The organism is Anaerotruncus sp. DFI.9.16, assembly GCF_024461615.1.
Taxonomy (GTDB): Bacteria; Bacillota; Clostridia; order Oscillospirales; family Ruminococcaceae; genus Anaerotruncus; species Anaerotruncus massiliensis.
On record NZ_JANFZX010000001.1, the window covers coordinates 337,741 to 388,040 of the forward strand.

The following is a 50,300-nucleotide window of genomic DNA, read 5'->3' on the forward strand; positions in this document are numbered from 1 at the left end:
GGCCGTCTTCCTGCGCGACCGCAGGCTCTTCACCCTCACCCTCTGCGTGTGCGTGGGGATGATCTTCTACATGCCGCTCTCCTCCTTCTATCCGCTGATGACGAGCGATCATTTTCAGGCGACGGCCTGGCACGCAAGCCTCGTCGAGCTGCTCTACGCGGCGGGTATGATGCTCAGCGCCGCAGGTCTCGGCGCGGTGGGAACGATCAAAAACAAGTTTTCCGTCATCCACCTCGGCCTGCTCGGTTTGGCGGCAAGCACCCTGCTCTGCGGAATCCTTCCAAGCGACATGGCCTTTTTCTGGCCCTTCGCGATCTTCTGCGCCGTCATGGGCGCCAGCGGGAACCTCTACGGCATCCCCTTCATGGCCTACATGCAGGAGTCCGTCCCCCACGAGGCGCAGGGGCGCGTCTTCTCCCTGCTGGGCAGCATGATGTCGCTGGCCATGCCGCTGGGGCTTCTGATCGCGGGGCCGGTCGCCGAACGCTTCGGCGTGCCGCTCTGGTTCTTCCTGTCGGGGATCGTGCTCTTCGCCGTCACCGGCGTAAGCGCCCTCCTCACCCTGCGTCCGCGCGGACGCGATCTGCAATGAAAAAAGAGCGGCTGGAAATCCAGCCGTTCTTTTTTGATACGGGCCCGGCGCAAAGGCCGGAAAGGACCGTTTCTATTCGCTCGTCAAAAGCTTGCTGATCTCCCGTTTCATTACGGTGATGTCTAGCGGCTTCGCCAGGTGCCCGTTCATCCCGGCCTCCCAGGCGGCGGCGATGTCCTCCACAAAGGCGTCCGCCGTCATGGCGACGATCGGGATCGATGCCGCGTCGCCGCGCGGCATCGCCCGGATCAGCCGGGCCGCGGCGTATCCGTCCATGACGGGCATCTGGATATCCATCAGGATCAGGTCGTAATACCCGGCCGGGGACGCCCGGAACCTCCCCGTTCCCTCCCTGCCGTCGCCGGCGCACTCCACCTCCGCGCCCAAATCGGCCAGCAGCATGGCGGCTACCTCCCGGTTGATGTCGTTGTCCTCCACAAGCAGGAACCGCCTGCCGCTGAAGTCCCAGCTCTGCGGCTGCTCCAGCGCCTCCGGAAGCTGCCTGAGCACATATCTCCGGAGTCCGCGGTAGAGGGTGGACGGGAATACCGGCTTGGACAGGAAGCCGTCCACGCCCGCGGCCGCCGCCTCATCCATGATATCCGTCCAGTCGTAGGAGGAGAAGATCAGGATGGGGAGCCCCGGTCCAAATTCGCCGCGGATCTGCCGCGCGGTCGTGATGCCGTCCTGTCCCGGCATCTGCCAGTCGAGGATCACCGCGTCGTAAGGCCTTCCCGCCTCTTTCGCGGCCCGCGCCATCTCCACGGCCTTCTTCCCGGAATCCGCCCACTCGCCCTCGACGCCCAGTTCCCGCAGGGCTTCCACCGTATACTCCCGCACCATGCCGTCGTCGTCGGAAATCAGGATCCGCAGGCCGCAAAGATCGGACGGCCCCGGAGCCTCATCCCCCGGGGCGTCCACGATCCGGAAGGGCAGGCACACGGTGAACGCCGACCCCTGCCCGACCCGGCTTTCGACCGCAATGGTCCCGCCGAGCAGGTCGACCATCTTTTTGGTGATGGCCATCCCGAGACCGCTTCCCTCGGTCTTGTCCGTCCGGCTGTCCTGCGCCCGGATGAACGCGTCGAAGATGCGTGAGAGAAATTCCGGCTTCATCCCCACGCCGGTATCGCTGATCGTGAACCTGTAGTCGGCGAACCCCGAGGAGAGGAGTTCCCGCTCCTCCACCTCCATCGTCACGCTGCCGCCGGCGGGCGTGAACTTGGAGGCGTTCGACAGGATGTTGATCAAAATCTGACGCAGCCTCAGCGCGTCGCTGGAGACATACTCGTGATGGATGCCGCGCAGGCGGATGGAGAACTTCTGGCGCCGTTCCTTGATGCTGGGCTGGATGATCGCCACGGTATTCTCCATCACCTCCGCCAGGGACACCACGTCGTCGCTGAGGACCATTTTCCCGCTCTCGATCTTGGACATGTCGAGGATGTCGTTGATCAGCCCCAGCAGGTGCTTGCTGGAAAGCGTGATCTTGTCGAGGCAGTCGGAGACCTTTTTCGTATCCCCCAGATGGTTCGACGCGATTTCCGTCATGCCGATGATGGCGTTCATCGGCGTGCGGATATCGTGGGACATGTGGGAGAGGAAATCCGACTTGGCGCGGGTGGCGGATTCCGCCAGGGCCAGCGCCTCCCGCAGCTGCTGCGCCTGCTCCTCGAGCTCCCGCTGCATCTCCTTGAGGTCGGTCAGGTCGGTGATGTCGATGAAGATGAACAGGTAGACCGGGTCGCCGCCCATCCAGTCGACACATTCCCCCTGCGTCTGAAGCCAGGCGGTCTGCCCGTCCTTGCCGTGGAGCTTCAGCAGCATCCGGACCGGATCGCCCCGTTCAATCTTCCGCCGGTGCTCGACGACCGCCCGCTCGTTCGCCTTCAGCTCCCTTTTCAGCAGCGCCTGGAACGCCCCGCAGTCCTCGGGCGAGCCAAAAAAGCCGTTGAACTGGTCGTTGGAGTCCCAGACGTCGATCTCGTGGTTCCGTTTGAACCGGAACCGAGCGGCAAAGCCGGGGAGGCTGTTGTAGGTGATGTCCTGGTCCTGCTGGACGCGGACCAGGTCGTCGATGTTGGTGATGGAGGTGTACGACACCCGGCAGTCGTTGATGTATTCGTTTGTAAAGGTGGCCACAAAGCGGACCCAGATATGCCCGCCGCTTTTGACCGGCATGCGGGTGGTGAGAGAGTATCCCGAACGGCCGCCGGCCAGCATCTGCGTAACGGCGGCCACGATCTTTTCCCACTCGTCCCGGTACCCGTGGTAGGGGTAGTAGAGGTCCGGGCGGTTATGGAACAGGCTTTCGTATTCCTCCCTGGGATACTGGATCATCCTGTAATAGAAATCGTTCGCCCAGATCAGCGTGTAATGCTCATCCATCAGGTGCTTGCTCACGCTGGTCTGGAGCATGCTCATCAGGGTGTCGTACTCATAACCCATATGGGCGATCACGAAATCACCCTCCCGATTTTCCTGCTGCAAATATTCCGGCTCCCGTTCCCGCATGAAACATCCCTTCCATCCAACGAATTTCTTCCAAAGTGACGAAACCTGTCCGGGTGTCTGGCGGATTCCACGCCGCTATGATAAAATAGAACCGAGGTGAGTTCATGGAATTCGACGTCGGGGTATACAGCCTCATCTACGAATATTACGAAGCCAGGATCCTCTGCGGGTATTACCGCTTTGACGACCGTCTCCCCTCCATCCCCAGGATCAGCGCCTTTTTTCAGGTCGCGCCCGCGACCGTGCGTAGCGCGCTCTCCCTGCTGGAAGAAAAGGGATACGTCGCCGTCAACGCCAAAAAGGCGGCGCGGGTCACCTATCGCCCCGATCCCGCACGGTACCGGGAAAACGCCGCCCTTTATTTCGTCCCGCGGGAAAGCGGACTTGCGGATATGACGCAGGGCGGCCGCCTGATTCTCGAGCCCTGTTGGGAGGCCGGACTGCTCCAATGGGGAAAATCCAGCTGGCAGGAGCTGCTGCTCCGGCTGGATACCGACCGGCCGGGTTTTTTGTCGATGCGGATCGCCTTTTATATCCTGGCACTCAGCGCGCTGGACAACCGCCTGATTCTCAATCTCTACTGGGAGATCATCCGCTACCTGCGTTTCCCGCTTTTGATCGAGAGGCCGGTGGTGGACGTCGAATCGGCGCGCGGCGGCCCAAACCCGGAGAACGTCTTTGCCCAAATCAACGCGGTCCTTGTCGATACCTACGCGCAGGCTTCCTCCGAGCTGTTCGCCTTTATCCAAAAGGCGCGCGAAGAGTATTCGCTGGAAAACGCGCCGCAGATTCCCTTCCGGTGGCACATCTACCGGCAGCGGCCCCAAATGCGTTACTCGCTGGCGTCCCGCGTGATCCGGGAAATCCAGCGCGGGACCTATTCGGCGGGAGACAGCCTGCCCTCCCTCTCGGAGATGTCGCGGCGGTACGGGGTCTCCCTGAACACGGTACGCCGGATGCTCAGCCTGCTGAACGAGTTCGGCATCACCGAATCCCACAAGGGCAGAAGAGCCTCCGTCCGCATGGAACCCGTCCGTTTCGACCTCACCAAATCCGAACACCAAAACGGCCTGCGCCTCTATCTGGAAGCCCTGCAGCTGCTGGAATTGACGATCCCGCGTGTCATGCGGTTTACTTGGGAAGCGGTTCCTTCCGAACGGCTGAAGCAGATGCAGGCCGATCTGGCCGTTCTACGGCAAAAGGAAACATGCGAGCTCTGTTTTGAAATAGGCTTCACATTTGTGACCGAACAATGTCCGCTTGCGGTCGTTCGGGAGTGTTACGGCCAGTTGCTCGAACTGCTCACATGGGGGTATCCCCTCGCGATGTTCCGCCTGGGGACCCGTGCCATCCATCCGGAATACGCGGATTTTGTGGAACGGCTGGAACGCTGCCTGCGCAAAAACGATCCGGAGGGCTTCTCTCTTGCATGGAAAACCCAGATGGAGCGGGAATACGGTCTGGTCCGCGCCTTCATCGAAAAAGAACGGGCCGGCCGGGAGGCGGCTCTGGCCGGACCTGCGTAAACGATCCGGCCTCCGTGCGTTCCGTTTAAAATCTGAACCATATATGGACAACGTTTGGATTCTAATATACCATTTTTCCCGCACAAAGGCAATAGAACGTACGATTTTTCCCGCCGGTCCGCCGTAGGGTTCCAAAAAGGGCCTGCTTTTGACCTTGGTCAAAAGCAGACTCTTTTATAACTTTGCAAAATGCTCCGACATCTACCCGGGTGCCGCCCTGGCACAAAAAACCCGGCCCGTTTCAAAAACGAGCCGGGATTTTGTCTTTGGCGGACAAAAAAGATGCTAACGAGTTAAACATTGTAGGGACTCGAACCCTCGAATCGAAGTTCTCATTTACTGTCATAGTTCAGAACGTCGTTTGAGCAGTATTGCTTGAGCGCAGGGATGTCTTCTCCAATGGTTTTCCAGGTGAATTGCACATTGAGTCTGCCAATAGGCATGGGCGACAATATTCCGCAGCCCACGAATGCCCTGCCAAGGAACAGTATGATGGGTTTGTTGGAAGTCATCTGAAAGATGCCTCGCCAATTCGCCAATTTGGAGAATGCACAGCGCGTAGGGGTTATGGTAGACAAGATGCAGATGGGTTTGACTTGAACCCTCGAGGTTTTTCATGATACATATAGAATTTCAAAAACCAAATGGCAGTATACCATGGTCTTATTGTTAAGCATCATATAATTGAAGCCCGGAGTAGCCTAATGAATGTGAAGCATTGGTGGTTACTTCTGTAATTTTTTTTTCTAAACATTCAAGCAGATTTATTTTTTTGTTTAGTAATTCCTCCAGTTCGGCTAAACAAAATCGCACGATAATAAGATCATCTTTTAAGAAAATATGATTAACATTTTCTTTGAATGTTCTAGGTTCACTCTGCTTACTAACAAACACACCAAATTTCATTCCGGCATCATGTAAAATTCCCCGAAATTTCTGTAAGTAATCTATTGACGGTGTTTGGTTTTCATTTTTACATTCAATATAAAAGCTACTCCCAATTCGGTTAAGTAGCATACAATTACTTAGCCATTTTACTCTAACCATTGTGTCAATTTGATTTGTCTGGGTTCTTTGCCCTGTTGTGGCACGGAATAAGACACACTGCGAAAACAAAGTGCATATAAAATATTCAAGAGAAGCACCTTGCTTGGTTGTTGTATCATGGATTCCTTTTACCTGATCTAACTGATACCTCAGTTTATCAAAATTTTGTACACAGAACAGGTCATCATAAGCCGACCTGCTTTATAAAACTGCGTATAACAGGAATAACTAGATACTCCTCATGGATATCTCGAAAAATTGATGAAAGTTTAAACATTCGGTTGCCTCCCCACACTATATTGTCAGATTGCATACTAGATAATTAAACTGGAAGTTACTTTATAATACAATTATACACCGCTCTTACACTTACCGCAACCTTTGAATGAAGTTCTGACATACCCTGTCTGGAAAGGCACTCTCCCTTACTGATAGATAGTTCTCCTTAATAAAAAGGCATCGATTTCTGTGAGTCTAACAATCGCTGATGTCCCTATGTGATAAAAGACAAAGACGGGTTTATGCTGTATAGACTTGAACCCTCGAAGTTTCGTTGATACATATAGAATAATGGCAATTTCTATACCATGAGAAGAAAAATTTCCTCTATACAAATGTCAGTGTACTACGAATTGTAAAATGCGAAAGAAATCAGTCGCTTTTTACAGCAACTGACTTCTTTCGACAAAATATGGCGGAGATGGAGAGATTCGAACTCTCGAGGAGCTTTTGACCCCTACACGATTTCCAGTCGTGCGCCCTCGACCAGCTAGGCGACATCTCCAGACTTGTCCGCGCGATTGGCACCTGATTATTATACTACGCAGATCGCAAAAAAGCAATATGTTGTCCTAAAAAATTTTGCCAATTTTTTTGCATGAAAAAACCGCCCGACAATGCGGACGGTTTCAACCCCCTCAGGAGTCCGTTCCCATCTTAATGCGCACATATTTGTGCTCCCGCACGGTCAGCACCACAAAGACCACCCCGACGAGGATATCCATCATGGTGCCGAGGATGAGAAGATCGAGCGTGGCGATCTCCGCGCGGCTGAAGATTTTCATAAAGATCAGGTTGAAGAAGACGGCGGCCGCTGACAAGCCGTAATAGGATGCGAGCTCTTTCCTGCCGACCCGCTTCACAATGTTTTTGCAGATCAAAAAGAGCCCAAAGAGTACGACGACCCCGGTCGAGACGTACACCGCCACCGGAAGCCGTTCAATATCTGTCGTAAACACATATGCCAGCGACGCGAACTTGACCGCCGTCGCCAAAACCATCAGATAGAGCATCAGCTTTCTGAGCAAAAACTTCCCCCCGTTTCCAATCAGATTTTTGCGTAAAATTTATTGTAACCGATTCTGTCGTTTCTGTCAAGTTTTGCCCGTCTGATGCGGCTTCGCGGGGTTTACTCCACGTCGTCCAGCAGCGCGCCGACGTTCTCAAAGCTGCCCGTCAGGGAGGCCACGACCCCTTTATAGACCACGATCGGGTCGTCCAAAAACCGCTCCCTGATCCGCCCGCAGGTCTCCTCATCGGGCAGAAGGATGGTCAATTTCAGCAGATCGCTGCCCACGTCGGTGATCGTCAGCGTCAAAAGGTACCCGTCGTCCGCCTTTTGGACCTCCGCCTTGTTGTGCGCGCGCCGTTCCCTACGGATGAAGTAGCGGTTCGCGGCGTCCACCGCCTTTTCCCGCACGCTGAGCGGAAGCGTTTTCTCAAACGTCCCGGCGGCGCTCTCTCCCAGGTCGGTCAGGGTGTAGCACTTTTCCCCCTCGCAGCCGCCGATGGCAATATGCCCGCTTTTGACGAGCGCGGCCGCCGCGCTCGCCGCCTCAAAATAGTTGCCGATCCCCTCGCCCACGAACAGTTCGATCAGGGCGGAAACGGGCATCGGCCGTTCGATATGCTTGAGGACGTGGCAGATCAGGATCTTGATCTCATAGTCGGTGGTCAGCCCGCCCGGCTCCACGCCCGCCCGGAATCCTTCGTACAAAATTCCCACCCCACAGTCGTCGATTTCCATTCCCTATGATACAATATTTCGGAGGAAAAAGCAAAACCTATTGCCTGACCCGTTTTTCCACGCTTCCCGCAAAATTTACAATCCTGAAACAGCTTTTCCGCGCAAACATGTTATATTGGTGTTGAAACCGGATTTCCCATCCGTTTGAAGCGGAGGGGCGGGGAATCTCGTTGGATAGGAAAAGGAACTTTCCGGAAAAAGAGATGTGACGATGAAAAACCTTACCCCAGAAGAAAAAAAGCAATACCGAAAGCTGATCGCGGCCGCCGTGGGCTTCGTCCTGGTCATCGGGATTCTCTCCCTGCTCTGCATGCCCCTCATCCGGCGCCTCTCCGACCCCGGCAACCAGGAACAGCTCCGCGCGTGGATCGATTCTCTCGGCTTCACCGGTTGGCTGATCCTGCTCGGCGTCCAGATCCTGCAGATCGTCATCGCCTTTATCCCCGGCGAGCCGGTCGAACTGCTCGCGGGCGCGCTCTACGGCGCCTGGGGCGGCCTCTTCACCTGCCTGCTCGGGATCGTGATCGCCTCCTCCGCTATCTTCTTCCTTGTGCGCCGGTTCGGCTACCGGCTGGTGGCGCGCATCTTCGGCGAGCAGAAGCTCAGCGAATTCAAGTTCATCAACAACACCAAAAAGGTGGAAACCGTCACCTTCATCCTCTTCCTCATCCCCGGTACCCCGAAGGACATGCTCACCTATCTGGCGGGCGTCAGCAAGATCAGGCCCGCGCAGTTTTTGCTGATCTCCACCTTCGCACGGATCCCCTCGATCATCACCTCCACCTGGATGGGCGCCTCGGTGAGCCGCGGCAACTGGGGGATGGCGATCGTCGTTTTCCTGCTGACCGCGGCGATCGGGCTGGTCGGCATCCTCTATAAGCAGCGGGTCATGGACTGGCTGCACAGGCTCCACAAGGAGCATTGACCTGAAAAGAAGAGCCGGCGCTTTGCGCCGGCTCTTTTTGTTATTCCGTCTATCGGATCAGCTGCGCCCGCAGCGCAAGCTGGGTGCAATACATGGCAAAATAGCTCGTGAGTTCGCTGCCGTACCGGACAAAGACCGGGTCGTCCTTCCTGCCGCAGAGGCGCGCGAACACCCTGCCGACCGCGCCGATGTCGTCCGGCGAGGAACGCCCCGCCAGGATATAGAGGGAGAGCGCCGCCGAATCGCTGACGAGTCCGTAGGTCTCCCCGGAGACCCGCTGGAGCTCGTCATAGTAGGCGGACATCGCGGACTGCGCCACGATCGAATTGGGCGCCATATCCTCGATCACCCGGCCGACGAGATAGGAAAAAAGCACCTTGCGCTGGGAGAGCGTCTCGGCGCTGTCGAACGCACCGATGCCGAAATAGACGATCCCCCGTTCGTCGGCGGTCAGCTCGGCGGCAAACTGGACCCCGAGCGCGCGCGCTTTCTCCATATTGCCGTTGGCTTTTTCGCGCGCGAAAGCCGCCGCCGCCCCCTCCGAGGTGTCGAAGACCTCCGAAGGATCGTCCGGCGCTATTTTGATATCGCTGTCGTCGAATCGCATGGGAAACACCCTCCCTCCTGTGAAAACGGCCGCCGCTTCCTATTCCCGCGCCTGCTCCAGCGCGAGCGCGAGCTGGTCGGGGCAGGAGGTCGCCTTCATACCGCAGCGGATGCCGCCGAGCAGCTTCACGACCTCCTCCACCGGGCGGCCCTCCGCCAGCCGGCTCACGCCCTGCGTGTTGCCGCTGCAGCCGCCGATGAATTCCACGGATTTGACGATACCGTCTTCAACCTCTGCATGTATCATACGCGAGCAGACGCCTTTTGGTTTATAGCTGATCTTCATACCGGTCCTCCGTCAATCAAATTCTTGCGACGCCCGAGGCCCGGGCCTCGTCCGCGACCGCCTCGGCCACCCGGTCGGCGACCCGCTTGTCCAGCGCGTCGGGCAGGATGCGATCGGCCGAAAGCTCCCCGTCCGGCACCATCGAGGCGATCGCCTTCGCGGCCGCGACCTTCATCTCCTCGGTGATCTCCCGCGCCCGCACCGCGAGCGCGCCCTTGAAGATGCCGGGGAAGACGAGCACGTTGTTGATCTGGTTGGGGAAATCCGAACGCCCCGTACCGACCACCGCCGCGCCCGCCGCTTTCGCCGCGTCGGGCATGATCTCGGGAGTGGGATTGGCCATCGCGAAAACGATCGGGTCCTTTGCCATCGAGGCGACCATCTCCCCTGTCACGAGGTTCGGACGGGAGACGCCGATCATCACGTCCGCCCCCTTCAGCGCGTCCGCGAGGCTTCCCCGCAGCCCGCGGGGATTCGTGATCCTCGCCATCTCCGCCTGCGGCGGGGTGAGCCAGTCCGCGCCCTCATGGATGATCCCGCCGACGTCGCACATCACGAGCTCTCCGAAGCCCATCCGGAGCAGCAGCCTGCCCACGGAGATGCCCGCCGCGCCCGCGCCGTTTAAAACGATGCGCAGGCTCCCCATCCCGCGTCCCGTGACCCTGCAGGCATTGAGGAGCGCCGCGCAGGCGACCACCGCGGTGCCGTGCTGGTCGTCGTGGAAGACGGGGATCTCGCACTCCTCCTTGAGCCGCCGTTCGATCTCGAAGCAGCGGGGCGCGGAGATATCCTCCAGGTTGACGCCGCCGAAGCTCTTGGAGAGGAGCTTCACCGTGTTGACGATCGTATCGGGGTCCTTGCTGTCGATGCAGAGCGGGAAGGCGTCCACGTCCGCAAACGCCTTGAAGAGCGCGCATTTGCCCTCCATGACCGGCATCGCGGCCGCCGGGCCGATGTCCCCGAGCCCGAGCACCGCCGTGCCGTCGGTGATGACCGCGACGAGGTTCCCCCGCCGGGTCAGCGTGTAGGAGAGGGACTCGTCCCGCTCGATCTCGAGGCAGGGCTGGGCCACGCCGGGCGTGTAGGCCAGCGCGAGGTCCTCGCGGCTTTCGATCGGCGCGCGGGAGACGACCTCGATCTTTCCCTTCCAGTCGTAGTGCTTTTGCAGAGCCTGTTCCTTGATGTCCATGCGTCCTCCGTGATTCCTGTTATGATCTGCTCTTTGCGAGCTTGAAAATCCGTTCCAGCGGCTCCTGCATCGTCAGGCAGGTGCCGAGCGGATTGGGATGGTTGGTGTTGCCGCCGTGGAAGTCGGTGCCGCCCGTGGCGATGAGGCCGTACCGCTCGATCACCGCGTCGATCGCGGGGATATCCTTCTCCTTGACGCGCGGATGGTACCGCTCCACCCCGTCGATCACGCCCGCCCCGGCGAGCTCCGCCATCAGGTCGATCGAATCGTACTCGGACGGGTGCGCCAGCACGCAGACGCCGCCCGCGCTTTTCACCAGCTTCGCCGCCTCCCACACGTCCGGATAGGCGTGCGGGACGAAGCAGCTTCCCGTCTTTTCCGCGAGCAGCTGGCGGAAGAGGCTGCCGTAAAGGCTCTCCGCATAGCCGAGGTCGGCGAGCGCGAGCATGATGTGGACGTTATAGAGCGCCGCCGAGCCCTTGGCGCAGCGCAGGACGTGCTCCTCCGTCACCGGAAAGAGCTTCATGACCCTGCGCATGCTTTCCCGGATGGCGCGGTCCCGCCCCTCGAGGGTGTGCTTGAGCATTCCTTCGAGCCGGTCGGGCACCTTGGGCTGGTAGCAGAGCAGGTGGACCTTCCGGTCCCGGGCAAAGTCCCGCGTCGAAATCTCCACACCGCCGATCACCCCGATGCCGTAGCGCTTGCCGAGCTGCTCGGCGCGGCTGACGCCCGCCATCGTGTCGTGGTCGGTCAACGCGACAAAGTCGAGACCGGCGCGTTTGGCATAGAGGATCAGGTCATCGATGCCGAGGGAACCGTCGGAAAAGCGTGTGTGACAATGCAGGTCGCCGATCATCTTTGTCGCCTCCTGTCTTTGGAATCATTCAAATAATTGTTCTTATTATACACCGGGCCGGCCCCGCCGCGCAACTTCTATTTTGAAAATTCGGGAGGCTGTGCTATAATATCCGCAGGGCAAACCGCTTTGCGTTTTGTCCCCGCCAGAGGCGGGAAGCGCCGCTTTTCCGCATGCCGCGGGGCTTTTTCCGCTTCCGGGACCGGAGGCGCCGGCTTTCGCCGGGCACGCCTTTTTCCAACATTTGAATTCGAGGAGTCCGCCATGTCCTATTTGATCGATTCGGGCATCTGGTCGTCGGTCTTCGCGGTGCCGACCGCGGTCGTAGACGACCACATCAAGATGTGCTCCCCCCTCTCGCTGAAAATCCTGCTGCTCATGCTGCGCCACCCGGGCACTCCCGTCGATGTGCAGTGGCTCTCCGAGCGGCTTTGCATCCCCGCCGGCGACGTCGCCGACGCGGTCAACTACTGGGTCGGCGCGGGCATCGTCCGCGAGAGCGGCGCGGCGGCAAAACGCCTCGCCGCGCGCCCGGCCCCTGACGCGGAGACCGCGCCGGTCCTCCCCGCCCCCGCCGTAACGGAAGAAGTTTCCAGCGAGGGGCAGCGGATCGTCACCATCTCGGCGCGGCAGAAGATCTCACGGGCGGACATCGCCGAAATGGAGAAGGCGGATGGCGCCATCGGGGAGCTCCTGCGGGAGGCGCAAAATATCCTGGGTGCCCCGCTCACCCCCGTGGAGAGCGAAATCCTCGTCGCGCTGCACAGCTACTACGGGCTGGACACCGGCGCGGTGCTCATGCTGCTCCAGTACTGCGTGGAAAGCGGGCACCGCAGCATGAACTACCTCGAGAGGACGGCGGCCGCCTGGATGGAGCGGGGCATCTCCTCCCACGAGCAGGTCGAGCAGGAGATCGTCCGCCTCACCCGCAGCGGCGAAAACGAAAAGAAGGTCGTCAAGGCGTTCGGCATCTACAGCCGTTCCCTGACTTCAAAGGAACGCGGCTACGTTGAACGGTGGTTCTCCCTCGGGCTGGATGAAAAGCTCATCTTCCTCGCCTGCGAACGGGCGGTGGAGAATACCGGGAAGGTCTCCTTCGCCTATGCCGACAAGATCCTCTCCTCCTGGAAGACGAAGGGGATCGCGACCGTCAAGGCAGCGGTGGAGGACCTTTCCGCGGGCGCGGCGCGCCGCGCCGCGACGCAGAACAAGTCGGCGCAGACGGGGCGCGACTCGTCGCTCGATATGGACAAGCTGCACGCCCTGCTGCACCGGCAGGCGGACGATTAGGAGGGGCCCCATATGGGATACGCAAAGGAAATTTACCAGAAGGCGCAGCGGGCGCTCGATGAATCCCGCGCCGCCGCGCAGCAGGACGCCCAGCGGCGGCGCGCCGCCCTCTATGCCGAGCTGCCGCAGCTCGGCGAGATCGAACGGGAGCTTTCCGCGACGGGGCTTGCCGCCGCGCAGGCCGCGATCGGCGGCGGAGAGGACGCCGCAAAGCTGATCGAACGGCTGCGTGCCCGCAATCTCGCGCTCCAGGAGCGCCGCGCCGAGATCCTCCGGAACGCCGGCAGGCCGGCGGACGCGCTTGCGGTGCGCTACGCCTGCCCCGTCTGCCAGGACACCGGCTACATCGGGCAGAAGCAGTGCGCCTGCCTCCAGAAGCTGCTGCGCGAGCTCGCCTGTGAGAGCCTTGGCGACACGAGCGGCATGCGCGACTGCCGGTTTGAAAACTTCGACCTCGCCTACTACCCCGTCGAACCCTGTGGGCCCTACAACGTCGTTCCCCGCCGCGCGATGGAAAAGGTGCTGTCCACCTGCCGCGAATACGCGCGCACCTTCTCCCCCAAGAGCGAAAGCCTGCTCTTCCTGGGCGGGACGGGGCTCGGGAAGACCCACCTCTCGCTGGCGATCTCCTATGAGGTCGTCCGAAAGAGCTATGGCGTCGTCTATACGACGGCTCCCCGCCTGCTCGACAAGCTCCAAGCGCAGCAATTTTCCCGCAATGGCGGCGACGATACCGACTACCAGGCGCTGGCCGGGGAGTGCGACCTTCTCGTCATCGACGACCTCGGCGCGGAGTTCTCCACGAGCTTTTCGGTCGCCGCGCTCTACAACCTCATCAATTCCCGCATCATCGGGCACCGTCCGACCGTGATCAGCACCAACTTCGACGAACAGGTGCTCCGCGAACGGTACGGCGACCGCATCCTCTCCCGCCTGCTCTGCGCCTACCGGCCGATGCAGTTTTACGGCGAGGACATCCGGATGCTTAAACGGTACGGGTGATAACCGGAAAAAGAAAAGGGGCCGTTGGCAAATGCCAACGGCCCCTTCGCATCTCATTTCAACTGGTTTTTGAGGTAGCCCATATAGCTCGCGTAGTGGGCGAATACGATGCCCGGCTCCTGCAGGTCGGGGCACCAGCGCTTGAGCCATTCGAGGGAGACAAAGCCCCGGTATCCGTGGTCGGACAAAATTTTCAGCGCGTCGAAAACAGGGACGTCGCCGTAGCCCATCATGCGGTAGACGAGTTTGCCGTCCTGCATCGCGGAATCCTTGACGTGCAGGTAGCGGACCCACTCCCCGATGTTCTCCCACGTTTTGGCCGGGGACTCGCCGAAGAAACGGTAGGGGTGATGGAGGTCCCAGAGCACGCCGCCCGTCTCGAGGTCGACGTCCCGCATGAATTCGCGCATCTTGGAGGAGTCGGCGAGCTCGCCGCTCGTCTCGAGCAGCACCGCGACGCCCGTGCCCTTCGCGTAGGCGCACAGCTCGGTGTAGAGGCGCTTGACCTGCAGGATGTTCTCCCCCTCCATCGGGGCCGCGTTCGGCGTGATGATCACACGCACATAGGGGGTTCCGAGCTTTTTGGCCAGGTCGATGTAGGCCTTCGCCTCGTCCATGTAGCGGCCGTAGTCGCCCGACAGGCCGAGGCAGGCGCCCGAGGTGAGCATCGGGATCTCCATGCCCGCCTTTTCCAGGCGCGCGCGGGTCTCGTCGAGGTGCTTCTCATTGAACGCGCGGATGGAGGGCGCAAACATCTCGTTTTCCACGCCGCGCACCTCGATGCCGTCCAGCCCCAGGTCTTTCGCGGTGGCGAAAATCTCGTCCCACGACCAGCCGGGACAACCCAAAGTCGAAAATGCAGTTTTCATCTTATCGCTCCATTCCGCCGCCAAAACGGCTGACTCATTCCCAAAAAGCCTTCCCTACTCCTCCCTCGGCTTGAGGCGCCGGGAGGAATCCGAATCCGTGCTGCTCTTGCGGGAGGTGATGACCCGCGAGGCGGACCGTTCCCGGTCGTCCCGCTCGTCCTCCGAGCTGCTGCTCTCCTCCATCACGACCTTGCGGATGTAGAGGAACACGGTGTCCTTCTCCTTGTTGAGCTGGGTGCCCGGCTCCGGCTCGGCGCGTTCGATCACGTCGGGCTCGTAGCTCTTGTCGTAGACCTCGATCACCTGGTAGTTGAGTTCCAGGTCGGTCAGCGCCATGATCGCGTCCTCGATCGGCATCCCCACCACCGTGGGCATCTCGATCAGCTCGGGGCCCTTGGAGACGTAGATGGTCACCTGGCCGCGGTTGGGCATCTTGGTGCCCTCGACCGGCTGCTGGTCGCAGACCACGCCCGGCTCGTAGACATCGTTGAACTTTTCCTCGAACACAAGCTCGTACCGCTCGCTCAGCTGCTCGTTGTTCCGAAGGGAATCGGCGTTGATCCCCACAAAGCGGGGCACCTTGTCGTCCTCCCCCGCCTCGTCGCCCGAATAATCGGTGCCGCCCTGCATCGAATGTTCGCCGGTGCGGCTACCCTCGCTTTCCGCGGGGGCGATCAGATCGGTGAGGTAGTTGGTCGCGAACCAGTACATCGCGCCCGCGAGCAGCGCCGTGGCGACGAACGCCGAGAAAATCAGCATCAGTACGGGATGGGAGCGTTTGCGTTTGGGGCGCTTTTCGCGCCGGTCGTCTTTTCGCGCCGGCTTGGGCTGCTCGGGCTTGCCGCCCGGAGGCGGAATCAGGTCGATGCCGCTCTGTTCAAAGCGTGCCGCCGTGCGCGGCGGCTGCTTTTCCCGCGCCTCCCGTTCGGCGGCGGCGCGGCGGATCTCCTGCCGGTAGGCGCTGTCGTCGGGCGTCTCGTAGGATTTGCGCGGCGCGGCGGTGTAGACCGCCGTGTTGGAGCCCGCGTCCGCGAGCAGCCCGGATATGTAGAGCTCGGCGGACTGGATGCGGTCCTCTACCTCGACCGCGAGGGCGCGGTTGATCGCGCTCACCACGTTTTCGGTCATCTCGCCGCTGATCATCTGGCTGTCGAGCAGGTCGTCGCCATAGACGCGGTCGAGAGCGGCGGGCGGGTTCTCCCCCGTCACCGTCCGGTAGGTGATCGCGCCCAGCGCGTAGACGTCGGTCCAGTTGCCCTGCCAGCTGTTGAGCGCGTACTGCTCGGGGGCGGCGTAGCCCTCGAAGAGCTGTGCGCCCGTCTCGCTCTTGTTGGTGCGGGCCGCCGCGATCGAAAAGCAGGTCACCCACAGGGCGCCCGACTGGTCAAGGTGGACCGTCCGCGGGGAAAGCCCCCGGTGGATGAGTCCCGCCTTGTGAAAGTTGACGACCGTGTGGAAGAGGGGCATCAGCAGCTTTTTGGCGTGTCTCCAGGGGATCTTGCCGCCGCTGCGCGCGAGGAAGGATTCCAGCGAAATCGTCTTGATATAGCGGTATACCGCATAAATCGTGTTGTTCTCATAGAGCAGGTCGGTGACGGGGAGCACCTTCTCCCCCGCGGGCAGCGCCATGATCGACCGGCACAGGTCCTCAAAGTCGGACATGAGCGCCTTGTACTGCGCCTCCGAGCTGGCCAGCGGCTGCACGCTGAAGTTCTCGTGGTCGCGGCGGGTGATGCAGCCGGGCGCGTACTCACGCAGCCAGACGCGCACCTCCTCCCTGCGGTCGTAGCCGACGTACCAGACGCCCTCCGGGTCGTCCGCGACCATCTTTCCGACGAGATACCGCCCGCCCAGCCCGCTGCCGGGCTGCAGGTAGTTCAGGTCGGGCGACGCGTCCGCGTGATATCCGCAGACGCTGCACGTCTCCCCTTCGAAGAGAGGGGACATGCAGCCCATGCACAGGTTCAGTTCATTTACGGCCATCTGGCGGTTCACTCCTATTCGGGGTCATGGCGAAACGGACGCGCCGTCCCGCCAAGATTCGGGGCAGTCCCGGCTCAGGCGGTCTCGACCGCCGCGTCGTCCTGCAGGCCGAACTTTTCGATGCCCATCTCGCGCAGCTTGAACTTCTGGATCTTGCCGCTGGCGGTCATCGGGAACTGATCCATAAACAGGACGTACTTCGGGACCTTGTGGCGCGCCATATTCTCGCGCACCGCGCGTTTGATCTCTTCCTCGTCGAGCCCGTCCTCCCACGCGCGCGGGATGACGCAGGCCATGATCTCCTCGCCGTACTGCTTGCTCGGCACGCCGACCACCTGCACGTCGCGCACAAGCGGGTGGGTGTAGAGGAACTCCTCGATCTCCTTGGGGTAGATGTTCTCGCCGCCGCGGATGATCATATCCTTGATGCGGCCGGTAATCTTGTAGTAGCCGTTCTCGTCGACCATCGCGAGGTCGCCCGTGTGCAGCCAGCCGTCCTCGTCGATCGCCTGGCGGGTGGCCTCCTCCATCTTGTAGTAGCCGCGCATGACGTTGTAGCCCCGCGCGCAGAACTCGCCCTGCTGGTAGGGGGGCAGCGTCTCCCCCGTCTCGGGGTCGACGATCTTCGTCTCGACATGGGGCATCGCGCGGCCCACCGTCGCGACGCGCAGGTCGAGACTGTCCTCGGTGGTGGTCATCGTGCAGGCGGGCGACGCCTCCGTCTGGCCGTATGTAATCGTGATTTCCCTCATACCCATCTTGTCCACGACAAGCTGCATCACCTTGATCGGGCAGGGCGAGCCCGCCATGATGCCGGTGCGCAGACGCGGGAATTTGTATTCGTAGAAGGTCGGATGCTCGAGCATCGCGATGAACATCGTCGGAACGCCGTGCACGGCGGTGCACTCCTCGTTCTGGAGGGCCTTGAGCACCTCGGTCGGGCGGTAGGTTTCGATGGGGACCATCGAAGTCGCGTGGGTGAGCGCCGCCATGACCGCGAGCACCAAGCCGAAGCAGTGGAAGAAGGGCACGCAGATGCAGAGCTTGTCTTCATGGGAAAACCTCATGCAGTCGCCGATGCACTTGCCGTTGTTGACGATGTTGAAGTGGGTGAGCATAACGCCCTTCGGGAACCCGGTCGTCCCCGAGGTGTACTGCATATTGACGACCTCCTGCGGATCGATGCTGTCGAAAACCGCGCGGAACTCCTCCTCGGGCACCGCGTCCCCCATCTGGCGCAGGTCGTCCCACGCGTACATCCCGGCGGGCGCGGGGCCCTCGCCGACATAGACGACGTCCTTGAGGAAGGGCAGCATCGGATTGTCGTACTCGCCCGGCTTAAAGTCCTTGAGGGTCGGGCAGAGCTCGTTGACGATGCCGACATAGTCCGCGTCCTTGAAGCCCTTGATCATGACGAGCGCCTTGGAATCCGACTGCCGCAGCAGGTATTCCAGCTCGAACACCTTGTAGTTGGTGTTGACGGTGACGAGCACCGCGCCGATTTTGGCGGTCGCGAAGAGGGTCAGCAGCCATTCGGGCACGTTGGTCGCCCAGATCGCCACGTGGTCCCCCTTCCGGATCCCCATCGCCAAAAATCCCTTTGCGATGCGGTTGACCTCGTCGTCAAACTGCCGCCAGGTCATATTGAAGGGCCGGTCGGTATATTTGACCGCCTGGTCGTCCGGATACATCTTCGCGACCTTCTCCAGCAGCGCACCGACCGTAATGGAAATTAATTCGCTCACTTGGCCTTCCTCCCATAGCTTTCAGAGTCCGGAAACCCCTTGGATTCCCGCCGCGCGCCCGATGCCGCGCCCGAATATGGATACTCTTTATTATAAACGGCGCCGGGTATTTGTCAACAATCCGCTCATCGGCGCACACCGCGCAGGAAGCTGAGCAGGATGTAGAGCCCCGCTCCCCCGCCGACCATGCCGCCAAACTTTTCCTGCGGAGTGGCGGAGGGCCCGGCGGTGTCCCCGCCGCCGAGGTTCCGGTAGACGGCCACGCCTCCGGAGGGCTCCGGTTCCCGCCTCTCGGGACGGGCGGAGGTGTCCTCCGTTCGGGAGGCGCTTTCCCCCCGCTCCCCGGCGGCACGCGGAGAGACCGCGGCGGGGCCTTCGGCCAAGGCCGCGGAAGCGGACGCTTCCGCTCCGGCCTCCCGCCGTTCCCGCAAAAGCCGGCCGCCCGAACCGCCGCCGGAAGCGGAACCGCCCCCGCCGCCCGCCATGGGAAGCCGCGAGGAGGAGTCGGGGACGGAGGAGCTCTCTTCACCCGGCACGGAGGAGGACTCCTCCGAACCGGAGCCGCCCGGCGTCAGGGCATCCCCGTCAAACCGCACGCGCGCGAGCAGAAACGCACGGGTCCGGTCGGGGACCTCCTCCAGCGACCGAAAGTCCTCGAAGGCCGCCCGGACGTAGCGGGTGCCCTCCGGAAGCCTGGCCGTACAGGTCTCGCGATAGTAACGGCCGGTGGAGACCTCGAGCCACTGCGACTCCACCCGCGCGAGCGTGACGTCCCGCAGGGGCGTAAAAGCGGAGCCGTCCCGTGAAACGGAGAGGTTGAGCCCCCAGAAGCAGTCGTCCGAAAGCGGCCGGCCGTCCTCCCGGAGGAGCAGTCCGTAAAAGGGATCGTATTGCAGGGAGAAGTTTCTGCCGTTCTCGGTCAAAAAAACGACGTCCGCCGCGCGGTCGTAAAAACAGCGCCGCGCGTTCAGCAGGGCCTCGGCGCTTTGACCACCGAGCGTAAACGCGTCCTTCCCGTAGGGCGTGGCGCAGGTGCTCAGGCTGGCGTAAAACGACACCTCCACCGATTCCGCGCCGCTGACCCGGTAGGTTGCCTGCGCCTCCCGCCCGCCGACGGCCAGCGCCGTCGCGTCGCCGCAGCCGCCCCAGCTTGAGAAGACGTCAAAGTCGCCAACCGCCTCGGAGAAGCCGCCGTAGCTCCGCGTCCCGTCCGGCGCGAGGCTGTCGCAGTCGTCCACGTAGGAGGCTGCGAAAACCGGCACGGTAAGCGCAAACGCGCAGAGGATTCCAGCCAGCCCGACAAACGCTCTTTTCCGCATCGCCGTCCGTTCCCCTCTCGTCATTTTTAATAGGACCATCATAGCAAAAAAACGGGAAAAACACAATCTTTTGGAAGCGGCAGCCGCCGCGCATATCCTTGGCAGCGCCCGGTGATACTATGGTCGGCAGGGTTCTGCCGGATCAAAAAACGCGCGTTTTGCGCGGGCAGCCTACCCTGTAAGGAAGGGGTTTCACACCCGTCCTTACATAAAAGTGGCGGATTTCCCCTGAAATACTGCAAAAAAAGCGGGCCGGCGTCAGCCGGCCCGCTTTTGGTTCCCTGTTCATTTTTTCTTTTTGCCGAGATAGGCGGCTTTCACGTCCTCGTTTTCGAGCAGCTCGGCGCCGGTGCCGTCGAGCGTGATGTTGCCCGTCTCGAGCACATAGCCGTAGTCGGCGGCGCGCAGCGCGAGGTTCGCGTTCTGCTCGATGAGCAGGATGGTGACCCCCTGACGGTTGATCTCCTTGATGATGTCGAAGATTCCCTGCACGATGAGGGGCGCGAGGCCGAGCGACGGCTCATCCATCATAATGAGCTTGGGGCGGCTCATGAGGGCGCGCCCGACCGCGAGCATCTGCTGCTCGCCGCCCGAGAGGGTGCCCGCGAGCTGCCAGGAGCGCTCCTTGAGCCTCGGAAAGAGGTCGTAGACCCAGTTGATGTCGTCGGTCAGGTCATCCTTGCGCAGGTAGGCGCCGATCTTGATATTTTCAAGCACCGTGAGGTCGGGAAAGACCCGCCTGCCCTCGGGGACGAGGGTGATGCCCGTGCCGACGATCTTTTCGCTCGGCAGGCCGCTGATCTGTTTGCCCAAAAACTCGATCGTGCCCCCCTTGATGGGGACCAGTCCGGCGATCGCGCGCAGGGTGGTGCTCTTGCCCGCGCCGTTCGCGCCGATGAGCGTCACGATGCTCTTCTCCGGGACAGTAAAGGATATCCCCTTGACAGCCTCGATGCCGCCGTAATTCACCTTCAGGTTGCTGATGTTAAGCATCGTCGGCCACCCCCAAATACGCGTCGATCACGCGCTGGTTGTTCTGTACCTCGTCGGGCGTGCCCGCCGCGATGAGCTTGCCGAAGTCGAGCACGTAGATGCGGTCGGAAATCTCCATGACCAGGTCCATGTGGTGCTCGATCATAAAGACGGTCAGCTTGAAGTCGTCGCGGATCTGCTTGATAAATGCGGTCAGCTCGGCGGTCTCCTGCGGGTTCATGCCCGCCGCGGGCTCGTCGAGCAGAAGCAGGCTCGGCTCGGTCGCTAGCGCGCGGGCGATCTCCAGGCGGCGCTGCTTGCCGTAGGGCAGGTTGCTCGCCGTCTCGTTCCGGAGGTCCGCAAGCTCAAGGATCTCCAAAAGGCGCATCGTCTCGGCGCGCATCGCCCGCTCCTCCTTCGCGTTGAGGCGGAAGGTCGCGGCAAAGACGCCCGCCTTGGAGCGCATATGCTTGGCGATCAGGACATTTTCAAAGACCGTCAGGTCTTTGAAAAGCCGGATGTTCTGAAACGTCCGGGCGATGCCCAGCTTTGTGATCACGTCGGGGAGCTTTACCATCACATTCGGGAACTTGTCGGCATTGCTGCCCTGATAGAGCTTTTTCATATTCCCCTGCGGGTGGTTGGAGATGATCTGCTCGCCGTTGAAGAAAATCGCGCCGTTGGTTGGGGCGTAGACGCCGGTGATCATGTTGAAGGCGGTCGTCTTACCCGCGCCGTTCGGTCCGATGAGCGCGATGATCTCCCCTTTGTCGACATACATCGACAAATCGTCGACCGCAACCACGCCGCCGAACTGCATCGTCAGGTTTTGGAGCTCCAGCACATGCTCGCTCATACCCCGTCACCTCCCGCTGCTTCGTGGGCGGGCCGCTTACGGGAGAACCAGCCCTTGATCCGGCCCGGGAGACGGGCGACGCCGTCCCAGCTGAACTCGCTGTTTCCCATGATGCCCCTGCGGTAGAAGAGCACGACCGCCATCAGCAGGATCGAGAAGATAACCATGCGGAAGCCGGTGCGGAAGAGGGGCACCTGCCAGCCGCCGATCGTCAGCGGCTGGTCGAAGAAGCGCAGCCACCACTCCTTGCTCGCGGTGACGAGGAAGGCGGAGAGCACGCTCCCCGAAACGCTGCCGATGCCGCCGATGACGACGATGAGCAGGATGTCGTAGGTGAGCGCGATGCTGAAGGTCTTGGCCTCGATCGAGCGCATGAACATCGCGAGCAGGCCGCCCGAAATCGCGGTGAAGAAGGAGCTGACCACAAAGGAGAGCTCCTTGTGCCGGAAGAGGCTGATGCCCATCGCCTCGGCGGCGACCTCGTCCTCGCGGATCGCCTTGAAGGCGCGGCCGTAGGAGGAGTTGATAAGCAGGACCATCAGCCCGATGGTCGCCGCCGCAACGATAAACGGGGTGAAAAGGGACGGCAGCCCGAAGAACTTCGGGAAGGTGGGCACCTTGTTGAGCCCGTAGGAGCCGTTGGTGATCGTGTCCATCTGGGGGCTCGAAAAGATCGCGCGGATGATTTCGGAGAAGCCGAGGGTCGCGATCGCGAGGTAGTCGCTCTTGAGGCGCAGCACCGGGATGCCGATGAGCGCCGCGAAGCCGGCGGCGACCAGGCCGCCGACGATGAGCGCGAGGAAGGGATAGACCGACTGGAGCCACGAGGGGCCAGCCTCCATCCCCTCTTTGAGCGCGCGCACCCAGGGGGCCACGCCGTTCATATAGTAGACGCCGTCCAGGTTGACAACCGGGATGGTCAGGATTGCCGTGATATAGGCGCCGATCGACATGAAGCCCGCCTGGCCCAGCGAAAAGAGGCCGGTAAAGCCGTTGAGCAGGTTCATCGAAACGGCGACGATCGCCAAAATGGCGCTCTTTTGCAGGATGGAGATCAGCATCCCCTGCCCGCTCTTGTTCGCCTCAAGCCAGAACAGCAGCAAGGCGATCAGCACGAGGAGCACGAGGGAGCAGATGCGCTTTGTACCCTTTTTCATATGCGTCACACCTTATCCGTACTTTTTTCGCCGAAGAGGCCGGTCGGCCTGAACAGCAACATGACGATCAGCAGAAGGAAGGTAAACGCGTCGCTGAAGGTCGAATAGCCCATCGCGACGAGCAGCGTCTCGGCGATGCCGATCACAAAGCCGCCCACGACCGCGCCGGGGATGCTCCCGATGCCGCCGAACACCGCCGCGACAAAGCATTTGAGGCCCGGCAGGGTGCCGGAGAAGGGGGTCACCGACATACGGTCGGTAAAATAGAGGATCGAACCCACTGCGGCCAGCGCCGAACCGATCACAAAGGTGGCGCTGATGACGTTGTTGATCTTGATGCCCATCAGCTGGGAGGTCTCAAAGTCCTTGCTGACGGCGCGCATCGCCATGCCGACCTTGGTCTTTTTGATGAGCAGCATCAAAAAGATCACAAGCAGGATGGTGAGCACGGGGGTCAGAAAGGTGACCAGCGACGCGGAGAGCGCCCCGATATGGAAAATCTTCTTCAGGAAGGGGATCTCGGGGTATCCGCGGGGAATCGCGGTGAAAAGATATGTAGCCAGATTCTGGAGCAGGTAGGAGACGCCGATCGCGGAGATCATGATCGACATGCGCGGCGCGGTGCGCAGCGGCTTGTAGGCCACCCGCTCGATGACGACGCCCATCACGATGGTGCCGATGATCACGAGGGGGATGGCGACCTGCCAGGGGAAGCTCGCCATGGCGAAGATCATGAAATATCCCGCCATCATGAAAATATCGCCGTGGGCGAAGTTGATCAGGCGCAGAATGCCGTAGACCATCGTATACCCGATGGCGATCAGCGCGTATGCGCCGCCCAGCGAGATCCCGGTCAGGCAATGCTGCAAAATGGTTGTCAGACTCATGTGCAAAAGCCCCCAAACTATAGCATGGTTCAATACCGCACAAACGGTACGCGCGCATCGGTTATGCGGCGCATGCGGGCGAGGGATGCGGGAATCGGCAGGGCGGGAGACGAGCCGTCCCCCGCCCTGCCGTTCAGAGATTCCGGATTATTCGCCGACGGAGACGGTCTTGAGGAACTTGAACTGGCCGTTCTCAACAACCTTGATGAAGGCTTTGTCCTTGTTGGCGTCGCCGTTCTCGTCGAAGGAGATGGCGCCCGTCACACCCTCGAACTCCACGCCCTTGAGCGCGTCGCGGATGGCGACGGGATCGGTGGAGCCCGCGGTCTCGATCGCCTTGACGGCTGCGAGGTAGGCGTCGTAGCCCAGCGCGGAGACGGCCGGGATGATCTCGTCCTGGCCGTTGGCCACGAGATACTCCTTGAAGCCCTTGATGAAGTCGGTGGCAACCGCGTTGGAGGTGTCGCCCTCGTCGAAGAAGGTGGACAGCGTCACGCCCTCGGCGTCGGCGCCCGCGTTCTCGATGATCGAGCCGTTCTCCCAGGTGTCGCCGGCCATGATCTTCGCGGTGATGCCCAGCTCACGTGCCTGCTTGATGATCAGCGGAGCGGTCGCGATGGAGGACGGCGCAAAGATGACGTCCGGGTTCGCGGCCTTGATGTTGGTGAGGATCGCCTTGAAGTCGGTCTGGTTGGTCTGGAACTGCTCCTCCGCAACGATGGAGTCCTCGCCGACCAGCTTGACGAACGCGTTTTTGAAGAAGTTGCCGAGGCCGGAGGAATAGTCGTCGCCCAGCTGGGTGATGACCGCCGCGGTCTTGGCGCCGTCCTGCGCCGCGTAGTTCGCCATCACGGTGCCCTGGAAGGGATCGAGGAAGCAGACGCGATAGTAGAAGTCGTTGCCCAGCGTGACCTGCGGGTTGGTGCAGGAGCAGCCGATGGCCGGGACCTGCGCGTCGGAGAAGATCTCGCCCGCCGCGATCGAAACGCCCGAGCCGTAGGAGCCGAGGATGACCGAGCAGCCCGCGCTGATCAGGCTCTGCGCGGCGGTGACCGCCTCGGTCTTGTCGGACTTATTGTCCGCCTCGACCAGTTCGATCTTATATTCCTTGTCGCCCACCTTGACGGTCGGGAACTGCTGGTTGGCATAGCGGATGCCGTAGACCTCCTGGAGGCCGCCGCCGCCGTTCTCGCCCGTCTGCGGCTCGAAGACGCCGATCTTGATGACGTCGCCGCCCGCCGCGGGGGCCGCGTCGGCCGCCGGGGCCGCGTTATCGCCGGCGGGAGCCGGCGCGGGCGTGCTGTTGTCGCCGCAGCCGGCCAGAAGGGTCAGCGCCATAACGGCCGACAGGACAATCGCTAAAACTCTCTTCATAAATCTTTCCTCCCAATTTTGAAATAATTGTCGGAATTCAGCGGTAGAAATACAATTGTATTCCCACTGCATACACATCATTATATCAAAAATCCTGAAAAAAGCAATATCAGGCCATCAATTCTTTTTCTTTTTCCGAATTTGTACAGATTATCCAAAATTATCGGCTTGTACTTTGTAAACAATTCTTTAACCGGCAGACAGGGCTGGCTCCCCTACACAAAACCCACGCCGCGCCACCCTGTCCGTTTGTGCACGGGGCACAGCAAAAAAAACACGCGGGACACGGCAAAAGCCGCGTCCCGCGTACAAATATTTTTTCTATTCCGCGTTGATCCGTTCGAGCAGGTCGTTCCGCTCGTTCCACAGCCGGTCGGACAGGTCGACATAGTAGCGGTGCGGATGCTCGAACCGCTTGACCTCGTCCCACAGGTGGGCCACCTGGTCGGCGCAGTAATTGCGGATGTCGTCGAGCTTGGGCAGCTCGTAGACGCATCTCCCCTTGTCGAACACCTGGGTGAGGATGCTCTTGGCGGTAAAGTTGCGGACCGTCTTCTTTTTCCAGGTCGCCATCGGATCGAAGATGGTGATCGGCTGGGAGTCGTCGACCGTCTCGCCGCGCACCGTCACATAGTCGGCGATCGCCTGCCCCGTTTCGCGGTTGTAGAACCGGTAGACGTCCTTGAAGCAGGGGGTCGTGATCTTTTCGATGCTCTCGCTCACCTTGATCTTGGGGACGAGCACTCCGTCGCGCTCGACCGCAGCGAGCTTGTAGACGCCGCCGAACACGGGGTCGGACTTGCTTGTGATGAGGTTTTCGCCGACGCCGAAGAGGTCGACCTGCGCGCCCTGGAGCAGCAGGTCGCGGATGATGTATTCGTCGAGCGAGTTGGTCGCCATGATCTTGCAGTCGGAATAGCCCGCGTCGTCGAGCATGCGGCGCGCCTTCTTGGAGAGGTAGGCGATGTCGCCGCTGTCGATGCGCACCGCCTTGGGCCGCTTGCCCATCGGCTTGAGGATCTCGTCCGCAACGCGGATGGCGTTGGGGATGCCCGATTTGACGACGTTATAGGTATCCACGAGGAAAATGCAGTTGTCGGGGTAGACCTGCGCGTAGTTTTTGAAGGCGTCGTACTCGCTGTCGAACACCTGCACCCAGCTGTGGGCCATCGTGCCCACCGCGGGGATGCCGTAGTCGCGGTCGGCGATCGCGCAGGCGGTCGCCGAGCAGCCGCCGATGTAGGTCGCGCGCGCGCCCAGGATCGCCGCGTCGTAGCTCTGGGCGCGGCGGGAGCCGAATTCGGAGATCGGCCGCCCCTCGGCGGCGCGGCACATGCGGTTGGCCTTGGTCGCCACGAGCGACTGGTGGTTGATGGTGAGCAGCACCATCGTCTCGATCATCTGCGCCTGGATGATCGGGCCGCGCACCACCACGACCGGCTCGTAGGGGAACACCGGCGTGCCCTCCTTCATCGACCAGATGTCGCAGGAGAACCGGAAATTCTTCAGGTAGGCCAGGAACGCCTCGCTGAACTGTCCCTTGCCGCGCAGGAACTCGATGTCCTCCTCGGTGAATTCCAAATCCTTGATGTACTCGATCAGCTGCTCGAGCCCCGCGAATATTGCGAAACCTCCGTCGTCCGGAATCTTCCGGAAGAACATGTCGAAGACCGCCGTGCGCTCCTCGAGCCCATATTCCAGATAGCCGTTGGACATCGTAATCTCGTAGAAATCCGTCAGCATCGTCAGGTTCCGCTTCATATCAATCGGCATTGCGTGTCACCTCGTCCTTTTCTTTCAGCGCCCCTCCGGGTTGTCATCGATAGTTTACACCTTTTCGACCGATTTAGCAAATGTAATCCGCACGGGGCGGCGGGATTTGCTTTCTGCGTGCAAAATTGTTATACTAATGAAAGACAGGGCCCATCTGCGGCCGTTACAAGTGAAGTCATCCCGCGTGGAAACTCGTTCTATCCTCAGCGGGCCCGCGATCATCCGGCAGCTGCCTGAATCCGCATCCGCAGACCACAACGCCAAAGGAACAGGAGCGTGTACCATGCGTGTCGCACTTTTTACAGAAACCTACCTCCCCCATGTCAACGGGGTCGTCACCCATGTCAAATCCCTCAAGGACGGGCTGGAACAGCTCGGGCACGAGGTCCTGATCGTCACCGCCGACGCCTCCGCGCGCCGGCACTATGTCTCCGACGGCGTCCTCCACTGCCCCGCCCACACCTCCAAGCGCTTCTACGGCTACGGCGTGGCCATGCCGCTCTCCACCACGCGGCTCAAATACGTCTATCAGTTCCGTCCCGACGTCATCCATGTCCACAACGAGTTCGGCATCGGGCTGTCGGGGATGATGATCGCAAAGGTGCTGCGCGTCGCGCTCGTCTACACGCTGCACACGATGTACGACGAGTACATCTATTATATCGCGCCCCAGCCGCTCGTACCGGCCGCGACGAAATTTTCCCACCAGTATACCAAGCTGTTCGCGAAGCTGGCGCAGGAGGTCACCGGGCCCTCCAAAAAATGCGAGGAATACTTCCGCAAGGCGGGCGTCTATAAGCCGGTCAACGTGATTCCGAACCCCGTCGACCTCGACATGTTCGATCCCGGAAAGATCCCGGAGGAAAAGAAGAACGCCTTCCGTGAAAAATTCGGCTATCAGCACGGCGAAACGGTCGGCCTCTTCGTCGGGCGGCTCGGCCGGGAGAAGAGCGTCGACCTGCTGCTCGACTACTGGAAAAAGACCATCCGGCCGGAGGAAAACATCCGGCTGCTCGTCATCGGGGACGGCCCCTGCCGAGAGGAGCTGGAGGAGCAGGCCGTCCGTCTGGGCATCACCGACATGGTCACCTTCGCGGGCAAGGTGCTCCACACGGACATGCCGCCCTATGTGGGGACGTGCGACTTCTATATCACCGCCTCCACCTCCGATACCGATTCCATCTCCATGCTCGAGGGGATGGCGATGGGCCTGCCCGTCCTGCAGATCATCGATCCGCTCAACGAGGGACAGGTGCGCGACGGGGTCAACGGCTACATCTTCCACGACGCGCAGGACATGGCGGACAAGATTCGCATGCTCAAAACCATGCCGGCGGACAGGCTCTCCGCCCTGCGCGCCTCCGCTCGGCGCTCGGTCCAGCAGAGCGGCGCGGTCAACCTTGCGGAATACGTGCTCAAGGTCTATAACACCGCGCTGCACAAAAAGCGCCGCTCCCGCCTGATGACGACGCCCGCCTTCCGGGTGCACCTGCGCAAACAAAACAAAGGAGACTGATCACGTGAAAAAGCAGTATGACATCGCCATCATCGGCGGCGGCATCGGCGGCCTGATGGCCGCGTGGCGCCTTTCGGAACGAGCGCCCTCCCTTTCGGTCGCGCTGTTTGAAAAGGGCAGCCCCATCGAAAAGCGCGTCTGCCCGATCATCACCAAAAAGGTGAGCACCTGTGTCAAGTGCAAATCCTGCGCCATCATGGAGGGGCTCGCGGGCGCGGGCGCCTTTTCGGACGGCAAATACGTGATCAGTACCGAATACGGCGGCTGGCTCACCGAGTTCCTCCCCGATGAGACGGTGCTCGACTATATCGAGCAGGCGGACGAAATCCTCGTCCGGTTCGGCGCGACGACCGAGCGGTTCATGCCGAGCAACGAGCTCAAGAAACGCTGCCTCGAATACGACCTGCACATGAGCCAGGCCCAGCTCAAGCATCTGGGCACCGACTCCAACTTCGAGACGATGAAAAAGCTCATTCACGCGCTCGCCGAGCGGGTGGAAATCCACACCGGCGCGGACGTGGTCGGCGTGAACCGGGAGTCCCACGTCCTCACCGTCAAAACCGCGGAGGGCGAACAGACCGTCGAGGCCGGCAAGATCATCTTCGCCGTCGGCCGCGCGGGCAGCCGCTTCTTCTCCGCCTGGTGCGAAGAGAACGACATCCCCCTGCACAACAACCAGGTGGACGTCGGCGTGCGCGTCGAGCTGCCCTCGATGGTGTGGGAGGATTTTGCAAAGAAGATTTACGAGCCGAAAATCCGCTACCGCTCGAAGGGCTACGGCGACATCATCCGCATGTTCTGCTTCAACGACCGCGGGCAGGTCGTCACCGAGAACACCAACGGGGTCCTGACCGTCAACGGCCACGCCTACCGCGACGAGGCGCGCAAGACGCAGAACTCCAACTTCGCGCTGCTCTCGACCACCAACTTCACCCAGCCCTTCCGCGAGCCGATCGAATACGCCCGCCATGTGGCGAGCCTGGCCAACCTCATCAGCGGCGGCAGCGTGCTCGTCCAGCGGCTTGGCGATCTCGAGCTCGGCCGGCGCACCGACGAGAAACGCCTGCGTCAGGGCACCGTGCGCCCCACCCTTTCCGCCGTGCCGGGCGATTTGAGCCTCTGCATGCCCAAGCGCCAGCTCGACAACATCGTCGAGACCCTCCACGCGCTCGACCAGATCTCCCCCGGCACCGCCAACTACGACACCCTCCTCTACGGCATCGAGTGCAAATACTATTCGGCGCGCCCCAAGTGCACCGATTTCGAGATCGACGGCTGCCCCGGCATCTACGCCGTCGGCGACGGCGCGGGCTTCACCCGCTCCCTCTCGCAGGCGTCCGCCAACGGGCTCTACGTCGCGGACCGCATCATCGGCAAGGAATAAACGGCATGGTCGAAAAAGAGGACCGGGCTTACGCCCGGTCCTCTTTTTCGTGTCCGGTTTCGCCCGTCAGGGCGCCTCCCGCTTGAGGGAATCGCGGTAGAGCTTATACTCCATCGAGTCGACGAGCGCCCGAATGGAGGCGTTGATGATGTCGGTGGACACGCCGACCGTCGTCCAGGCGTTCTCCCCGTCGGACGATTCGATCAGGACGCGCACCATCGCGGCGGTCGCCTTCCCGGTGTCCATGACGCGCACCTTGTAGTCGATGAGGCGGACCCCCGCGAGGTTCGGGTAAAAGACCTCGAGCGCCTTGCGCAGCGCGCGGTCGAGCGCGTGGACCGGGCCGTCGCCTTCGTCGGCGGTGATCTCATAGCGGTCGCCCACCCGCACCTTGACCATCGCGGAGGCCATGTGTCGGTCCGCGCTGTCCTGTTCGCCGATGATCCGGAACAGCTCGAGGGCGAAGAAGGGACGGAACCTTCCCAGTTCCTTGAGCACCACCATCTCGAAGCTGGCGGTCGCCGCCTCGAACTGGTAGCCCTGGAACTCCAGCTCCTTGAGCTCCCCGACCAGCGTCTCGAGCTCGGGGGAATCCTTGGTGAGCCCCGGGACGACCTCGCTGATCTTCGCGATCAGCGCGCTGCGCCCGCTCACCTCGGAAAGCAGGATCTGCCGGTGATTTCCCACTGCGGCGGGGTCGACATGCTCAAAGGCGGAGGGGTTCTTTTTCACCCCGTCGACGTGCATCCCGCCCTTGTGGGCGAAGGCGCTCTTGCCGACATAGGGCATCGAATGGGAGAGGCGCACGTTGGAAATCTCGGAAATGATCCGCGCCGCGCCCGTCATCCGGGCGATGCAGTCGGCCGGGACGCACTGGAAGCCGAGCTTGAGCTGCAGATCCGCGATCACGGTGGAGAGGTTCGTGTTGCCGCACCGTTCCCCAAAGCCGATATAGGTCCCCTGCACATGGTCCGCGCCCGCCTTCACCGCCGCGAGGGTGTCCGCGACGGCGCAGCCGGTGTCGTTGTGGCAGTGGATGCCGATCTTTCCGGGGAAGGCCCTGACCGCCTCCGCGGTGATCGCCCGGATCTCGTCGGGGAAGCACCCGCCGTTCGTATCGCAGAGGATGAGCTTGCAGGCGCCCGCGTCGGCGGCCGCCTTGAGCGCCTGCATGGCGTAGAGCGGGTTGTGCTTATACCCGTCGAAAAAATGCTCCGCGTCGAAAAAGACCCGCCTGCCCGCCTCGGCCAGATACGCCACCGTGTCGGCGATCATCCGGAGGTTTTCCTCCGGCGTGGTGCCGAGCACCTCGCGGGCCTGCCATTCGCTCGCCTTGCCGAAAACCGCGACGCAGGCCGTCCCCGTCTCAAGCAGGGCGGCGACGTTTTTGTCCTCCCCGGCCGACGAGTCCCGGCGGCGGGTCGAGCCGAACGCTACCAGCCGCGCGTGGGAAAGGCGGAGCTCCCCGGCGGCGCGGCGGAAAAACTCCTCGTCCTTCGGGTTGCTGTGGGGGTTGCCCGCCTCAATATAGTCGACGCCCGCCCGGTCGAGCGCCCGCGCGATGGCGAGCTTATCCTCGACCGAGAAGGAGACCCCCTCCCCCTGCGCGCCGTCCCGCAGGGTCGAATCGAAGACATCAATCTTTTTCATCGCTCTCCCCCAGTTTCCGCCGCAGGTCGCGCGCATACGTCTCCTGCGTCCCGCGCAGGTCCATCAGCAGGTAGGAGAGCAGCCAGACCGCCGGATTGCGGATGGTGAGCCGCTCGGTAAAGACCACCTCGGTGCCGTCCTCCTCCGTTTTGGAGAACTCGCCCGTCCATTCTCCGGTGAACATCGCGTGCTCCATGTGGAAGGCGTAGAGCCGCCCCGGCTGCTTTTCAGTGATTGTAAAGACCGTCTCGCTCCCCTTTTTGGGGTATTCCACGAAGGTGACGCCGTCCGGCTTGGTATCGATATGGTCAAGATCGCTGCGCCAGGAAAAATCGGTGTTATCGGTCACGGCCTCCCAAACGGCCTCCAGCGGCGAGGAAAAACGCGCGGTCATCTGGGATGTCCTCAGCTTCTTCATCTGAAAAGTCTCCTCTTTTCTTCCGCCTCCGCGCCTGCCGCAGAGCGGGCGGCGGGGCTGTCTGTCATGCGGATATTGTAGCATAAACGTCTCCAGCGCACAAGCCGCCGCTTTTTTCACTTTACAAGAGTGAAGGTTTGCGTTAAAATAAAGAGTCAGAAGAAGCCTTTGGAAGAACCGGACGGCAGCCGTCCGCCGAAACCATGGAGGAACGAAGGAATTGAAGCTACATTTTTCCAAGATGCACGGCCTCGGGAACGACTATATCTACGTCAACTGCCTCGAGCACAAGCTCAAGCACCCGGAGGAGGTGGCGCGCATCGTGAGCGACCGCCACTTCGGCGTCGGCTCCGACGGCCTCATCCTCATCTGCCCCTCCGACCGGGCGGATTTTGAGATGCGCATGTTTAACGCCGACGGCTCGGAGGGAAAGATGTGCGGCAACGCCATCCGCTGCGTCGGAAAATACGTCTATGACCGCGGGTTTACCGACCGCAAAACCTTGCAGATCGACACCAGAAGCGGCGTCAAGACGCTTGAGCTCACGCTGGAGGATGGAAAGGTGTCGACCGTGCGGGTCGATATGGGCAGGGCGTCCCTGCGCGCCAGGGATATCCCCGTCGAAACCGACTATGACGACTTTGTCAGCCAGCCGATGCTTGTGCACGGGGAGGTCTTTCTCGTCACCTGCGTCTCGATGGGAAATCCCCACGCCGTCATCTTCTGCGACGACGTGGAGGACCTGCCGCTCGAGGACATCGGCCCCCTCTTTGAAAACCACGAGAAATTCCCCGACCGCATCAACACTGAATTCATCGAGCTCGTCGACCGTCAGACTCTCAAAATGCGGGTGTGGGAGCGCGGAAGCGGCGAGACCTTCGCCTGCGGCACCGGCGCCTGCGCGGCGGTCGTCGCGGCGGTCGTCAACGGGCACTGCGACGCCGGCGACGAGGTCACCGTGCGCCTGCGCGGCGGCGAACTGAAAATCACCTGCCGGGAGGACTTTACCGTCCTGATGGAGGGCCCCGCCTCCCACGTCTTCGACGGCGTGATGGAAATCGATCTATAAAGCGACTGAAAAATGCCCGGTACGCTGACGCGCGGCGGGCATTTTTGATATCTCAACAGGAGTGATGAACGATGCCAAAGCTCAATGAACACTACCAGAACCTCAAGGAGAGTTACCTGTTTTCCGATATCGCAAAGCGGGTGAACGCCTTTACGGCGGCGCATCCCGACAAAAAGATCATCCGGATGGGAATCGGCGACGTGACCCTCCCGCTCATGCCCGAGGTCGTCTCCGCCCTGCACGGCGCGGTCGACGATATGGCGGACGCCTCCTCCTTCCACGGGTACGGCCCCGAGCAGGGGTACGATTTCCTGCGCGGCGCGATCAGGGACTACTACGCCCGCCACGGCGTGGCGCTCGAGCCCGATGAAATCTTCGCCAGCGACGGCGCGAAGAGCGACGTGGGCAATATCACCGACCTCTTCGACGTCGAAAACATCGTGCTCATCCCCGACCCCGTCTACCCCGTCTACGTCGACACCAACGTCATGGACGGCCGCACGGTGCTCTACATGAACGCCAACGCGGAAAACGGCTTTCTGCCGATGCCCAATCCCGACGTGCATGCCGACCTCATCTACCTCTGCTCCCCCAACAACCCGACCGGCGCGGTCTACAGCCTCGACCAGCTGAAGGCCTGGGTCTCCTACGCGCTCGACAATCAGGCGATTATCCTGTTTGACGCGGCCTACGAGGCGTTTATCGGTGACGACAGCCTCCCGCACAGCATCTTCGCCGTCGAGGGCGCGAAGAAATGCGCGATCGAGTTCTGCTCCCTCTCCAAAACGGCCGGCTTCACCGGCACCCGCTGCGCCTACACCGTGGTGCCCAAAGAGCTGACGATGCGCGCCTCCGACGGCGGAACGCTCTCCCTCAACCACATGTGGCTCCGCCGCCAGACCACCAAATTCAACGGCGTCTCCTACATCATCCAGCGCGGCGCGGCCGCCGTCTTCTCCGAGGAGGGCGTGCGTCAGGCGCAGGAGATGGTCGGCTACTACAAGGCGAACGCCCGTCTCATCGCAGACACGCTTTCCGAGCTGGGGATCCGTTATTTCGGCGGCATCCACTCCCCCTACATCTGGATGGAGTGCCCGAACGGCATGAAGTCGTGGGAATTCTTCGACTACCTGCTCGAAAACGTCGCCGTCGTCGGCACGCCGGGCGCGGGCTTCGGCGTCAACGGCGAGGGATATTTCCGCCTCACCGGCTTTTCCAGCCGCGAGCAGACCGCCGAGGCGATGGAGCGGTTCAAGGCGCTGCTCAAATAATTAGTCAACGCATAAAGGGGCGCGGAACCGATCGGTTCCGCGCCCCTTATTATTTTACCGTCCGCCCTCCAGCCCGTAGAGCAGGGCGTTCACGATCGCGGCGGCGACGTTGCTGCCTCCCTTGCGTCCCCGCGCCACAATGCAGGGCACGCCGCTTTCGAGCAGCAGCTCCTTGGCCTCGACGACGTTTACGAACCCCACCGGCACGCCGATCACAGCCGCGGGCCGGAGCCTCCCCTCGGAAATCAGCTCGCACAGCCGAATGAGCGCCGTAGGCGCGTTGCCGACTGCGAAGAGGAGCGGCCCGGACAGCGCGGAAGCCTTCTCCATCGAGGCGACGGCGCGGGTCGTGCCGTTTTCCTTTGCCCTGGCGGCCACCTCCGGGTCGGACATGAAGCAGTGGACCTCCCCGCCGAACCGCGCGAGGGAGGCCTTATTGATTCCCGCTCTGGCCATCTGCGTGTCGGTCACGACCGACGCGCCCGCGCGCAGGGCTTCGCGCGCCGTCTCCACGGCGCCGGGCGAAAAGACGAGACTTCCCGCGTAGTCGAAGTCGGCGGTCGTGTGGATGACCCGCTTGACGACGGCGGCCGTCTCCTCCGGCAGCGCGATCCCCCGCTCTTCCAGCTCCGCCGAGATGATCTCGAAGCTGCGCCGCTCGATATCGGCGGGCAGCAGGTGTTCCAGCTCTTTTTTCATGGCGTCCCTCACAGTTCGATTCCCTCGCGCGCGGGGATTCCCCGGTCGAAGGGGTGCTTCTGCTTTTTGATCTCCGAGACGTAGTCCGCCGCCTCGACCAGCCAGTCGGGCGGGTTGCGGCCGGTGAGGACCAGCTCGAGCCCCGCCGGCTTTTGCTCCACAAGGCTGCGCAGCAGGTCGGCGTCCACCGTCTCGGTGGCGAGCGACCCCATGATCTCGTCGAGGATCAGCAACTTACACTTCCCCGCCCTTGCCGCCTCCACGACGGAGAGCAGGAGCTTGCTGTTCTCGTCGTAGGTCTGCTGGAGCTCCCGCTCGTCCATCTGGAAGGTGAACTTGTCACCCGCCTTGCCGCGCAGAAGGGTGATTTCGGGGATTTTCGCGAGCGCGTGCAGCTCGCCGCTGTCCCTCCCCTTTAGAAACTGCGCGATCAGCACCGGCATGCCCCGTCCGGCGGCACGCACCGCAAGCCCGATCGCGGCGGTCGTCTTGCCCTTGCCGTCGCCGCAGTAGATGTGGATCAGCCCCCTGTTCATATGCCTTCCTCCAAAATTTTGTAGACCGCGCCCATGTCGAGGCTCTCCCGTACCGCCGCCGCGAGCTTGTCGTACTGCGCCTCCCGGTAGGATTTTGCATCGACGGCCGCGATGTCGGATGTGTCAAGACCTTTTGCCTTACAGAGGCAGCGCACCAGCGCGGCGGCGGTCTCGCCGCTGTCGAAGAGCCCGTGCACATAGCTGCCGCAGACATTCCCGCGCGACGCGCCGTCCGGCTTCCCTTCTCCCCGCCCGGTACGCAACTCCATCAACGGCGGGCAGTTCCGCTCCGTGCGGCCCATGTGGATTTCGTAGCCCTCGAACGCCGCGCCCGAAAGCCCGGAAAAAATTCCTTCCGCCCTTTCAAAGCGGCCCGTCACGCGGGTGCGGGTCTTTTCTTTGGCGAACACCGTCCGGACGGGCAGCAGGCCGAGGCCGTTGAGGGTCCCGCCGTGCTCGACCCCGTCGGGGTCTGCGAGGCGCTCGCCGAGCATCTGGTAGCCGCCACAGATGCCCAGCACCGCGCCGCCCGCCGCCGCGTGCTTTTTGACGGCGGCCTCCAGCCCGTTCTGCCGCAGCCACAGAAGGTCCTCCATCGTGTTCTTGCTGCCCGGCAGGACGATGAGGTCGGGGCTTCCCAGCGCGGCGGGCGACGCGGCATACCGCACCGAGACGCCAGGGACCCGCTCGAGTGGGGCGAAATCGGTGAAGTTGGCGATGCGGGGCAGGCGCACGACCGCGATGTCGACAAGCGCAGGGCCGCCGCGGCCCGTGAGCCGCTCGGAGAGGCTGTCCTCGTCGTCGATGTCAACGTCGAGCCAGGGCACCACGCCCACGACCGGCACGCCGGTGATGCCCGCGATCTGGTCGAGCCCCGGCCGCAGAATCTCCCGGTCGCCGCGGAATTTATTGATGACAAGCCCCCGCACCATCGCGCGCTCGTCCGGTTCCAGCAGCAGGACGGTGCCCGCCAACGAGGCGAACACTCCGCCCCGGTCGATGTCCCCCGCCAGCAGGACGGGCGCTTTGGCAAGCCGCGCCATGCCCATATTGACGATGTCCTCCGCCTTGAGGTTGATCTCCGCCGGGCTGCCCGCGCCCTCAAGCACGATCACGTCGTATTGCGCCGCGAGCGATTCATACGCCTCCACGACCTTCGGGACGAGCTCCCGCTTCCTTTTAATATATTCGGCGGCGCTCATGTCGCCGAGCACCTCGCCGTTCACGATCACCTGCGAACCGGTGTCGGAGGAGGGCTTGAGCAGGATGGGGTTCATGCGCACCGACGGCGCGATCCCCGCCGCCTGGGCCTGCACCACCTGCGCGCGGCCCATCTCGAGCCCCTCGTCGGTGATGAATGAGTTGAGCGCCATGTTCTGCGATTTGAAGGGCGCGACGGAATAGCCGTCCTGCCGGAAGATCCGGCAGAGCGCGGCCGCCAGCAGGCTCTTGCCCGCGCCCGACGAGGTCCCCTGCACCATGATCGCCTTCGCCAAGCCTACGCCCCCTTCAAAATCTCCGTAAGCGCCTCGACCAGCCGCTCGTTCTGCGCGTGCGTCTTGACCGCCGCGCGGTAAAACCGCTCGTCCAGCCCCCGGAAGTTGCCGCACGGACGGATGAGGATGCCGCGCTGTTCGAGCAGCGCATCGAGATCGCGGCAGGCGTTGCACTTGAAGAAGAGGTAGTTCGCCCGCGACCCGAGCACCCGCAGGTCGAGCTTTTGCAGCTCCCCGGCGAGGTATTTCCGCTCCGCCTTGACGACCTCCCGCACGCGGGAGTCGTACTCCCCGTCCGCGAGGGCGGCGATCCCCGCCGTCTGCGCGGGCAGCGAGACGTTCCACGGCGGCTCGCAGGCGCAGACCGCCTCGATCGTCTCAGGGTTCGCGCAGAGCAGATAACCGAGCCGCAGGCCCGCCATCGCGTAGAGCTTGGTGAACGCCCGCAAGACAATCAGGTTCTTATGCGCGGCAAGCTCCCCCTTGAGGGTGTGCGCCTCCGGCTCGTCGAGGAAGGGCACGAAGCACTCGTCGACCAGCAGCGTGATCTTGCAGTCGGCGCATTTTTTGAGGATGCGGCGCAGCAGCTCCCCGTCGACGGGCTGGCCGGTGGGGTTATTGGGGTTGCAGAGCATCACGAGGTCGAGCGCGGGGCTCAGCTTGCCCAGGATCGTGTCGGTCAGCGCGAAGTTGTCCTTCTCGTGCAGCGGATGGAAGGCCGTCTCGCACCCCGCCGCCGCGAGGGCGTATTCGTACTCCGAAAAGGTGGGCGCGAGCGTGAGCGCGCGGCGGGGCTTCAGCGCCTGCGCCACGCGGAAGATGAGGTCCGCCGCGCCGTTGCCGCAGTGGACCCACGCGGCGGGCACCCCGTCCGCCGCCGCGATCGCCGCCGTCAGGTCGCGGCAGAGCGGGTCGGGATAGCCGTCCCAGTCGCCGACCGAACCGGCAAGCGCCTTCTGGACGCTCTCCGGCAGCCCGAGCGGGCTTGTGTTGGAGGAAAAGTCGAGCGCGGACGGATGCCCGTAGGTATCGCCGCCGTGAAGCTGTCTGTCCATGTGTTCTCCTTTATAGATGGTATAAAATCAATATTTTTACCGCGAGGAACGTCCCCAGCGCCAGCAGGGAGGTCCTATACATCAGCCGGTTGGCCCGCCGGACGTCCTCCGGCTCCACGGCGCGGCGGCTGTCGCCGATCGTGGGCTTTTTTACGGGCACGCCGCCGTAGGAGGCGTCCCCCGCGAGGCGCACCCCCAGCGCGCCGGCGCAGACCGCCTCGGTCTGCGCGCTGTTGGGGCTCTGGTGGTTTCGGCGGTCGCGCCGCCAGATGCGTGCCGCGCCGCGCGCGTCAAGCCCGCAGAGGGCGGCGGCCGCGATCATGAGGAGCGCGGAAAGCCGCGCGGGAATCCAGTTGAGAAGATCGTCGAGCTTCGCGGAGCAGCGCCCAAACTCCCGGTAGCGGTCGTTTTTGTAGCCGACCATCGAGTCGAGGGTGTTGACCGCCTTGTAGAGGAAGCCGAGCGGCGCGCCGCCGAGCGCGAGGAAAAAGAGCGGTGCGACGACCCCGTCGCCCGTGTTCTCCGCGACCGTCTCGACCGCCGCCTTGGCGACCCCCTCTTCGGAGAGCATGGCGGTGTCCCGCCCGACGATCATCGAAACGGCCTGCCGCGCGCCGGGCAGGTCGCCCGCCGCAAGCGCGGCGTGGACCTTCATGCTCTCGTCGCGCAGGGAGCGCGCGGCGACAAGCCAGTAGCAGAGGACCGTCTCCACCGCGAGAGCGGCCCACCGGCCCAGAAGGCGCCGCGAAAACCACAGCAGCCCCCACGCCGCGCCCGCCGAAATGAGGACGGTCAGCAGGGCGAGCAGCCGCCCCGCCGTCCGTTCGCCGCGCGGCGATTTGGGGAAGCGGGAGCGCAGGAATTCTTCCAGCGCGGAGATCAGCCGCCCGATCCACCGAACGGGATGCGGGAACCCGTGCGGGTCCCCCAAGGCCGCGTCGAGCAGAAACCCCAGCCCGATGGCGATCACCCGGTCAAGCATCGGAGGCGCCCTCCCCCAGCTTCCGCACGCCGGTGAGGACCCGGCGGTCCCGCCAGAGCTCCCGCGTCGTGCACGCGGTCCAGCCGCCGAAGTTTTCCGGCTGCCAGTCGTAGAAGCCGCGCGGGGAATCCGTCTCGGCGAACCGCTCCATCACCGCCATGATCGTGCCGCCGTGCACGACGAACGCCGCCGAGGAGACGCCGTCCGCGAGGCATCGCTCCACAATCTCCTCAAAAGCGCGGCAGCACCGCCGCCGGAAGGCGGCGGTGTCCTCCCCGCCGGGCGGCGCGAGCGTCCCGGTGCGGTCGTCCATCCACGCGCGGTAGGCGGGATCGTTTTGAAGCTGCTCATAGCTCTTGTTTTCAAACGCGCCGAAGTCGCATTCGCGCAGGTCGGGCACCGTTGCCGGCGCTACGGCGGGATAGAGGAGCGCCGCCGTCTGGCGGCAGCGGAGCAGCGGGCTCACGTAGACCCGCTCCGCCGCCGGGGCGGGGCAGCCCGGCAGGGCCCCGGGCGCGAGCGGCTCGTCGGTGCTCCCGATATAGCGGCGCGCGAGGTTCCCCGGGGTGGGGCCGTGACGGATGAAAATGATCTTCACGCCTCTCCCCCCTTGATGACCGCCGGGATGCCCGCATAGACGCGCAGGACGGTATCGCTTTTCTCCGCGAGCATGCAGCAGACTCTCCCCGCCGCCTCCCGCCATGCGCGGTCAAACGGGTCGAGCGGCACCACGCCGCAGCCGACCTCGTCGCTGATAAAAATCGCGTCCGGGTGCGCGTCGGCATAGCGCGCCAGAATTTCCACCGGGTCGCGCCCCGCCTCGAGCAGCCGCCGCGCCAGCAGGTGCACGTGATTGATGACGGGCGTTTCGGGCGGCGGGTCGAGCGGGCAGGTCTCCCCGTCGCATACGTCGGCGGGCGACAGCCCCTCCCGCGCGAGCAGGAGCGCGCACTTTCCCTGCGCGCGGCCTCCGATCACCAGCTTCACAGCAGCACCCCCTCAAAAAGAACGGCCGCCGCGAGGATCGCCGCCTCGCACACCGTCAAAAAATACCCGGCGAGGTCGCCGGTGATCCCGCCGAAGCAGCGGTAGGCGAGCCAGCGGTAGTGCAGCAGCACCACCAGCGCCGCGAGCAGGCCCGCCGCGCCCGCCGACGGGGAAAGCGCCAGCATTGCGGCGGCGCAGAGGAGCGCCAGCACCGCCAGCAGCGCGCGCACCCGTCCCTTCGCGGCGTTTTCCGAAAAGAGGGCGGCCAGCCCGCCCGGCTTGGCGCAGCGCATCGAGACGACCGTGAGCCCGCTGAGCGACCGGGAGAGCACAAATCCCAGCGCCAACATCCCCGCCGTGCGCGGATGAAAGCGGTACTGGGTCCACAGGCCGAAGGTGAGCAGCAGGCAGAGCACGCAGGCCATCACTCCGAAGGCGCCGATATGCGGGTCCTTCATGATCTCGAGCTTGCGTTCGGCCGGGGCGTGGGAGGCGAGCGCGTCGGAGGTGTCGCAGAACCCGTCGAGATGGATGCCGCCCGAGAGCAGGACGGGGATCGCCGTGGCGACGGCGGCGGTCAGCCCCGGCCCGACGCCAAAGAGGCGGCAGAGCCACAGCCAGCCGAATTCCGCCGCGCCGATCACGACGCCGATCAGCGGGAAGAAGCAGAAGGCGTAGCGCATGTTCTCCGCTTTCCATTCGACGCGCGGAGCCGGGAGGATGGAATACATCGAAAAGGCCATCGCCAGCGAGCGCAGCAGCTTTTTCATTCCGTTGTTCCTCCCTTCCAGATGAGCGGTATCCCGCAGACGACCTCCACGACCCGGTCCGCCCGCGCGGCAAGCGCCTGGTTGAGCGCGCCGAGCAGTTCGATATAGCGCCGCGTGCCGGGGTCGTAGGGCGCGCCGTCGGAAAAGACCTCGTTGGAGACGACATAGACCCGCGCGGCCCGCACGCAAAGTTCGTCGATCCCCGCGAGCGCCGCGTCAAACGCCCCCTCCCCCGCGCCGCCGTAGAGCTCGTTGGCGGCGAGATTGCCGAGGTCCTCCAACAGCACCGTTCGGGTCCCTGCCGGGAGCGCCAGTCCCGCGAGGCCGGCCTCCCGCTCGCAGGTGACGAACCCGCGCCCCGCGCGGGCGGCGCGGTGCTTTTTGATCCGCGCCTCGCACTCCGCGTCGTGGCGGCGCATCGTTGCGAGGTAGACGCGCGGCCCGGGGGCCGCCGCCGCGAGGCGCTCGGCATATTCCGATTTTCCGCTCGCGGCCCCGCCGATGATCAGCGTCAGCACCCCGCCCACCTAACTGAGCGGCTGGTAGGCGTCGATCTCGATCTCCCGGAAGGTGCTCATCTCCCGGTAGACGGCCAGCGCCATGTCAAGAAGCGGCAGCGCCGCCACCGCGCCCGTCCCCTCACCGAGGCACATGCCCGCCGTGATGAGCGGGCGCAGGCCGAGCGCGCCGAGCGCCAGCGCCGCCGCGGGCTCATCGGAGAGATGGGAGGCGAGCATCGCCTTTTTCACGGCGGGGCAGATGCGCGCCGCGACCAGCGCCGCCGCGGCCGAAATGAACCCGTCGATCAGCACGGGCACGCGGTAGACCGCGCCGCCCAGAAAGACGCCCGCCAGCCCCGCGAGATCGAAGCCGCCCACCTTGGCGAGCACGTCGACGCCGTCGTTCGGATCGGGGTGGTTGACGACGAGCGCGCGCTCGACCGTCTTGATCTTATGGGCGAGCCCCTCGCTCGTGAGTCCCGCGCCCCGCCCCGTCACCTCCTCGGCCGGAAGGCCGAGGAGCGCGGCGGTCACCGCGCTGCTCGTCGTGGTGTTGCCGATGCCCATCTCCCCCGTGGCGACGATCCGGTAGCCCTTCTGCTTCAGTTCCCCCACGAGGGAAATCCCGAAGGTGATTGCGTCGAGCGCCTGCTCCCGCGTCATCGCGGGGCCGCGGGCGATGTTGCCCGTCCCGTAGCCGAGCTTGTGGACGACGAGCCCCTCTCCCGACAGGTCGCGCGCGACGCCGATGTCCACGGGAATCACGTCGCAGCGCGCTGCGCGCGCCATCGCGCAGACGCTCGCGTCCCCGCGCGTAAAGTTCTCCGCCACGACGGCGGTCACCTCGCTGCCCGTCTGGGTCACGCCCTCGGCGACCACGCCGTTGTCGGCGCAGAAGACGGTCGCGCAGCGCCTGTCCAGCTCCACCCGTGCGCTTCCGGTGAGCGCCGCGACGCGGATCACCGCCTCCTCCAGCAGCCCGAGGCTCCCGAGCGGCTTTGCGATGCTGTCCCACCGCGCCTTTGCTTCCTGCCCGGCCCGTTCGTCGGGCGGGGTAATCTGCCTGAGTGCTTCTTCCAGATTCATCCGTCTCATCCCCTTTGGTAGTCGGCCGCCGCGCGCAGAAAGCGTTCGGCAGCTTTTGGCGCGCCCGCCAGATAGAGGTGCGGAAACCCCGCGTAGAGGGCCCTCCCCGCGTGTACGCAGTCCCAGCCGCGGGAGCTCTGCGGCTTTTGGGCCGCAAAGGCGGCGCCCGGGCCGGTGCTGTCCCAATAGTGGAATTCATGCGCGCGCAGCGTCTCTCCCGCGCCGCAGAGCAGGTTCTCCTCCCGCGCGGTGAGCGTCACATACCCAAACCGCCCGAGCCGCCCGGTCCGGAAACCCTCCGCCGCGATCACGCCCGCCATCGCATGGGCGTTCCCGTCCGCGTCCTCAAGGCTCCGGTGCAGGTACAAAAAACCGCCGCACTCCGCGATGGCTGGCATCCCGCCCTCGATCGCGGCCCTGACCGCGCGGCGCATCGGCCCGTTACGGGAGAGCGTTTCCGCGTACAGCTCGGGGTATCCGCCGCCGAGCAGCAGCCCGCCCGCGCCCTCCGGCAGCGCCGCGTCCGAAAGCGGGCTGAAAAAGGTAAGCTCCGCCCCCATCTCCCGCAGCAGCGAAAGAGTATCCTCGTAGTAGAAACAGAACGCCGCGTCCCGCGCCACAGCGATCCGGGGCTTTCCCTCAACGCGGGACAGACAAGACGGTTCATAGGAGAGCGGCGGCGCGGATTCCGCAATCTGGAGCAGCATCGGCAGGTCGGCCGCCTGTTCCAGCGCCCCGGCGAGTTCGTCCAGCTTCCGCCCGAGCTCCGCGGCCTCCCCGGCGGTCACGAGGCCGAGGTGGCGGCTTTCAAACGCGCATCCGGGCATCGGCGGCAGGTACCCGGCGACCGGGACGCCGCATTCCCGCTCGACGAGCGCCTTTACTTCGGGGTAGCGCGCGGCGGAAAGGTGGTTGAGCAGCACCGCGGCGATGTTTGCGTCGGGCCGGTAGCCTGTAAAGCCTCTGACCTGTGCGGCAACGGAGGCCGCCATCCCCCGGCAGGAGACGACGAGCAGGACGGGCGCACCGGTCGCGCGGGCGACGGCGTAGGCCGACGCGTCGGACGAAACCGCAATCCCGTCGTAATAGCCCATCGCGCCCTCGATGAGGGCGATATCCGCGTGTTCAGCGCCCTTCGCAAGCAGGCGGCGCGCCGTATCCCCGTCGGAAAGAAAGAGGTCGAGGTTGGCGGAATAGGCCGCGCCGACGCTCTCCCGGTGGAACATCGGGTCGATGTAGTCGGGCCCGCACTTGAAGGAGGCCGCCCGTCGGCCGCGTCCGGACAGCGCGCGCAGCAGCGCGCAGGTGACCGTCGTTTTGCCGCTGCCGCTCGCGGGCGCGGCGACCAGCAGGCGCGGAAACCGGACCGTCATTCGCTCCCTCCCGCGCTCAGGACCCACACGGGGTTCTGGGCCTGCATCATGTGGTAATGCCCGGCCTCCCGCACGCGGGAGACCGAAAGCTGCACCGCGTCGGGCTCCCGCAGGGAAAACCGCCCGAAGCAGCCGAGCGCCTCCGTGACCGTCTCGAGCGTGACGGCGTTCACGACGATCCGCGCGCCGGGATTTTTTTCGAGCGCCGCGCCGACGATCTCCGCGAGGTTCCCCGACGAGCCGCCGACGAAGACGGCGTCGGGCGCGGGAAGCTCCCCCAGTACGCCGGGCGCGCTCCCCGCCACCGGGCGCAGGTTCCAAAGGCCGAATTTCGCGCGGTTTTGTTCGATCAGCGCGAGCGCATCCGGCTCCCGTTCGACGGAATAGACCGCGCCTTCCCCGAGCACCCGCGCGATCTCGACGCTCACCGAGCCGGTGCCGGCGCCCACGTCCCAGACAGTCATCCCCCGCCGCAGGCGCAGCTTCGCGACCGAGACGGCGCGGACCTCCTCCTTAGTCATCGGCGTGCCGCCGCGCAAAAATGCGCCGTCCGGCAGGCCATGGGCCGCCGGAAGCGGCCGCGCGTCCGGGTTCCGCACCAGCATGACGCTCAGCGGGTCGAACGCCCGTCCCGCGAGCTCCGCCGCGTTTCCGCCCGTGACGCGCTCGTCCGGGTAGGAGAGCCGTTCGCCGACCTCAACCCGCACCGCGCCGAGCCCCGCTTCCCGAAGCCGGGCGCAGAGCGCGCCGGGGCTGTTTTCGCCGCCCGTCAGCGCGAACACCTTGGGGCTGGACGCGGCGATCCCGCAGAAGTCGCAGTCGCGTCCATGCAGGCTCACGACCCGCGCGTCGTCCCACGCGGTCCCCAGCCGCGCGCAGAAATACTGCAAGCTGGAGATTCCCGGAAGAAATCGGATTTCGGCCTCCGGCAGCAGGGCCCCGAGGCTTCGCGCCGCGCTGTAAAACCCGACGTCCCCCGAGACGAGCACGCCCGCGGGGCCCTCGTGCGCGCGGACCGCCTCGGCCATCCGCGCGGGCGAGGAGGCCTCTATTTTCTGCGCGGCGCCGGGGAACGCCTCCAGCAGACGCCGCGCGCCGACGAGCACCCGGCAGCTTTTCGCCGCGTCCAGCGCCTCCCCCGTCAGCAGGGCGGGATTCCCCACGCCCATCCCGATCACGTAAACTTTCACCGCGTTCCCCTCCTCTCGCCGTTCACTCCCGATGGTCCGCCTCCGGACCGGGCAGGATCTGGTCCAGCCGCCCGGAAAGCTCCCGCGCGATCTCCCGCGCGCGCTTCTTTTCGTCCACGCCCGCCGACACGCCGACGACCACGCCGCCACGCCGCAGCAGGGCGGGCAGATAGAAATCGCACAGCTCGGGCGAGCCGGGCACGTCGGCGGGAATCCCCGCCGCCCGCGCCTCCTCGCAGATCGCCTGGTCGACGTCGGGGTTGTCGGTCGCGGCGATCACGAGCCGGCAGCCCGCGCAGTCCCCCTTCATGTAGGCGCGCCGCACGATCTGCACGCCGAGCGATTCGAGCTCGGCGGACGGCTGCGGCGTGATCACCACGAGCCCCGGGCAGAAGGGCAGCAGCGCGGTAGCGCTCGAGAGGGCGTCCGCGCCGCCCCCGAAGAGCGCGATCTTGCAGTTCGACAGTCTGGAGAAGAGCGGAAAATACGCCGCGGGTTCCGCTTCCGCGTCCGCCGGCCGCAGGGCAAAGTCGCGGGTGAGCGCCTCCACCGCGTCCTCGTAGGGCAGGCCGCTCTCCTCGCGCGGCCTGCCGATCACGACGGCCACCGCGCCCGCGTCCCGCGCCGCGCCGAGCTTTTCGGAAAAGCCGCCCGCGTCTCCCGACTCCTTGGTCACCAAAATAGACGCGCCGATCTGACGCATCGTGGCCCCGTTCATCTCGCGGGAGAAGGGCCCCTGCATCGCAATGACGTTCTGCACCCGGAAGCCCAGCGCGAGGCACCGCTGCACCGATTCGACGGTCGGCAGCACCCGCGGGTAGATGCGCTCCTGGTAGCCCGGCACCCGCACGAACGCGTCCAGCTCCTTGCTGCCGGTGGTGAGCAGCACCTTGCCCGTCGTGGCGGCAAGCACCTCCGCCGCGCGCTCGGCGCTCTCGACATAGACGCAGCCCTCGGGCGTGTTCGACGGCCGGGAGAGGCGCAGGTACCGGGTATCGGTCGCCGCGCAGGCGGCGCGGATATTTTCGGTCGCAAGGGCGGCGTAGGGGTGGGTCGCGTCGACCACGCAGTCAAACCGCAGCGATTGAAGCAGGGAGGCCATTCCCTCCGCGTCCAGCCGCTCGGCAAAGACCTGCACCCCCTCGGGGAGCAGGGTCTTTCCATATTCGGTGGCGACCCCCGCGCAGACGTTCGTCCCCTCGCACCTGCTGAGAAACTCCACCAGCCGCCTGCCCTCGGTGGTCCCGGCAAACACAAAGAAATTAGGCATCCCGGTACCCCCTCGGCGTCACCATGCCGCCGCTCAGTTTCTTGGTCTGGGAGTTGCCGATAAACACGGTCGTAAACATATCCGCCTGCGCCTCCCGCAGCTCCCCAAGGGTCAGCACGCGGGCGGACTCCCCCGCCCGCCCCGCGTTGCGCACAAGCCCCGCGACCGTTTCGGGCGCGCGGCTGCGCAGCAGGATGTCGCACGCGCGCCGCAGGTAGTCGGCGCGGCGGCGGCTCGCCGGGTTGTAGAGGCAGATGCAGAAGTCCGCTCTGCCCGCCGCGTCGAGCCGCCGTTCGATCAGCTCCCATGGGGTGAGCAGGTCGCTGAGCGAGATGACCGCAAAGTCGTGGATGAGCGGCGCGCCGAGCAACGCCGCGCCGCTGCACGCGGCCGTCACGCCCGGCACCACCTCGATGTCGATGGGGTCGTACCCCTGCGCGAGCTCGTAGACGAGCCCCGCCATGCCGTAGACCCCGGCGTCCCCGCTCGACACCACCGCGACGGTTCTGCCCCCGCAGGCCGCCTCCAGCGCCATGCGGCAGCGCTCCACCTCCCCGCGCATCGCGGTGGCGAGGAACGCCTTTTCCGGGTAACGGGCGCGGATGAGGTCGACATAGGCCGTGTAGCCCACGATGACCTCGCTCTCTTCGAGCGCCGCGAGCGCGCGGCCGGTCATATTCTGTTCGTCGCCGGGGCCCAGCCCCACGACATAGAGCTTTTTCATCCTGTTTCCTCCCCGAACCCGCAGGTCCAGCGGTCCGCCGCGGCAGCGGCCGTCACGCCGCCCGCAGCATGTTTTTTCATAATGACGCGCCCTTCCCGCGACGCGTAAAGCGCCGCGCGTTCACAGACGTTGTCCACGCCCACCGTCCCGCGCACGAACTCCGACGGTGTGAACTCCCCCTCGAGAGCGGAAAGCACCTCCGCGGAGGCGGCCGCGAGCGGCAGGCCGTACCTTTCGCAGAACGCCAGGATACAGGGTTCCTCCGCCTTGCGGTCGATCGTCGCGAGCTGGCGGACCGCCGCGAGCGGAATCCTGGCATCGCCGAGCGCCCCGAGGATTTCCCGCTCGAACATTTCCGCGGAAATGCCCCTGCGGCAGCCGGCCCCGACCGTCACGACGCGCGGAAAGGCGTGCAGGGTGCGCGGAAAGGGCTCCTTTGCCGCGTCGAGCGTGACGCAGATTCCCAGCGCGGCGGGGCCGTCCGCCAGCCCTTCGGGAAGCACGCCCGCAACGGGAAAGTCGCACGCGAAGCCGACCGTCTCTCCGGCAAGCAGCGCCGCCGAAACCTCCTTGGCGAGCGCCCGCTCACCGAGATGGAGCGAACGCTCCGCCGCCCACACATCCACGGCGAAAATCCCGGCGAGGTCGGTGGCGGTGGAGACGACCGGCGTTCCGCCGGCCGCATCGGCGACCCTGGCCGCCAATGCGTTCGCTCCCCCGGCGTGCCCCGACAGCAGCGCCACGGCGTATTTTCCCCGTTCGTCGACCGCGACGACCGCCGGATCGGTCAATTTGTCCCTGACGAAGGGCGCGATCGCACGCACCGCGATGCCGCACGCGCCGACGAACACGATGCCGCCGGCGTGGGAAAACGCCCTTTCCGTCCAGTCGCGCAGGCTCCGTCCGGAGTCCCCCGCGCGCCCGAAAACCGCGACCTCGGGCGGGGGGCTCCCCGCGTCCGTGAGGGCTCCCGCCAGCCGGTTCGCCAGCTCCGCGCCCCGTCCGGTAAACGCCGCGATCGCGAGCTTCATTGTTCCGCCTCCCGAAAGCCGTGGGAAAAGGCGGGGTCGTAGAGCTTTGAGCGGTCGTACTGTTCACCGAGGAACTCCCCGACGAGGATGAGCGCCATACGGGAAATGCCGTTTTCCTCCGCCATCGCGGGCAGGTCCCCGACCCTGCCGACCACGCATTTTTCATCTGGCCACGACGCCTTATAGACGACCGCGGCGGGCGTGTCCTCCCGGTATCCGCCCGCGAGCAGCCGCTCCCGCAGCGCGGGCAGCAGGCCTGCGCTCAAGAAGATCACCATCGTCGCGCCGTGGGCGGCGAAGGAGGCGATCTCCTCCCGTTCGGGCACCGGCGTGCGGCCCGCCATCCGGGTGATGACGACCGACTGGGAGACGCCGGGCAGCGTATATTCCACGCCGAGCGCGGCTGCCGCGCCGCTGAAGGCGCTGACCCCCGGCGTCACGTCGTAGGGGATGCCCGCCTCCTTTAGCAGGTCGATCTGTTCCCGGATCGCGCCGTAGAGCGCGGGGTCGCCCGTGTGCAGGCGCACCGTCGTCTTCCCGCCGGCCTCGGCGGACCGCATGACCGCAAACACCTCTTCCAAAGTCATCCCGGCGCTGTCATGGATTTCACAGCCCGGCTTGACAGCCTCGAGCAGCGCGGGGTTCACAAGGGAACCCGCGTAGATCACGACATCCGCCTCGGACAGCAGCCGGTGTCCCCGCAGGGTGATCAGGTCGGGTGCGCCGCAGCCCGCCCCCACAAAATGCACCATCAGGCCGTCACTCCTTTACCATGATGATCGAAAGGTAGCCCGCGTCCTCGGGCGCGTCGGCAAGCGAGCGGTAGACCCGCTCATCGGAAAGCCCGCACCGTTCGACAATCCGGGCGTCCGTGCCGCGCCCGGCGAGCAGCCGCCGCACCTCCCCGAAGTACTTTCCCGATTTCATCAGCACCTTGGTCCCCGGCAGACCGAGCGCCTCCTCCAAGCCCTCGTAGGGCGCGGGGATGATGTGCAGGGGCTTTGCCGCGTCGGTGAGCGGCTCCCCCAGACGGGCGGCCGCCGCGCAGAAGGAGGGCACCCCGGCAATCATCTCCGCCGGAAAGCCCATTGCCTTTACACGCTCATGCAGGTAGCCGTAGGTGGAATAGACGGTCACGTCCCCGATCGTCAGGAAGGCGACGTCCCTTCCCGCGCGCAGATACGCCGCCAATGACTCCACCGCGGCGGCGCGGGCGGCCTCGAGCCTGTCCGGGTCGCGCGTCATCGGCATCGAAAGCTCGACGAGCTCCTTTTTGCCAAGTTCGGGCACCGCGTTTTCCGCGATCCCAAGCGCGACCCGCTCCGCTCCGTCCGACGAGCGTGGCACCGCGATCACGCCGCAGGCGCGGATCACCTCCACCGCCCGGACGGTGATGAGCCCCGGGTCGCCCGGCCCGACGCTCACGCCGTAGAGTGTCCCGTTCATTTTGCCGCCTCCGTTTCCCTCAGCCGTTTCAGCATTTCTGCCGCTCCCCCGCTCTGCCCCAGGATTCCCCGCGCGTTGGTGTAGATCACCAGTTCCGCCGAAAGCTCCCCGGCGCGCCGTTTGACCTGCTTTTCCGCATGTTCCGTCACCGAACGCATCACCGGGGACAGAAGCCCCGCCGCGTCCAGCAGGTCGGCCGCCGCGTCGGTCGTGGCGCAGCCGAGCAGCTCTTCGGTCAGCGCGGAATCCGCGCCGGCCAGCGCGGCGTGCGCCGCCAGAATCTCCATGCGCGCGTCCGCGACGCGGGAGTGCGTCTGGAAGATGCCGCCCGCGAGCTTCACGAACTTGCCGAGATGACCGACAAGCAGCACCCCCTCAAAGCCGAGGGCGGCGGCACAGTCGAGCGTCTCGCCTACGAAGTTACTGCAGAGCACCGCGCGGGAAGCCCTCAATCCGAGCGCGTCCCGCGAGAAGTTCTCCCCATAGCTGCCGGGGGTCACGAGCACGGGGCCGTTTCCCGCCGCGCGAAGCACCTTCAGCTCGGTCCGGATCGTATCCACGAGCGCCGCCTCGCTCATCGGCTCGACGATGCCCGTCGTCCCGAGGATCGAGATCCCCCCTTCGATCCCAAGCCGCGGATTGTAGGTCCGCGCCGCGATTTCGGCCCCGCCGGGGACCGAAATCACGACCGCCGCCCCGGCGCGGCAGCCGCGCTCTTCGAGCGCGCCGCGCACTTCGTGCGCGATCATCAGCCGCGGGACGCGGTTGATGGCTGCCGCGCCCACCGGCTGCTCGAGGCCCGCGCGGGTAACCCGCCCGACCCCCTCGCCGCCGTCGACCACGATCTCCTCCCCGCCGAGGCGCACCTCGGCGCAGACGAGCGCGCCGTCGGTCGCGTCGATATCGTCGCCCGCGTCCTTGCGCACGGCGCACCGGGCAAAGCCCTGTCCCAGCACGCAGCTCTCCACCGGCAGGTCGAGCCGGACGCCCTCCGGCGTCCCGATCTCCACCCGCGCGGGGGCCTCCCCCGCCAGCCGGGCGATGGCGGGGGCC

At 64.0% G+C, this 50,300-nt stretch carries 48 protein-coding genes and 1 tRNA gene (1 of these 49 running past the window's edge); 9 read left to right on the plus strand and 40 right to left on the minus strand.

Annotation, left to right across the window (positions count from 1 at the left end; genetic code table 11):
- Nucleotides 1-592, plus strand: partial view of an MFS transporter gene (locus NE609_RS01675; RefSeq protein ID WP_256151490.1) — the final stretch only. The gene continues 638 nt to the left of window position 1, outside the view; the window shows 592 of its 1,230 coding nt (coding positions 639-1,230); its start codon lies off the left edge, out of view; the stop codon is at nucleotides 590-592.
- A gap of 72 nt (nucleotides 593-664) precedes the next feature.
- Here NE609_RS01675 and NE609_RS01680 read toward each other — a convergent pair whose 3' ends face one another.
- On the minus strand, nucleotides 665-3,082 hold the full coding sequence (locus NE609_RS01680; RefSeq protein WP_256151491.1) for a response regulator: 2,418 nt from the start codon (nucleotides 3,080-3,082) through the stop codon (nucleotides 665-667).
- Nucleotides 3,083-3,210: 128 nt separating this feature from the next.
- On the opposite strand from NE609_RS01680, the gene NE609_RS01685 reads away from it, so the two are divergent.
- Nucleotides 3,211-4,632: a GntR family transcriptional regulator gene (locus NE609_RS01685; protein WP_256151492.1), complete on the plus strand. Its 1,422-nt coding sequence runs from the start codon at nucleotides 3,211-3,213 to the stop codon at nucleotides 4,630-4,632.
- Between the two features lie 342 nt (nucleotides 4,633-4,974).
- On the opposite strand, the gene NE609_RS17710 is transcribed toward NE609_RS01685, so the two are convergent.
- From NE609_RS17710 to NE609_RS01705, 5 genes are all read right to left on the minus strand, one after another.
- On the minus strand, nucleotides 4,975-5,250 hold the full coding sequence (locus NE609_RS17710) for a DUF86 domain-containing protein (protein ID WP_370867115.1): 276 nt from the start codon (nucleotides 5,248-5,250) through the stop codon (nucleotides 4,975-4,977).
- Between the two features lie 51 nt (nucleotides 5,251-5,301).
- The gene (locus tag NE609_RS01690; protein ID WP_256151493.1) at nucleotides 5,302-5,538 is read right to left on the minus strand and encodes a hypothetical protein; all 237 of its coding nucleotides are present in this window, start codon (nucleotides 5,536-5,538) and stop codon (nucleotides 5,302-5,304) included.
- Nucleotides 5,539-6,371: 833 nt separating this feature from the next.
- A tRNA-Ser gene (locus NE609_RS01695) sits at nucleotides 6,372-6,463 on the minus strand.
- Between the two features lie 133 nt (nucleotides 6,464-6,596).
- The gene (locus tag NE609_RS01700; protein ID WP_121585590.1) at nucleotides 6,597-6,986 is read right to left on the minus strand and encodes a hypothetical protein; all 390 of its coding nucleotides are present in this window, start codon (nucleotides 6,984-6,986) and stop codon (nucleotides 6,597-6,599) included.
- A 101-nt stretch (nucleotides 6,987-7,087) separates the two neighbouring features.
- Nucleotides 7,088-7,675, minus strand: a complete 588-nt coding sequence (locus NE609_RS01705; protein ID WP_158595505.1) for a DUF4364 family protein — start codon at nucleotides 7,673-7,675, stop codon at nucleotides 7,088-7,090.
- A 241-nt stretch (nucleotides 7,676-7,916) separates the two neighbouring features.
- On the opposite strand from NE609_RS01705, the gene NE609_RS01710 reads away from it, so the two are divergent.
- Nucleotides 7,917-8,630 (plus strand): TVP38/TMEM64 family protein, encoded by a 714-nt coding sequence (locus tag NE609_RS01710; protein ID WP_121585588.1) that lies wholly within the window; start codon nucleotides 7,917-7,919, stop codon nucleotides 8,628-8,630.
- A gap of 49 nt (nucleotides 8,631-8,679) precedes the next feature.
- Here the strand turns inward: NE609_RS01710 and NE609_RS01715 are convergent, their stop codons facing one another.
- From NE609_RS01715 to NE609_RS01730, 4 genes are read right to left on the minus strand one after another with little or no spacing between them, the layout of a single operon-like run.
- On the minus strand, nucleotides 8,680-9,237 hold the full coding sequence (locus tag NE609_RS01715) for a hypothetical protein (protein WP_121585587.1): 558 nt from the start codon (nucleotides 9,235-9,237) through the stop codon (nucleotides 8,680-8,682).
- 39 nt (nucleotides 9,238-9,276) lie between these two features.
- Nucleotides 9,277-9,522 carry a TIGR03905 family TSCPD domain-containing protein gene (locus NE609_RS01720; RefSeq protein ID WP_101550565.1) on the minus strand — a complete coding sequence of 82 codons (246 nt, stop codon included), beginning with the start codon at nucleotides 9,520-9,522 and terminating at the stop codon, nucleotides 9,277-9,279.
- Nucleotides 9,523-9,538: 16 nt separating this feature from the next.
- Nucleotides 9,539-10,711, minus strand: a complete 1,173-nt coding sequence (locus NE609_RS01725) for an NADP-dependent malic enzyme (protein ID WP_121585586.1) — start codon at nucleotides 10,709-10,711, stop codon at nucleotides 9,539-9,541.
- 19 nt (nucleotides 10,712-10,730) lie between these two features.
- Nucleotides 10,731-11,567 carry a PHP domain-containing protein gene (locus tag NE609_RS01730; protein ID WP_121585585.1) on the minus strand — a complete coding sequence of 279 codons (837 nt, stop codon included), beginning with the start codon at nucleotides 11,565-11,567 and terminating at the stop codon, nucleotides 10,731-10,733.
- 264 nt (nucleotides 11,568-11,831) lie between these two features.
- On the opposite strand from NE609_RS01730, the gene NE609_RS01735 reads away from it, so the two are divergent.
- Together NE609_RS01735 and NE609_RS01740 are read left to right on the plus strand one after the other, a co-directional pair.
- The gene (locus NE609_RS01735; protein WP_256151494.1) at nucleotides 11,832-12,857 is read left to right on the plus strand and encodes a DnaD domain protein; all 1,026 of its coding nucleotides are present in this window, start codon (nucleotides 11,832-11,834) and stop codon (nucleotides 12,855-12,857) included.
- A 12-nt stretch (nucleotides 12,858-12,869) separates the two neighbouring features.
- Nucleotides 12,870-13,859, plus strand: a complete 990-nt coding sequence (locus tag NE609_RS01740) for an ATP-binding protein (RefSeq protein WP_256151495.1) — start codon at nucleotides 12,870-12,872, stop codon at nucleotides 13,857-13,859.
- Between the two features lie 53 nt (nucleotides 13,860-13,912).
- Here the strand turns inward: NE609_RS01740 and NE609_RS01745 are convergent, their stop codons facing one another.
- From NE609_RS01745 to NE609_RS01790, 10 genes are all read right to left on the minus strand, one after another.
- Nucleotides 13,913-14,728: a sugar phosphate isomerase/epimerase gene (locus tag NE609_RS01745; protein ID WP_256151496.1), complete on the minus strand. Its 816-nt coding sequence runs from the start codon at nucleotides 14,726-14,728 to the stop codon at nucleotides 13,913-13,915.
- A gap of 54 nt (nucleotides 14,729-14,782) precedes the next feature.
- The gene (locus NE609_RS01750) at nucleotides 14,783-16,711 is read right to left on the minus strand and encodes a PASTA domain-containing protein (protein WP_256151497.1); all 1,929 of its coding nucleotides are present in this window, start codon (nucleotides 16,709-16,711) and stop codon (nucleotides 14,783-14,785) included.
- A 74-nt stretch (nucleotides 16,712-16,785) separates the two neighbouring features.
- On the minus strand, nucleotides 16,786-18,456 hold the full coding sequence (locus NE609_RS01755) for an AMP-binding protein (RefSeq protein WP_256151498.1): 1,671 nt from the start codon (nucleotides 18,454-18,456) through the stop codon (nucleotides 16,786-16,788).
- A 125-nt stretch (nucleotides 18,457-18,581) separates the two neighbouring features.
- Entirely contained in the window at nucleotides 18,582-19,775 is a 1,194-nt protein-coding gene (locus NE609_RS01760; protein WP_256151499.1) for a hypothetical protein, read from the minus strand.
- Nucleotides 19,776-20,060: 285 nt separating this feature from the next.
- Nucleotides 20,061-20,768, minus strand: a complete 708-nt coding sequence (locus tag NE609_RS01765) for an ABC transporter ATP-binding protein (RefSeq protein ID WP_101550548.1) — start codon at nucleotides 20,766-20,768, stop codon at nucleotides 20,061-20,063.
- A complete protein-coding gene (locus tag NE609_RS01770; RefSeq protein ID WP_256151500.1) occupies nucleotides 20,761-21,603 on the minus strand; it encodes an ABC transporter ATP-binding protein in 843 nt (280 codons plus the stop codon). The genes NE609_RS01765 and NE609_RS01770 overlap by 8 nt, the downstream gene beginning before the upstream one ends.
- The gene (locus tag NE609_RS01775; RefSeq protein ID WP_256151501.1) at nucleotides 21,600-22,760 is read right to left on the minus strand and encodes a branched-chain amino acid ABC transporter permease; all 1,161 of its coding nucleotides are present in this window, start codon (nucleotides 22,758-22,760) and stop codon (nucleotides 21,600-21,602) included. Before NE609_RS01775 ends, NE609_RS01770 begins: the two co-directional genes overlap by 4 nt.
- Before the next feature lie 5 nt (nucleotides 22,761-22,765).
- Nucleotides 22,766-23,647 carry a branched-chain amino acid ABC transporter permease gene (locus NE609_RS01780; RefSeq protein ID WP_121585575.1) on the minus strand — a complete coding sequence of 294 codons (882 nt, stop codon included), beginning with the start codon at nucleotides 23,645-23,647 and terminating at the stop codon, nucleotides 22,766-22,768.
- 147 nt (nucleotides 23,648-23,794) lie between these two features.
- Entirely contained in the window at nucleotides 23,795-25,021 is a 1,227-nt protein-coding gene (locus NE609_RS01785) for an ABC transporter substrate-binding protein (protein WP_101550540.1), read from the minus strand.
- A gap of 321 nt (nucleotides 25,022-25,342) precedes the next feature.
- Entirely contained in the window at nucleotides 25,343-26,794 is a 1,452-nt protein-coding gene (locus NE609_RS01790; protein WP_256151502.1) for a nicotinate phosphoribosyltransferase, read from the minus strand.
- A gap of 283 nt (nucleotides 26,795-27,077) precedes the next feature.
- On the opposite strand from NE609_RS01790, the gene NE609_RS01795 reads away from it, so the two are divergent.
- Together NE609_RS01795 and NE609_RS01800 are read left to right on the plus strand one after the other, a co-directional pair.
- On the plus strand, nucleotides 27,078-28,310 hold the full coding sequence (locus NE609_RS01795) for a glycosyltransferase (protein ID WP_256151503.1): 1,233 nt from the start codon (nucleotides 27,078-27,080) through the stop codon (nucleotides 28,308-28,310).
- Nucleotides 28,311-28,314: 4 nt separating this feature from the next.
- Nucleotides 28,315-29,694 (plus strand): NAD(P)/FAD-dependent oxidoreductase, encoded by a 1,380-nt coding sequence (locus tag NE609_RS01800; protein ID WP_121585573.1) that lies wholly within the window; start codon nucleotides 28,315-28,317, stop codon nucleotides 29,692-29,694.
- A 66-nt stretch (nucleotides 29,695-29,760) separates the two neighbouring features.
- Here NE609_RS01800 and cimA read toward each other — a convergent pair whose 3' ends face one another.
- Both cimA and NE609_RS01810 read right to left on the minus strand, forming a co-directional pair.
- Nucleotides 29,761-31,344 carry a citramalate synthase gene (gene cimA / locus NE609_RS01805; protein WP_256151504.1) on the minus strand — a complete coding sequence of 528 codons (1,584 nt, stop codon included), beginning with the start codon at nucleotides 31,342-31,344 and terminating at the stop codon, nucleotides 29,761-29,763.
- Nucleotides 31,331-31,762 (minus strand): SRPBCC family protein, encoded by a 432-nt coding sequence (locus NE609_RS01810; RefSeq protein WP_256151505.1) that lies wholly within the window; start codon nucleotides 31,760-31,762, stop codon nucleotides 31,331-31,333. Before NE609_RS01810 ends, cimA begins: the two co-directional genes overlap by 14 nt.
- Before the next feature lie 241 nt (nucleotides 31,763-32,003).
- Here NE609_RS01810 and dapF point away from each other — a divergent pair, with 241 nt between their 5' ends.
- A complete protein-coding gene (gene dapF / locus NE609_RS01815) occupies nucleotides 32,004-32,831 on the plus strand; it encodes a diaminopimelate epimerase (protein ID WP_256151527.1) in 828 nt (275 codons plus the stop codon).
- Between the two features lie 71 nt (nucleotides 32,832-32,902).
- Nucleotides 32,903-34,102: an LL-diaminopimelate aminotransferase gene (locus NE609_RS01820; RefSeq protein WP_256151506.1), complete on the plus strand. Its 1,200-nt coding sequence runs from the start codon at nucleotides 32,903-32,905 to the stop codon at nucleotides 34,100-34,102.
- A gap of 54 nt (nucleotides 34,103-34,156) precedes the next feature.
- Here the strand turns inward: NE609_RS01820 and NE609_RS01825 are convergent, their stop codons facing one another.
- The 18 genes from NE609_RS01825 to cbiD all read right to left on the minus strand — a co-directional run.
- A complete protein-coding gene (locus NE609_RS01825; RefSeq protein WP_256151507.1) occupies nucleotides 34,157-34,801 on the minus strand; it encodes a precorrin-8X methylmutase in 645 nt (214 codons plus the stop codon).
- A gap of 8 nt (nucleotides 34,802-34,809) precedes the next feature.
- The gene (locus NE609_RS01830) at nucleotides 34,810-35,337 is read right to left on the minus strand and encodes a cob(I)yrinic acid a,c-diamide adenosyltransferase (RefSeq protein ID WP_256151508.1); all 528 of its coding nucleotides are present in this window, start codon (nucleotides 35,335-35,337) and stop codon (nucleotides 34,810-34,812) included.
- Complete coding sequence (locus NE609_RS01835) at nucleotides 35,334-36,833, minus strand: cobyric acid synthase (RefSeq protein WP_256151509.1); 1,500 nt, start codon at nucleotides 36,831-36,833, stop codon at nucleotides 35,334-35,336. The genes NE609_RS01830 and NE609_RS01835 overlap by 4 nt, the downstream gene beginning before the upstream one ends.
- 2 nt (nucleotides 36,834-36,835) lie before the next feature.
- The gene (cobD, locus tag NE609_RS01840; protein ID WP_256151510.1) at nucleotides 36,836-37,888 is read right to left on the minus strand and encodes a threonine-phosphate decarboxylase CobD; all 1,053 of its coding nucleotides are present in this window, start codon (nucleotides 37,886-37,888) and stop codon (nucleotides 36,836-36,838) included.
- Nucleotides 37,889-37,898: 10 nt separating this feature from the next.
- Nucleotides 37,899-38,870, minus strand: a complete 972-nt coding sequence (gene cbiB / locus NE609_RS01845; RefSeq protein WP_256151511.1) for an adenosylcobinamide-phosphate synthase CbiB — start codon at nucleotides 38,868-38,870, stop codon at nucleotides 37,899-37,901.
- Nucleotides 38,863-39,468: a histidine phosphatase family protein gene (locus tag NE609_RS01850; RefSeq protein ID WP_256151512.1), complete on the minus strand. Its 606-nt coding sequence runs from the start codon at nucleotides 39,466-39,468 to the stop codon at nucleotides 38,863-38,865. Before NE609_RS01850 ends, cbiB begins: the two co-directional genes overlap by 8 nt.
- Nucleotides 39,465-39,857, minus strand: coding sequence for a bifunctional adenosylcobinamide kinase/adenosylcobinamide-phosphate guanylyltransferase (locus NE609_RS01855; protein WP_256151513.1), 393 nt, complete (start codon nucleotides 39,855-39,857; stop codon nucleotides 39,465-39,467). The genes NE609_RS01850 and NE609_RS01855 overlap by 4 nt, the downstream gene beginning before the upstream one ends.
- Nucleotides 39,854-40,627 (minus strand): adenosylcobinamide-GDP ribazoletransferase, encoded by a 774-nt coding sequence (locus tag NE609_RS01860; protein WP_256151514.1) that lies wholly within the window; start codon nucleotides 40,625-40,627, stop codon nucleotides 39,854-39,856. Before NE609_RS01860 ends, NE609_RS01855 begins: the two co-directional genes overlap by 4 nt.
- Nucleotides 40,624-41,145, minus strand: coding sequence for a bifunctional adenosylcobinamide kinase/adenosylcobinamide-phosphate guanylyltransferase (locus NE609_RS01865; RefSeq protein ID WP_256151515.1), 522 nt, complete (start codon nucleotides 41,143-41,145; stop codon nucleotides 40,624-40,626). Before NE609_RS01865 ends, NE609_RS01860 begins: the two co-directional genes overlap by 4 nt.
- 9 nt (nucleotides 41,146-41,154) lie before the next feature.
- Nucleotides 41,155-42,213: a nicotinate-nucleotide--dimethylbenzimidazole phosphoribosyltransferase gene (cobT, locus tag NE609_RS01870; protein ID WP_256151516.1), complete on the minus strand. Its 1,059-nt coding sequence runs from the start codon at nucleotides 42,211-42,213 to the stop codon at nucleotides 41,155-41,157.
- Between the two features lie 5 nt (nucleotides 42,214-42,218).
- Nucleotides 42,219-43,586 carry a cobyrinate a,c-diamide synthase gene (locus tag NE609_RS01875; protein WP_256151517.1) on the minus strand — a complete coding sequence of 456 codons (1,368 nt, stop codon included), beginning with the start codon at nucleotides 43,584-43,586 and terminating at the stop codon, nucleotides 42,219-42,221.
- Nucleotides 43,583-44,776 (minus strand): precorrin-6y C5,15-methyltransferase (decarboxylating) subunit CbiE, encoded by a 1,194-nt coding sequence (gene cbiE, locus NE609_RS17715; protein ID WP_256151518.1) that lies wholly within the window; start codon nucleotides 44,774-44,776, stop codon nucleotides 43,583-43,585. The genes NE609_RS01875 and cbiE overlap by 4 nt, the downstream gene beginning before the upstream one ends.
- A 22-nt stretch (nucleotides 44,777-44,798) precedes the next feature.
- Nucleotides 44,799-46,046 carry a precorrin-6A reductase gene (cobK, locus tag NE609_RS01885; protein WP_256151519.1) on the minus strand — a complete coding sequence of 416 codons (1,248 nt, stop codon included), beginning with the start codon at nucleotides 46,044-46,046 and terminating at the stop codon, nucleotides 44,799-44,801.
- Complete coding sequence (gene cobJ, locus NE609_RS01890; protein WP_121585556.1) at nucleotides 46,039-46,770, minus strand: precorrin-3B C(17)-methyltransferase; 732 nt, start codon at nucleotides 46,768-46,770, stop codon at nucleotides 46,039-46,041. Before cobJ ends, cobK begins: the two co-directional genes overlap by 8 nt.
- Nucleotides 46,767-47,801, minus strand: a complete 1,035-nt coding sequence (locus NE609_RS01895; protein WP_256151520.1) for a cobalt-precorrin 5A hydrolase — start codon at nucleotides 47,799-47,801, stop codon at nucleotides 46,767-46,769. Before NE609_RS01895 ends, cobJ begins: the two co-directional genes overlap by 4 nt.
- The gene (cobM, locus tag NE609_RS01900) at nucleotides 47,798-48,553 is read right to left on the minus strand and encodes a precorrin-4 C(11)-methyltransferase (RefSeq protein ID WP_256151521.1); all 756 of its coding nucleotides are present in this window, start codon (nucleotides 48,551-48,553) and stop codon (nucleotides 47,798-47,800) included. The genes NE609_RS01895 and cobM overlap by 4 nt, the downstream gene beginning before the upstream one ends.
- A gap of 7 nt (nucleotides 48,554-48,560) precedes the next feature.
- Nucleotides 48,561-49,247 carry a precorrin-2 C(20)-methyltransferase gene (gene cobI, locus NE609_RS01905; protein ID WP_256151522.1) on the minus strand — a complete coding sequence of 229 codons (687 nt, stop codon included), beginning with the start codon at nucleotides 49,245-49,247 and terminating at the stop codon, nucleotides 48,561-48,563.
- A partial coding sequence (gene cbiD / locus NE609_RS01910; RefSeq protein ID WP_256151523.1) for a cobalt-precorrin-5B (C(1))-methyltransferase CbiD occupies nucleotides 49,244-50,300 on the minus strand: 1,057 nt, incomplete at its 5' end. The genes cbiD and cobI, both read right to left, overlap by 4 nt.

What these genes read in the sequence shown, in the direction of transcription:
- NE609_RS01685 (WP_256151492.1), top strand. Translation starts at nt 3,211, where the DNA reads ATGGAATTCGACGTCGGGGTATACAGCCTCATCTACGAATATTACGAA.
- NE609_RS17710 (WP_370867115.1), bottom strand. Translation starts at nt 5,250, where the DNA reads ATGAAAAACCTCGAGGGTTCAAGTCAAACCCATCTGCATCTTGTCTAC.
- NE609_RS01690 (WP_256151493.1), bottom strand. Translation starts at nt 5,538, where the DNA reads ATGAAATTTGGTGTGTTTGTTAGTAAGCAGAGTGAACCTAGAACATTC.
- NE609_RS01710 (WP_121585588.1), top strand. Translation starts at nt 7,917, where the DNA reads ATGAAAAACCTTACCCCAGAAGAAAAAAAGCAATACCGAAAGCTGATC.
- NE609_RS01715 (WP_121585587.1), bottom strand. Translation starts at nt 9,237, where the DNA reads ATGCGATTCGACGACAGCGATATCAAAATAGCGCCGGACGATCCTTCG.
- NE609_RS01720 (WP_101550565.1), bottom strand. Translation starts at nt 9,522, where the DNA reads ATGAAGATCAGCTATAAACCAAAAGGCGTCTGCTCGCGTATGATACAT.
- NE609_RS01725 (WP_121585586.1), bottom strand. Translation starts at nt 10,711, where the DNA reads ATGGACATCAAGGAACAGGCTCTGCAAAAGCACTACGACTGGAAGGGA.
- NE609_RS01730 (WP_121585585.1), bottom strand. Translation starts at nt 11,567, where the DNA reads ATGATCGGCGACCTGCATTGTCACACACGCTTTTCCGACGGTTCCCTC.
- NE609_RS01735 (WP_256151494.1), top strand. Translation starts at nt 11,832, where the DNA reads ATGTCCTATTTGATCGATTCGGGCATCTGGTCGTCGGTCTTCGCGGTG.
- NE609_RS01740 (WP_256151495.1), top strand. Translation starts at nt 12,870, where the DNA reads ATGGGATACGCAAAGGAAATTTACCAGAAGGCGCAGCGGGCGCTCGAT.
- NE609_RS01745 (WP_256151496.1), bottom strand. Translation starts at nt 14,728, where the DNA reads ATGAAAACTGCATTTTCGACTTTGGGTTGTCCCGGCTGGTCGTGGGAC.
- NE609_RS01750 (WP_256151497.1), bottom strand. Translation starts at nt 16,711, where the DNA reads ATGGCCGTAAATGAACTGAACCTGTGCATGGGCTGCATGTCCCCTCTC.
- NE609_RS01760 (WP_256151499.1), bottom strand. Translation starts at nt 19,775, where the DNA reads ATGCGGAAAAGAGCGTTTGTCGGGCTGGCTGGAATCCTCTGCGCGTTT.
- NE609_RS01765 (WP_101550548.1), bottom strand. Translation starts at nt 20,768, where the DNA reads ATGCTTAACATCAGCAACCTGAAGGTGAATTACGGCGGCATCGAGGCT.
- NE609_RS01770 (WP_256151500.1), bottom strand. Translation starts at nt 21,603, where the DNA reads ATGAGCGAGCATGTGCTGGAGCTCCAAAACCTGACGATGCAGTTCGGC.
- NE609_RS01775 (WP_256151501.1), bottom strand. Translation starts at nt 22,760, where the DNA reads ATGAAAAAGGGTACAAAGCGCATCTGCTCCCTCGTGCTCCTCGTGCTG.
- NE609_RS01780 (WP_121585575.1), bottom strand. Translation starts at nt 23,647, where the DNA reads ATGAGTCTGACAACCATTTTGCAGCATTGCCTGACCGGGATCTCGCTG.
- NE609_RS01785 (WP_101550540.1), bottom strand. Translation starts at nt 25,021, where the DNA reads ATGAAGAGAGTTTTAGCGATTGTCCTGTCGGCCGTTATGGCGCTGACC.
- NE609_RS01790 (WP_256151502.1), bottom strand. Translation starts at nt 26,794, where the DNA reads ATGCCGATTGATATGAAGCGGAACCTGACGATGCTGACGGATTTCTAC.
- NE609_RS01795 (WP_256151503.1), top strand. Translation starts at nt 27,078, where the DNA reads ATGCGTGTCGCACTTTTTACAGAAACCTACCTCCCCCATGTCAACGGG.
- cimA (WP_256151504.1), bottom strand. Translation starts at nt 31,344, where the DNA reads ATGAAAAAGATTGATGTCTTCGATTCGACCCTGCGGGACGGCGCGCAG.
- NE609_RS01810 (WP_256151505.1), bottom strand. Translation starts at nt 31,762, where the DNA reads ATGAAGAAGCTGAGGACATCCCAGATGACCGCGCGTTTTTCCTCGCCG.
- dapF (WP_256151527.1), top strand. Translation starts at nt 32,004, where the DNA reads ATGCACGGCCTCGGGAACGACTATATCTACGTCAACTGCCTCGAGCAC.
- NE609_RS01820 (WP_256151506.1), top strand. Translation starts at nt 32,903, where the DNA reads ATGCCAAAGCTCAATGAACACTACCAGAACCTCAAGGAGAGTTACCTG.
- NE609_RS01825 (WP_256151507.1), bottom strand. Translation starts at nt 34,801, where the DNA reads ATGAAAAAAGAGCTGGAACACCTGCTGCCCGCCGATATCGAGCGGCGC.
- NE609_RS01830 (WP_256151508.1), bottom strand. Translation starts at nt 35,337, where the DNA reads ATGAACAGGGGGCTGATCCACATCTACTGCGGCGACGGCAAGGGCAAG.
- cobD (WP_256151510.1), bottom strand. Translation starts at nt 37,888, where the DNA reads ATGGACAGACAGCTTCACGGCGGCGATACCTACGGGCATCCGTCCGCG.
- cbiB (WP_256151511.1), bottom strand. Translation starts at nt 38,870, where the DNA reads ATGCTTGACCGGGTGATCGCCATCGGGCTGGGGTTTCTGCTCGACGCG.
- NE609_RS01860 (WP_256151514.1), bottom strand. Translation starts at nt 40,627, where the DNA reads ATGAAAAAGCTGCTGCGCTCGCTGGCGATGGCCTTTTCGATGTATTCC.
- cobT (WP_256151516.1), bottom strand. Translation starts at nt 42,213, where the DNA reads ATGAATCTGGAAGAAGCACTCAGGCAGATTACCCCGCCCGACGAACGG.
- NE609_RS01875 (WP_256151517.1), bottom strand. Translation starts at nt 43,586, where the DNA reads ATGACGGTCCGGTTTCCGCGCCTGCTGGTCGCCGCGCCCGCGAGCGGC.
- cobK (WP_256151519.1), bottom strand. Translation starts at nt 46,046, where the DNA reads ATGCCTAATTTCTTTGTGTTTGCCGGGACCACCGAGGGCAGGCGGCTG.
- cobJ (WP_121585556.1), bottom strand. Translation starts at nt 46,770, where the DNA reads ATGAAAAAGCTCTATGTCGTGGGGCTGGGCCCCGGCGACGAACAGAAT.
- NE609_RS01895 (WP_256151520.1), bottom strand. Translation starts at nt 47,801, where the DNA reads ATGAAGCTCGCGATCGCGGCGTTTACCGGACGGGGCGCGGAGCTGGCG.
- cobM (WP_256151521.1), bottom strand. Translation starts at nt 48,553, where the DNA reads ATGGTGCATTTTGTGGGGGCGGGCTGCGGCGCACCCGACCTGATCACC.
- cobI (WP_256151522.1), bottom strand. Translation starts at nt 49,247, where the DNA reads ATGAACGGGACACTCTACGGCGTGAGCGTCGGGCCGGGCGACCCGGGG.